A 55,979-nucleotide genomic window follows, 5' to 3' on the forward strand; every position below is an offset into this window, starting at 1 on the left:
ACGTCCGGCTCCGGCTGACCCTCCACCCGGAGGACGCCACGCTCCGTATCGAACTCACCGACGCCCGCCCGGACCGCCGCCCACCGACACCCGGCACGCTGGAACCCGCCGCATCCGACACGGAGTCCGGCCGCGGCCTGCTCCTCGTCGAGGCACTGTCGACGCAGTGGGGCGCCACCGAGGGCGACCCGTACACCAAGACGGTCTGGTGCGAGGTCGCCCTTCGGGCGGATCGTCAGGTGCGGGAGAAGGGCGCCCAGGCGGAGAGCTCGAACCCGGCACCCCTGCGCCCGATCTCGAAGGCCCCGTGGCCGGGCAGATGAGCGGGCAGCACGAGGGCGTTGTGGTCGGCCGCGTAGGCGAACATCCGTGCCCGGCTGGCGCGGGCGGCGTCCTCGTCCTCCTCGAAGCAGCTGTTGAGGTGGGGTTCGTGGACCTGGATCGCGCCGTGCATCAGGTCGCCGGCCAAGACCGCGCGGTCGCCTTTGGAGTCCAGGTGGACGACCGAGGAACCCGGAGTGTGCCCGGGTGCCGGTTCGAGCCGCAGATTGGCGTCGATGACGTAGGCGTCGTCCCAGGTCCTGACGAGGCCGGCGTCGATCACCGGGTCGACGCTGTCCTCGTACACGTTCTGGTTCCCCCGGCCGAACCTGGTGCGGGGCAGGTTCTCCGGACGCCAGTACTCGACATCGGGCCGCGGCATGAGGTAGGTCGCGTTCGGGAAGGTGGGCACCCAGTCGCGTCCGTCGAGCCGGGTGTTCCAGCCGACGTGGTCGTCGTGCAGATGGGTGTTGACGACGAGATCGACATCCTCCGGCTCGATACCGGCCGCGGCGAGGTTCTCCAGGTAGTTCGTGTTCAGGTACGACCAGATCGGCTGCAGCGGGCGGTACTTGCCGTTGCCCGCGCCGGTGTCGATCAGGATGACCCTGCCTTCGCTGCGCAGCGCCCAGGACTGGGTGGCGACGCGCGTCAGGTCGGTACGGGCGTCCCAGTGGTCCGGGTCCAGCAGTGCGGCGTGACGCTGCCACTCCTCCGGCTTGCTGCCGGGGAAGAACACGTCGGTCGTCATGGGGGAGACGTCCGAGAACTCGATGACGCGGGTGATCTCGACGTCCCCCAGTTCCATCGTGGTGACGGTCGTCTCCGTGGGCGAAAGCGGCGCGGGCGGGGTGGTGGGCATGTGTCTCCCTCGTTCGGGTGTGACGCGCAGGGCCGGTGCGCGATGCGTTCGGCTGCGTCGTGGACGGCGGGTGGGACGGATGCGGAAGGGGTGCGCCGTCATCCGTGTGATCGACCCTGAAGGTCCCGGGGTCAGGTGACCAGACCCGCTCCTGCCTACCCCTGACAGGTGCAGGCGACGGACACGGCCGCCGCGCATACTTGCCGCCATGGACCGCAGATCACCGCTCGGTGAGTTCCTGATGGCGCGGCGGGCACAACTGGGCCCGGACGACGTCGGCCTGCCCCGGTACGGGGACCGGCGCCGGGTGCCGGGGCTGCGCCGGGAGGAACTCGCGATGCTCGCGGGGGTCAGCGCCGGCTATTACACCCGGCTCGAACAGGGCCAGTCGCTCAACGCCTCGGCCGAGGTCCTCGACGCGATCGCGACCGCCCTGCGACTGACCGCGGCCGAGCGGGAACACCTGCACGTCCTGTCGACGACGACCAGGCACCGGACCGGGCCGGCGACGCCTCCCGAAGAGTGCGCCTCCACCGATCTGCGGACGCTGCTGGCCGCGATGGGGCACGTGCCCGCACTCGTCGTGGGCCGCCGCAATGACGTGCTCGCCTGGAACAGAGCCGGGCACACCCTGCTCGCCGGTCACCTGGATTCCGCTTCGCCCGACGACCCGGAGACCCGGCCCAACCTGTCCCGGCTGGTCTTCCTGGACGCGCACACCCGCGCCCTCTACCGTGACTGGCCCGCCAAGGCCCGTGCCGTGGTCGGCAACCTGCGCATCCTGACGGCCCGCAACCCCGACGACACACGCCTCGCCGCGCTGGTCGGCGAACTGGCGATCCACAGCCCCGCGTTCGCCTCGCTGTGGGCCGAACACACCGTCGAGCCATGCGGTCGCGACGTCTACGACCTGGCACATCCGGTCGTCGGGGACCTGACCGTCACGCAACAGACGTTCCACGTCCCGCGGGAACCGCACCAGTCCCTCGTCACCTTCACCGCGGAGCCCGCATCCGCCTCCTCCGAGGCGCTGACGGTGCTGCAACAGGCTTGCGGCATCGGCAAGGGGTGGTGCGGGACCTAACCCATGAACTCGGGCCGTTCGTAAGGCGTCCACCAGCTGAGCAGGCCCCAGATCCCGAGTCCGAGTGCGCCCACGGCGAACGCGGCGGCGAGCCACGGGCGGCGTGAGGTGCGCAGGGCCAGCAGCCAGGCGGCGAGCGGGACGAGTGCGCCGCCGGCGGCGATGAGGGGGAGGTCGACGTACAGGACGCTCAGGTCCCGGTGCATGCCCTCGAAGCCGCCGTGGACGCTGACCCGCGCCTTCGGTGCCCAGGTCAGCACGGCCGTGACGGCTCCGGCGGCCGCCAGGAAGATGCCCGCACAGCCCTTTTTCTCTTCTTGCATACCTTGATCCGACGCGATCGTTCCGTCGGCGGTTCCTGGCCTTCTACTGCCGGTATCCGCCCAGGAACCGGCCGATCCGGCCGATCGCCGTCTCCAGGACGTCCGCGTGGGGAAGGGTGAGGATGCGGAAGTGGTCGGGGGAGGGCCAGTTGAAACCGGTGCCCTGGACGACCTGGATCTTCTCCCGCAGCAGCAGGTCCAGGACGAACTTCTCGTCGTCGTGGATCCGGTGCACCTTGGGGTCCAGGCGCGCGAACGCGTACAGCGCGCCCTTGGGCTTCACACAGCTCACGCCGGGGATCTCGTTCAGCTTCTCCCAGGCCACGTCCCGCTGTTCGCGCAGCCGTCCGCCGGGCGCGGTCAGCTCGCGGATGGACTGCCGGCCCCCGAGCGCGGCCTGGATGGCGTACTGGGCGGGCGCGTTGGCGCACAGCCGCATCGAGGCCAGCATGGTCAGGCCCTCGAGGTAGTCCTTCGCGTGCTGCCTGGGGCCGGTGACCACCAGCCAGCCGGAGCGGAAGCCCGCCACCCGGTAGGTCTTGGACAGCCCGCAGAAGGTGAGGACGACCAGGTCGGGGGCGAGGGCGGCGGCCGAGTGGTGCACGGCGTCGTCGTAGAGGATCTGGTCGTAGATCTCGTCGGCGAGGACCATCAGGCCGTGCCGGCGGGCGAGGTCGAGGATGCCTTCCACGACCTCCTTCGGATACACCGCGCCGGTCGGGTTGTTGGGGTTGATGATGACCACGGCCTTGGTGCGGTCCGTGATCTTCGCGGCCATGTCGTCCAGGTCCGGGTACCACTCGGCCTGTTCGTCGCACAGGTAGTGGACCGCCTTGCCGCCGGCGAGGGTCGTCACCGCGGTCCAGAGAGGGAAGTCCGGTGCGGGGACGAGGACCTCGTCGCCGTCCTCCAGCAGGGCCTGCACCGCCATCGACACCAGCTCGGAGACGCCGTTGCCGAGGAAGACGTCGTCCACGTCGACCTCCAGGCCCAGGGTCTGGTAGCGCTGGGCGACCGCGCGGCGGGCGGAGAGGACACCGCGCGAGTCGGTGTAGCCGTGCGCCCGCGGAAGCATCCGGATCATGTCCTGGAGGATCTCCTCCGGTGCCTCGAAGCCGAACAGGGCCGGGTTGCCGGTGTTCAGGCGCAGCACGCTGTGCCCCGCCTCCTCCAGCGCGTCTGCGTGCTCGATCACCGGACCGCGGATCTCGTAACAGACCTCGCTGAGCTTGCTCGACTGCCGGAACTCCATGCGCCCCTCCGGATTCTGGTGTTACTTGGTTTTACCAAGTGGGAGCTTGGAAAGTCCAACGACATGTCTAGACTGCGTCGCATGCCACCTCGCCGAAGCTACGACCAGTACTGTTCCGCCGCGCGTGCGCTCGACACCGTCGGCGACCGCTGGACCCTGCTGATCGTCCGCGAACTCCTCGCCGGCCCGCGCCGCTACACCGACCTGCACGCGGACCTGCCGGGCGTCAGCACGGACGTACTGGCCTCACGGCTGAAGGACATGGAGCGCGACGGCCTCACCACCCGCCGCCGCCTCCCCCCGCCCGGAGCGGCCTTCGTCTACGAACTGACCCCGCGCGGCACCGCGTTGCTCCCCGTCCTGCAAGCGCTCGGCGCCTGGGGCGAGGCCGAGCTGGGGGAGCGGCGCCTCACGGACGCGGTGCGCGCCCACTGGTTCGCGCTGCCCCTGCTGCGGGCCCTGGAGGGGGAGACGGGGCTGGTGGAAGTCCACCTGGAGGAGGGCAGGTTCCATCTGCGCGCCGGCGCCCTGACCGGTCCCGTGCACGGCGACGGGCCCGCCCCGGAGGAACCCGACGCCCGGCTGACCCTGGACACCGGCACCTGTACGGCGATCAGCCGCGGCGAGCTGTCCCTCGCCGACGCGGTCCGCGCCGGGCGGGTGGAGGTGTCGGGCGAGGGCACGCTCGCCAAGGGCCTGCGGGAGAGGTGACGCGACAGCCGGAAGGCCCGCACGGGGCGGGCCTTCCGGGGCCGTGTCACACGGTCGGCGGTACTCCGGGCGGGCGCCCGGAGCCCCGCGTCAGGCGGTAGCCGGCGACGCCCGCGAGCGCGGCCAGCGCGCCGCCCGCGGCGGTCCAGATCCAGCGGTCGGACCACCAGCCGGAGGTCCAGCCGTCCTCCGGCTCCAGACCGGCGAGGACGGCTTCCCCGTCCTCGCTCTCCTCCTCCGGCTCCGCCCGGGTCGCGATGCCCGGCACCAGCGGCTCGGACAGCGAGCCGTCGACCGCCGCCGCGCCGCCCATGTCCTTGGACTCGACGCGCAGTTCGGCGTTGACCGGCTGACCGAGGTCGGACGCCGACAGCCGCAGCGCGGTGAGCCGGACGTAGTACGTGCCCGGCAGCGGGTCGTTCGCCCACGGCTCCGACCAGGCGCGCACCGTGCGCAGCACGCACTCCAGCTCGACCGAGGGCGCGTCCGCGCCGGCCGTGCGGGTCTGCGCCCCGTACTGGCAGGCCTGGCGGCGGCGCAGACCGTCGTACACGTCGATCTGCCAGGTCTCGGCCGCGTGGGTCTCCGGCAGCGTCACCGACGCCCGCACGGTGGGGCGCTGCCCGGCGTCCGCGGGGAACGACCAGTACAGGTAGTCGCCCGTGGAGGCGCGCGCGGTGGCGGTCTGCCCCTGCTCGACCTCCGTCGCGGTACGGAAGGAGGTGCCCGCGCGGGTGGGCCCCGCGCCGTCGCCGGACGCCTCCGGGGAGGGCGAGGAGTCGGCCGCCGCGGGGGCCGCCGCCAGTCCGAGCGTCAGCAGGGCGGCGCCCAGTACACGTATGGCGCGCATCAGTTGGTCCTCCAGACAGCGAACCGCCAGCGGGACAGCCAGCCCCAGAGCAGACCGGCGACGAAGCCGGTGAGGAGCAGCGCGCCGAGCAGCCACCAGCCCCGGCCCAGACCGAAGGAGGCCACGTCGCTCGCCCCGCCGGGTCCGTCCACGACGTCGACGGTCAGCTCCAGCGGCAGACCGGGGGTGGTCTTCACCCCGGCGTCCGCCGAGAAGGAGTTGGTCACCCCGAGGCACACGACCTCGGCCGCGGGCTTGCCGCTGTCGTCGTCGTCCCGTTCGGGCTTCGGATACCGCAGACCGGTGGAGAGCACATCCGTACGGCCGTTGCCCGCGGCCTCGCCGCGTACGATCTCCCGGCCGTGCACCGTGACCGCCCGCAGCAGCACGCCGTAGTCCGGACGCACCGCACGGTCCGCCGCCACACTCACCGAGGCGCGCAGCTCCTGCCCGGAGAACAGTTCCACGCGGTACCAGCGCTGCTGCCCGAACTCCTCACGGTCGGTGTAGAGGCCGGACTCCAGCACCGGCGCCTTCGCGCACGAGTCGGCGCCTTGCGCGGCCACCGGGGTCACCACGGGCTCGGCCGCCCGGTCCACCAACTCGTTGACCCGGTCGGTGAGTTCGTCCCGGTGCTCGACCGAGGCGTAGGTGCCGCCGGTCGCCTCCGCGATACAGCTGAGCTGCCGGCTGAGCTTGGCGTTCGGCACCAGGCCCAGGGTGTCGACGGTCAGTCCGATGCCCTTGGCCGCGATCTCGCGGGCCACCTCGCACGGGTCGAGCGGGGCGCAGGTGTCCTCGCCGTCGCTGATCAGAACGATGCGCTTGGAGCCGTCGCCGCCGTCGAGGTCGTCGGCCGCCTTCAGCAGCGCGGGGCCGATGGGCGTCCAGCCGGTCGGGACGAGCGTGGCCACCGCCGTCTTGGCCTCGGTGCGGTCCAGCGGGCCGACCGGGTAGAGCTGCGCGGTGTCCTTGCAGCCCTCCTTGCGGTCGTCGCCTGCGTAGTTCGCGCCGAGCGTGCGGATGCCCAGTTCGACCTCCTCCGGCGTCGCGTCCAGCACCTCGTTGAACGCCTGCTTCGCCGCCGCCATCCGGGACTGTCCGTCGATGTCCTCGGCCCGCATCGAGCCGCTCACGTCGAGGAGCAGATTGACCTTGGGCGCGTCCCGGCCCGCGGGTTCATCGGCGGCCGCCCCGGCCGGGAGGGCGAGCCCGGCCGTCAGTGCGGCGAGCAGGACACAGGCGCCTGCCACCGGCCGTTTTCTTCTGATCATCGGCGGATCCTATTGATCAAGCATGCCCGTGACAAAAACGAGGCACCGACGGAGCGCTGACGCCGCGTCGGTCCCCGGAATCGTCACGTCCGCCGACGGCTGCCAGGATGCGGCCCATGACGATCACGGATGTGGCCCGGCACGAGGTCGGCGGGCGGAGCACCGAGCAGGCCCTGGCGGACATCAGAAGCCGCACCTTCGGCCACTGGCACACGCTGCGCTACGACTGCTACTCCGACGCCCGGTTGCGGGCCCTGCGCGACGACCTCCTCGACCACGTGGCCGCCCGCAGCCTGGCGGACCCGGACCTCGCCGGCGCGCCGGCCCTCGTCCTGGACACCGCGGCGGAGTGCGCCCTCGGACACCTGGACCTCGGCTGCTTTCCCGGCGGCGACCAGGAGATCCGCTTCCCCCTGGTCGGGGAGAGCATGAGCAGCGAGGACACGGACTTCGCGGCCGTCGTCGACTACGCGGCCACCGCCGGGGACTGGCTGGACGCCTTCGCGCTGAGCCTGATCAGCGGTCTGGTGTGGGAACGCGACCGGGTCATCGGGCTGTTGCTGCGCAATGACCACGCGCCCGCGATCCTCGACGGGCTGCCGCACTCCCGGCCGGACTCCGCCTCGGACCCCGGTGAACTGGCCGAGATGGAAACCCTCGCCTGCTACCTGTCCACCGCCGACGGCCACCTGCCCCGGAACTGGCCGGAGGTGACGCTGTGCATGCCGGAGGTCGACGAGCGCCTCGACGGGGCACTGCGCCTGGGCGCCCTCGACGACCCCACCCCCGACCAGCGGCTGCTGCGCGTGCTCCTCGCGGACGACCAGCCGGCCTTCGAACGGGCCCTGGCCGACCGCCTGGTCCGGTACCGGGAGGACGCGCCCGCCGACGCGCCGCCCCGCAGCCTGCTGCCCCACCGGACCATCGCCCTCGCCGCCCTGGCCGTCCAGGTGCACGGCTGGGACCTGCGCGTGCGATCCGGCTACCTGCCGCAGGCACTGCTCCGCGCCCCCGCCGACGCACCCGCCGTCGTCCGGTAGCGGCCGGGGCTCAGGTCCGCAGCGGATTGGGCAGCCGCGCCCACTGGTCCCCGGCCGTCCGCGGCGACAGCCGCATCAGCGTCAGCGCCTTCGCCGGCAGCGGTTCACCGGTCAGCGCGGCCAGGTCCGGGGTGCGCGGCAGATCCCCCACGGCGCTCTCCAGCGCCGCCCGCAGCACCGGCGCGGAGCCCGCCGTGCCCGCCAGCGCCCCCGCCACCAGCGAGCCGAACAGCTTGCGCCGCAGGGTGCGTTCGTCGTCGGTGACCATGCGGGCGGGCAGGTCGGGGAGCGGGATGCCGTGCCGGGCCAGCCGCGCCGGGCCGACCCGCAGATCGGCCAGATCGCGGTAGACCAGCCGCAGCGGCTCCCCGTCCGGCGACAGCACCACGAGCAGGTTCTGGCCGTGCGCCTCCAGCGCCACCCCCAGCTCCAGCAGGCGCAGCGCGACGGTCAGGGCGAGCGCCGTGAACCGCCCCAGCCAGGCGGGGGAGCGCGGCAGTCCGGTCGTCGCCAGCGCCGCCACCGGCACGACCCGCTCCCCGTCCGCCGCGTACACCCCGGGCGACTCGCGGAGCACCGCCGCGAGATCGGGCGACCCGGCCGCCACCGCGCCCAGCGTGCGGGTGATGTGCAGCAGCCCGTCCGTCCGCGCCGCCACGCTCTCCCCGAAGTCCGACAGCACCGCCGACGCGGCGACCGAACCGAGCGAGATGTCCCGCACCGAGGACGTCAGCCGGGCGCTCAGGGACGTCTTCACATGCGGCCCGTCCGGCAGCGCCAGGGTGCGCAGCGCCATCAGCGGATGCGCCGCGAGCCACCCCTCGCCCGTCCGCTTCAGCACATGCGCCGCCTGCCAGGGATGCACCGGCACCAGCACCCGGCCCCCCTCCCGCAGCCACTCCGGCCACACCCCCGTCACCAGGCACTCCCCGGCCGGGACCGGCACCAGCCCCAGCTTCACCACCGGCCCGTGCTCGGGCCCGTAACCGAGCTGCTCCGCCACCGAGAAGCCGGGCCGGGACCGGCAGCCGGGATGGAACGGATGCCCGTCGGTCACCCGCTGCTCCCACTCCCAGTCCCGGTCCGGCCACTCCCGCGGGTGAATCCGCCGCCCCGCCCGCGACAACGCCAACGACGCGACACTGTGCCCGAGTTCGGCGGCGAACACCGACGAGTGCGGTACGGCCAGATCCGTCATCAGCCGTGCCGGATCGTCGTACCCGGCCCCGTCCAGCCGTACCGCGGTGACGTACGCGCCGGTCGCGTACGGATCCGCCCGCGGCCCGTGCAGCCGCCGCCCGTCCGCCAGCCGCAGCGTCAGCCCGTCGCCGGCCGGTTCACGGCGGGCGACCCACGGCAGCGGCTCGTGCGCGAGACCACGCCACAGCCGGGTCAGCACGGCCGCGCGGGCGCCGGGAAGCCCTCCCGTGTACCCGTCGACGAGACCGGGCCGTACGGAGGCCAGCTCGTCGGCGATCTCGGCCTCGGCGGTGGGGGGACGGTGCACGGGCGGACTCCTCGGGGTACGTACGGGGTGGGACGAACGGGGGAGCACGACCGACATACTGATCGTCTCCGCCGGACAGACCGTAGGGAATCAGAACGCGTGGACCTCATGCCCCCGCCCGCAGACGACCACGCGGCGAACCGCGCCGGCCCGGCAGGACGCGCCGACGCCTACGCGGCCGTACCGCTGCTGAACTGCCTGCTGCGCGAAGTGGCCGAGCCCCTGTCCGACCCGGAAACCGACCCGGAAGCCGGCCCGGAAACGGGGCCGGAAACCGCCCGGGACGCGGACGCCCCGCGGACGTACCGGCTCCCCGGCACCGGCCGGCTGCTGCGGGTGCGCGGCACCCGCCGCCCCGCCGCCCCCGAGGTGTTCACCGCGGGCGCCTGGCACCGCGTCGGCCACCCCGGACTGGTCGCGCTCGTCGCCGACGAGCTGCGCCGGCACACCGGTCTCACCAACCGCGAACTGCCCGCCGAGATGCTCGACAGCCGGGACGCGGTGGCCGCGCTGCTCGACGCCCGTGCGCGGGCCGCCCCACCCGACGACCCCTATCTGCGCTCGGAACAGTCCCTGATCACCGGGCACACCCACCACCCCGCCCCCAAGGCGAGGGGCGGCGGCCCCGCGGCCGACTGGCTGCCGTACGCACCCGAGGCGCACGCCCGTTTCCCGCTGACGCTGCTGGCACTGCGCGAGGACACGGTGGTGGAGGACGGCGACACCGCGGCCCTCGACCGCCTGGGCACCGCCCCGCCCGGCTACCGTCTCCTGCCCGCCCACCCCTGGCAACTCGACCTCGCCGCCCGCGACCTGGCCCCCGCCTTCGCCGACGGCCGCCTGCTCCGGCTGGGCACGACCGCCTTCCCCGTATGGCCCACCGCGGCGATCCGCACGGTGTACGCCCCCGGCGACGACCTGTTCTGGAAGTTCAGCCTGGACGTGCGCATCACCAACGACATCCGCCGGCTGTGGCGTCACGACCTGCTGGCACTGCGCGGAACCGACACGGCCGTGCGCCGCGCCTTCGCCGCCCCCGCCGGCCCGGCGGCCCCCGCCTGGCTGAGCGACCGCGGCCACCGCACCGCCGACTTCGCCTTCGAACAACTGGCCGTCGTCGTGCGCGACGGGCTGCGCGGACATGTCGCACCCGGTGCGACCCCCTGCCTCGCGGCCGCGCTGGCCGAGGGCTTCGACGGGAGCCCGCTCGCCGCCACCGCCCGTCCGGCGCACTGGTGGGAGGCGTACCTGTCCCGCGTGGTGCCCCCGGCGCTGACGGCCTTCGCCGAGCACGGCGTGGTCCTGGAGGCCCATCTGCAGAACACCCTGATCGCCGTGGACGGCGACGGCATGCCTGTACAGGCCCTGTTCCGGGACGCCGAGGGAGTGAAACTCCTCCCGCGGGCGCACGGTGCGGCGTCCCTGCCCACGGTGTCCCGGGCGGCCGGCTGGGAACGCCTGGTGTACTGCCTGGTCGTCAACCACCTCATGGAGATCGCCGCCGCCCTCGCCGAGCACCACCCCGGCCTCGACCCCTGGCCCGCCGTCCACCGGGAACTGGCCCGCCACGACCTCCCCGAGATCCCCGCCCTCCTCACCGCCCCGGTCCTCCCGGCCAAGACCAACCTCCTGCTGCGCTGGACCGCGGCGGACGGCGCGGACGCACGCTACCGGCCCGTGCCCAACCCGCTGGCCCGCCGGTGAGCGCCCGTTTCCCCCTCACACGCCCGGAGGGCGCACCGAAGAAGAGACAACGACCCCTCATATGCCCCAGACTCGGGTAGGACAACGCCGGCCGATCACCCTTGAGGAGACATGCCCGTGCATGATGTGCCGTTCTGGCTGTGGATGGTGTTCGGTGTCACCGTGGTGGTGTCGCTGGCGGTCGACCTGCTGGCGCACCGCAAGGCGCATGTGATCGGCTTCCGCGAGGCGGCCATCTGGAGCGCCGGGTGGATCGGACTGGCCATCGCCTTCGGCGGAGTCGTCTTCCTCGTGGTCGGCACGGACGCCGGAGTGGAGTACACGACCGCCTGGCTCCTGGAGAAGAGCCTGTCGGTCGACAACCTGTTCGTCTTCGCCCTCATCTTCGGCTACTTCAGAGTGCCCCGGGAGTACCAGCACCGCGTGCTGTTCCTCGGTGTCCTGGGCGCCCTGGTCTTCCGCGGTCTCTTCCTCGCCGCCGGTGTGGCGGTGGTCAACCAGTTCACCGCCGTGCTGTTCGTCTTCGCGGCCATCCTCTTCTACAGCAGCTACAAGATCCTCAAGGGGGAGGACGACAGCTTCGACCCCGGCAAGAGCTTCGCCGTCAGACTGCTGCGCAAGGTCGTCCCCGTGCAGGACGAGTACGCGGGCCCGCACTTCTTCGTGAAGGAAGCCGGCAAGCGCGTGGCGACGCCGCTGCTCGCCGTCGTCGCCGCGATCGAGGCCGCCGACCTCGTCTTCGCCGTCGACAGCGTGCCCGCCGTCCTCGCCGTCAGCAGCGACGTCTTCATCGTCTACACCAGCAACGCCTTCGCCATCCTCGGCCTGCGCGCCCTGTACTTCCTCCTCGCCGGCCTGCTCGACCGCTTCCACTACCTCAGCGTCGGCCTGGCCCTGATCCTCGCCTTCATCGGCGTCAAGCTCGTCCTCCAGGCCGCCCACAAGACGATCAGCACCTCCGTGCCCGAGATCCCCTCCCTCGTCAGCCTCGCCGTCATCGTCGTGGTGCTGGCCGCGTCCATCACCCTCAGCATGCTGCGTCCCCCACCGGAGAAGGCCGAGAACGAATGACCCCGCCCGCCCGGATCCCGGCCGGGCGGGCCGTGACGGTTACGATGCCTGTTCGACGCCGGACGAGGATGAGGTGCCCCGGGAGCATGCTGAAGCAGGTCACCGCGGTCCGCTACATCGAACCCCTGCACTCCGGCGGCTCCGTCCCCGGCGTGTTCGAGGCCGACGACCTCGGCACCTACGTCGTGAAGTTCACCGGGTCCGCGCAGGGCCGCAAGGCACTGGTCGCCGAGGTGATCGTGGGCGAGCTGGCGCGGGCGCTCGGGCTGCGCTTCCCCGAACTGGTGCTGGTGCACTTCGATCCCGCGGTGGCGGCCGGCGAGCCGCACCAGGAAGTGCGGGAGCTGCATGCCGCGAGCGCCGGGACCAACCTCGGCATGGACCACCTCCCGGGGGCGCGGGACTTCACCCCGGAGGTCGCTCAGGACTTCTCCGTCGATCCGCTGGAGGCCGGGCGGATCGTCTGGCTGGACGCGCTGACGGTCAACGTGGACCGGACCGTGCACAGCTCCAACCTGGTGGTGTGGCCGACGCTGGGCGTCGCGCGCCCGCGTCTGTGGCTCATCGACCACGGGGCCGCGCTGGTGTTCCACCACCGCTGGGAGGGCTCCGACCCCGCCAAGGCCTACGACTTCCGGCACCACGCCCTCGGCCGGTACGGGCCGGACGTCCGGGCGGCCGACGCCGAACTGGCGCCGAGGGTGACCGAGGAACTGCTGCGGGCCGTCGCCGCCGAGGTCCCCGACGACTGGCTGGCCGGCGACTCCCGCTTCGCCACGCCCGACGAGGTGCGCGAGGCGTACGTGGCGTACCTCCACGCGCGCGTGCGGTCCTCGGCGGCCTGGCTGCCCACCGACTTCCCCGGCGCGCGGGAGCTCGCCGAGGAGAACGCCCGGCGTGCCGAGCGCACCCGGCGGGGGCGTCCGGACTGGCTGAAGAGCGTCCCGGACCTGCACGGCAAGCCCGCGGCGGAACAGGACTGGTCCGTCCACCTGGGAGGACGGCCGCCCGCGGGCGGGTGACCCCCGACGTCACCCGCCCGGGCGCGGGGGGTCAGCCCCTCAGCTGCTCGTACGCCGGAAGGGTGAGGAAGTCGGCGTAGTCCTCGTCGAGGGAGACCTTCAGCAGCAGGTCGTGGGCCTGCTGCCAGTTGCCCGCCGCGAACGCCTCCTCACCGAGCTCGGCGCGGATGGCCGCCAGTTCCCCGGCGGCGACCTCGCGGGCCAGCTCGGCGGTGACCTGCTCGCCGTTGTCGAGGACGACCTCCGCGTTGATCCACTGCCAGATCTGGGAGCGGGAGATCTCGGCGGTGGCCGCGTCCTCCATCAGGTTGAAGATGGCGACCGCGCCGAGCCCGCGCAGCCAGGCCTCGATGTAGCGGATGCCGACCTGCACGGCGTTGACCAGGCCCGCGTAGGTCGGCTGGGCGTCGAGCGAGTCGATCGCGATGAGGTCCTCGGCCTTGACGTCGACGTCCTCGCGCAGGCGGTCCTTCTGGTGCGGCCGGTCGCCGAGCACGCGGTCGAAGGACTCCATGGCGATCGGGACCAGGTCGGGGTGGGCGACCCAGGAGCCGTCGAAACCGTCGTCCGCCTCGCGGTCCTTGTCGGCGCGGACCTTCTCGAAGGCCACCTTGTTGACCTCCGCGTCCCGGCGGGACGGGATGAAGGCCGCCATGCCGCCGATCGCGTGCGCGCCGCGCTTGTGGCAGGTGCGCACGAGGAGTTCGGTGTACGCGCGCATGAACGGCGCGGTCATGGTGACCGCGTTGCGGTCCGGCAGCACGAACTTCGCCCCGCCGTCACGGAAGTTCTTGACGATGGAGAAGAGGTAGTCCCAGCGGCCGGCGTTCAGCCCGGAGGCGTGCTCGCGCAGTTCGTAGAGGATCTCCTCCATCTCGTACGCGGCCGTGATCGTCTCGATCAGGACGGTGGCGCGCACGGTGCCCCGGGGGATGCCCATGTAGTCCTGCGCGAAGACGAACACCTCGTTCCACAGCCGGGCCTCCAGGTGGGACTCCGTCTTGGGGAGGTAGAAGTACGGGCCCTTGCCGAGCTCGATCAGCCGCTTGGCGTTGTGGAAGAAGTACAGGCCGAAGTCGACGAGCGCGCCGGGCACCGGAGTGCCGTCCGCGTCGGTGAGGTGCCGCTCGTCCAGATGCCAGCCGCGCGGGCGCATGACGACCGTCGCCAGCTCCCCGTCCGGGCGCAGGGCGTACGACTTGCCGGACTTCGGGTCGGTGAAGTCGATGGCGCGCCGGTAGGCGTCGATCAGGCTGAGCTGGCCGGTGACCACGTTCTCCCAGGTGGGCGCGGACGCGTCCTCGAAGTCCGCGAGCCAGACCTTCGCGCCGGAGTTGAGGGCGTTGACGGTCATCTTGCGGTCGGTGGGGCCGGTGATCTCGACGCGGCGGTCGGTCAGGGCCTCGGGGGCCGGCGCCACCCGCCAGGAGTCGTCCGCGCGGATCGCGGCGGTCTCCGGGAGGAAGTCGAGCGTGGAGGTGCGGGCGATCTCGGCGCGGCGCTCCGCGCGGCGGGCGAGGAGCTCGTCACGCCGGGGCGTGAACCGCCGGTGCAGCGCGGCCAGGAAGGCGAGCGCCGGCTCGGTGAGGACCTCCTCCTGCCGGGGCAGGGGCTCGGCGTCGACGATGGCCAGCGGGGACGGCGCTGGTGCGGACATCGGCTGTCACTTCCTTCGGCGTGCGTGGCACCGGGTGCCGGTCGGCCCGGATACGGCAGTGGACGCCCGTACGGACGCAGGGCGCTTCTGGTCAGTGGATAGTAGTTTCCTCATGGTGGAAGTTCAATGTTTTGTTGATGTCGAGATTCTCCGGGTCGAGGGAAGGTGGCGCTCGGTGCCACCCCCGTCACGCGCGGTTCACTCAAGGTGCGCCAGATCCGCCTCGGTGTCGATGTCGTACGCCTCGGCCACATCACCGCACTCGACCAGCGCGACCCGGTCCGCGTGCTCCGTCAGGTAGGCCCGCGCCCCCCGGTCGCCGGTCGCGGCCCTGGCGATCCCGGCCCAGTGCGCCGCGCCGAACAGGACCGGATGGCCGCGTACGCCGTCGTAGGCGGCGGAGACGAGCGAGGCGGGCGACTCGTACGCGCCGAGCACCCGCGAGACGGCGCGCGGTCCGATCCCGGGCTGGTCGACCAGGCAGACCAGCGCGGCCCGCGCGCCCGTGCCGGCCAGGGAGTCCAGCCCCGCCCGCAGGGAGCCGCCCATGCCCCGCTCCCACGCCGGGTTGTCGACGAGCGCGCAGTCCGGCAGCCGCGCGCGGGCGCGCACCTCGTCCGCGCCGGCGCCGAGCACCACGTGCACGCGCGCGCAGCCGCCCGCGCGCAGCACCTCCGCCGCATGCTCCACCAGCGGCCGCCCCCGGTGGGTGAGCAGCGCCTTGGGGCGCCCGCCGAGACGCCGCCCGCCCCCGGCCGCCAGCAGCAGTCCCACGATCCGGTCCTCGTCGTCCGTCATGGGTCCTGCATACCGCACCCGCCGCGCGCAGCCGGGACGGCGCGGAGGATGGATGCCCGGGGCCACCGTGTCACGCTGTGGAACAAGTCGATGACGCAACGGACTGGCGCAAAGGCCCCGGGGTGGCGTTTACTGGCGCGCACCGACCGGCGGGGTGCTGGGGCCGGGCGGGGAGGCGCACAACGACGTGCCAGGGGGAGGACCGTGTTGCGGAGCGTTGAGCAGAGGCGTGTGCCCGGCAGTCAGGTGGATCCGCGGGTGGCGGGGCTGCGCTCCGCCGTGGCCCGGTTACGTCGTCAACTCGCCGCCCATCCCGCGGAGTTCCGGGACCGGAGCATCGCCGAGGAGGAACTCGCCGCACTGGCGGTGCTGGCCGACGGCGACCACCCCGAGATCCCCGGCCTGCGCCGCTCCCTGCTGCTGATCGCCGGTGCCATCGGCTCGGTCAGCGCCCTCGGACCGGGCGTGCGCGAACTGCGGGAGGCGGTCGACCTGTTCGGCCCGTCGCCACGCGGCTGACGCGCACCCGTACGCACCGACCGCGCGGGCGGTGTCAGGCGGTCGGCGCGGTGCCCGGGGTGGCGAGGGCCTGCGAGAGCTCCACGGCGACCTGCCGGAGCACCGGGACGATCTTCTCCGTCGCCGACTCCGTGACCCGGCCGGCCGGGCCGGAGATGGAGATCGCGGCCGCCGTGGGGGAGTCCGGCACGGGAACCGCGAGACAGCGCACGCCGATCTCCTGCTCGTTGTCGTCGATCGCGTAGCCCTGGCGGCGCACCTCCTCCAGCGCCGCCAGGAAGCCCTCCGGCGTGGTGATGGTCTTGTCGGTCGCGGCCGGCATGCCGGTACGGCCGAGCAGGGCCCGTACCTCCTCCGGCGGGAAGCCGGACAGCAGGGCCTTGCCCACGCCCGTGGAGTGCGGCAGGACGCGCCGGCCGACCTCGGTGAACATCCGCATGGAGTGCTTGGACGGCACCTGCGCCACGTACACGATCTCGTCCCCGTCGAGCAGCGCCATGTTCGCCGTCTCGCCGGTCTCCTCGACCAGGCGGGCCAGATAGGGCCGTGCCCAGGTGCCGAGCAGCCGGGAGGCGGACTCGCCGAGCCGGATCAGGCGGGGGCCCAGCGCGTAGCGGCGGTTGGGCTGCTGGCGTACGTAGCCGCAGGCGACCAGGGTGCGCATCAGACGGTGGATCGTCGGCAGGGGCAGTCCGCTGCTCGCGGACAACTCGCTCAGGCCGACCTCGCCTCCCGCGTCCGCCATCCGTTCGAGCAGATCGAAGGCGCGCTCGAGGGACTGCACGCCGCCACTGGCGGCGGACCGGGCGGAGTCGGTGGTGCTGGCGCTGGACGTCGGCACGGCGCGTTCCTTTCGGGACTGGCAGGAAGGGCAGAAGCCTACCCGGCAGCCGGTTGACTGCCCGCTTGTGCGTAGCTACGTTCTGCTTGTCGAAAGTGTAATTCCGCCTTGTGGAAACGTCCAGAGGCGGTCGGCGGGGTGTCCGGCCCGCGACCGGACCCTTGACGGGGTGGGGGCCGAGGTGAACACTCCTTCAACAGAACGTTGAATCTCGTGCCGTGAACGTGTGTTTCCGTGAACGTGCCCCGTGAACGTGTGGAAGTCCAGGAGGATCCGCGTGCCCGACGCCGAACTAGTGCTCCGCTCCACGCGCGTCATCACTCCCGAGGGGACGCGCGCCGCGTCCGTCGCGGTCGCCGACGGCACGATCACCGCCGTCGCTCCGTACGACGCCGCCGTCCCCGAGGGCGCCCGCCTCCAGGACCTCGGCGACGACGTCCTGCTGCCCGGCCTCGTCGACACCCACGTGCACGTCAACGACCCCGGCCGCACCGAATGGGAGGGCTTCTGGACCGCCACCCGCGCGGCGGCGGCCGGCGGCATCACCACCCTGATCGACATGCCGCTCAACTCCCTCCCGCCCACCACCACCGTCGACCACCTGCGCACCAAGCGGCGGGCCGCCGCCGGCAGGGCCCACATCGACGTCGGCTTCTGGGGCGGCGCCCTGCCGGACAACCTCAAGGACCTGCGCCCGCTGCACGAGGCCGGCGTCTTCGGCTTCAAGGCCTTCCTGTCGCCCTCCGGCGTCGACGAGTTCCCGCACCTGGACCACGAACGGCTGACCCGCTCCCTCGCCGAGATCGCCGCCTTCGACGGCCTGCTGATCGTCCACGCCGAGGACCCGCACCACCTCGCCGCCGCCCCGCAGCACGGCGGCCCGAAGTACGCCGACTTCCTCGCCTCCCGCCCGCGCCACGCCGAGGACACCGCCATCGCCCACCTCGTCGGCCAGGCGAAACGTCTCGGCGCGCGGGTGCACGTACTCCACCTCTCCTCCGGCGACGCGCTCCCCGTGATCGCCGCGGCCAGGGCCGACGGCGTACGCGTCACCGTCGAGACCTGCCCCCACTACCTCACCCTCACCGCGGAGGAGGTCCCCGACGGCGCCAGCGAGTTCAAGTGCTGTCCGCCCATCCGCGAGGCCGCCAACCAGGACCTGCTCTGGCAGGCCCTGGCGGACGGCACCATCGACTGCGTCGTCACCGACCACTCCCCGTCCACCGCCGACCTCAAGACGGACGACTTCTCCACCGCCTGGGGCGGTATCTCCGGCCTCCAGCTCAGCCTGCCGGCCGTCTGGACCGAGGCCCGCAGACGCGGCCACGGCCTGGAGGACGTGGTGCGCTGGATGGCGACGCGCACGGCGGCGCTCGCCGGCCTCGACGCGCACAAGGGCGCCATTGCGCCCGGCCGCGACGCCGACTTCGCCGTCCTCGCCCCCGACGAGACCTTCACCGTCGACCCGGCGGCACTCCAGCACCGCAACCGCGTGACGGCGTACGCGGGGAAAACCCTGTACGGCGTCGTCAGGTCCACCTGGCTGCGCGGCCGGCGCATCGTGGCCGACGGACAGTTCACCGAACCGAAGGGCCGACTGCTCACCCGCTCCCACTGACACCCGACACCCGAAAGGCAGGCCCGGATCACCGTGACGGCGATCGAGAACTTCACCGGCGACGCGCACCCCTACAGCGGCGGCGACCCCTACGCCGACTACCGCAGCGCCGACCTCCCCTTCACCCACCACGCCGATCTCGCCGACCGCCGGCTCGGCGCCGGTGTCATCGCCGCCAACGACGAGTTCTTCGCCCAGCGCGAGAACCTCCTGCTGCCCGGGCGCGCCGAGTTCGACCCCGGGCACTTCGGGCACAAGGGCAAGATCATGGACGGCTGGGAGACCCGGCGCCGGCGCGGCCCCTCCGCCGGGGACCCCTGGCCGGCGGACGAGGACCACGACTGGGCGCTCATCCGGCTCGGCGCGCCCGGGATCGTCCGCGGCGTCGTCGTCGACACCGCCCACTTCCGCGGCAACTACCCGCAGGCCGTGTCCGTCGAGGCCACCTCCGTCCCCGGCGCCCCGTCCCCGGAGGAACTCCTCGCCGACGACGTGAAGTGGACGACCCTGGTCCCGCGCACCCCGGTGGGCGGCCACGCGGCCAACGGCTTCGCCGTCACGGCCGAGGAGCGCTTCACCCACCTCCGCCTCAAGCAGCACCCCGACGGCGGCATCGCCCGGCTGCGCGTGTACGGCGAGGTCGTCCCGGACCCGGCCTGGCTGACCGCCCTCGGCACCTTCGACGTCGTCGCCCTGGAGAACGGCGGCCGGGTCGAGGACGCCTCCGACCGCTTCTACTCACCGGCCACCAACACCATCCAGCCGGGGCGCTCCCGCAAGATGGACGACGGCTGGGAGACCCGGCGCCGCCGCGACCGGGGCCACGACTGGATCCGCTACCTGCTGGTCGCCCAGGCCCGGATCCGCGCCCTGGAGATCGACACGGCGTACCTCAAGGGCAACAGCGCGGGCTGGGCGTCGGTGTCGGTGAAGGACGGCGACGACGGCGACTGGCGCGAGATCCTGCCGCGTACCCGCCTCCAGCCGGACACCAACCACCGCTTCGTCCTCCCGGAACCGGCGACCGCCACCCACGCGCGTGTCGACATCCACCCCGACGGCGGCATCTCCCGCCTGCGTCTCTTCGGCACCCTGACGGACCCCGGCACGGCCACACTGCGCGCGTAGCCGACGGCCGGGGGCCCGCGGGCCGTCGGCGGACAGGGCACCCCGGGCCGTCGGCGCACGGGGCACCCCGGGCCGTCGGCGGACGGGGCACCCCCGGGTCGTCAAGGCGCCGGGAGGGCACGGCCGCACGCGGCCACGCTCGCGCGGCGGCTCCCGCTCCGGCCGCCGCGCGAAGGCGCGCCGTCGATGGCGCACCTTCGGTGGCGCGGGTGGCGCGTTACGCCGCGTGCCCGCCGTCCACGGCGAACTCCGCCCCGGTGACATACGCCGCCCCCGCCAGGTGGGCGATCGTCTCCGCCACCTCCCGCGCCGTTCCGAACCGCCCCACCGCGGTCATCGCCGCCTGACCCGCCGCATACGGCCCGTCCGCCGGGTTCATGTCCGTGTCGATCGGCCCGGGATGCACGATGTTCGCCGTGATCCCCCGCCCACCCAGTTCCCGCGCCAGCGCCTTCGTCAGCCCCACCAGCGCCGACTTGCTCATGGCGTAGAGCGTCCCGCCCGGCCCCGGCACCCGCTGGGTCATGCACGTGCCGACGGTGATGATCCGTCCCCCGCGCGGCATGACGGCGGCCGCCGCGCGGGAGGCCAGGAACACCCCGCGCACGTTCACCGCGAGCACCCGGTCCACATCGGCGAGCGTCAGCGTCTCCACCGGCCCGAGCACGCCGACGCCCGCGTTGTTCACCAGGACGTCCAGCCGGCCCAGCCCCCGCGCGGCGGCGCTCACCGCTCCCGCCGCCTCCTCCGGGTCACCCGCGTCCGCCCGTACGGCCATCGCGCGGCGCCCCAGCGCCTCCACGGCCCGTACGACGTCCTCGGCCGCCTCCTTGCCGCTCACGTACGTCACCGCGACGTCCGCGCCCTCCCGCGCGAGCCGCAGCGCCGTCGCCGCACCGATGCCGCGGCTGCCACCGGTGATCAGGGCCGCCCTGCCGAGCAGGGTCTTGTCGTCCGTGGTGTGTGTCGTCATGCGTCCATCCCAGCGCCCACGCCTCCCCGCCGCTGGCGGCGAACGGACGTCGACCTGCACACCCCCGTCGCACCGGCCGGTGCCGTTCGGCCCCCGCCACGGCCGAACGGCCCAAGACAACCGGGCGGCGCGCACGCGATGCTGGCACGTGAGAGCCGGTGAGAGCCGGTGACGGCGGATGAAGGAGGCACGGTGGGCGGTCGTGTGGTCGTGGGCGTGGACGGTTCGGCGTCGGGGCTCGCCGCGGTGGAGGCCGCCGCGCGGGAGGCGGCCCTGCGCGGGGCGGAGCTGCGGGTGGTGCACGCCTGCGTCTGGCCGGCGATGCACGTGCCGATGGGGCCCTCCCCGCTCGGCCCGCCGGAGGGCGGGCTGCGCAACATGGTCGACCGGCTCATGGCCGAGGCCGTCGAGCGGGCCCGCGCGGCGGCGCCCGAGGTCGCCGTCGACCAGGCCGTGGTGACCGGTGAGCCCCTGACGGCGCTGGAGGTACAGTCCCGCGACGCGGAACTCGTGGTGGTCGGCTCCCGCGGCATGGGCGGGTTCGTCGGACTGCTGGTGGGTTCGACCGCGGTGCACCTGGCGGCGCACGGCCGCTGCCCCGTGCTGGTGGTGCGCGAGGAGGGCCGGCCGGAGGGCCCGGTCGTGCTCGGCGTCGACGGCTCGGCCGCCGGCCGGCGGGCCGTGGACTTCGCCTTCGCCGAGGCCGCCCTGCGCAAGGCACCGCTGGTGGCGCTGCACAGCTGGACCACCTGGAACGCGCCGATGCCCGCCCCGCAGGACGCGTCGACGCCGTACGCCAACCCGCCCGGAGCCCTCGCCGAGGAGGAGGAACTCCTGCTGTCCCAGGCACTCGCCGGCGCCCGGGAGCGTTACCCCGACGTCGTGGTGGAACACCGGACGGAGCGCGGCGGGGCCCGGGAGGCGTTGATCGAGGCGAGCCGCTCCGCCCGGCTCGTCGTGGTCGGCGCGCGCGGGCGCGGCGGTTTCACCGGGCTGCTGCTGGGGTCGGTCAGCCAGGCCCTGCTGCACCACGCGCACTGCCCGGTCGCGGTGGTGCGCGGGAACGACGAGCGGGACTGAGGGGTCAGCCGGCCTTCCGGCTGTCCGCGACGGCGAACAGGGCACCGGCCAGCACCAGCAGGGCGACGCTCGCGTAGATCTCGTAGCCGTCGAGCAACCCCCACCGGTGCACCAGTCCCCAGTTCCAGTCGGTGAACTCGGTCACCAGCCCGGCGACCCCCTGCACCATGGCGAGGAATCCCAGGACCTCCAGCATCTGTTTCATGCCACCGACTGTCGCCCCCCGGCCGCCTCACCCGCATCGGCCGCGGGGCGGTGGTCGGTCCGACGGAAGACCGTGATCCGGGGCGGCCGGAGCATCGAAAGTCTGCGGTGCCGCGACTTCGGTAGGCGATCCGTTCCGCACCGCCCCGCACCGGACGCGCCCTGCGTAGATTTGTCGACCGTGACTGGTGACAAGGCGGCACGGACCGTCCCGGTGTTCACGGGACCCCGGTGGTTCTTCCCGTCCGCCCTCCTGCACGAACTCGACCCCGAGGCGAGTAGGTCGGGGCGGCGGCCCCGGCGCACCGCGCGCGACTGGGCCGTCGACTTCGCCTGCTTCCTGCTGGCCGTGCTCGTCGGTCTGGCGGGTGCCGAGACGCTCCGCGACAACCACGGCATCCCGCATGCGCTGGCCGTCGCCGACCAGCTGCTCGGCGCGCTGTCCTGCGCCGCGGTCTGGCTGCGCCGGCGGTGGCCGTTCGGCCTGGCGGCCGTCATCGTCCCGGTCGGCTTCGTCTCGGAGACGGCCGGCGGTGCCGCCATGATCGCCCTGTTCACCCTCGCCGTGCACCGGCCCTTCCGGGACGTCGCCTGGGTGGGTGGCCTCCAGTTCGCGTGGGTGCCGTTCTACTTCTGGTGGCGCCCGGATCCGGAGTTGCCGTACGCCGCCTCGGTGGTGCTCTTCATGGTGCTGACGGTCGCCGTCGTCGGCTGGGGCATGTTCGTACGCTCCAAGCGGCAGCTCATGCTGAGCCTGAGGGACCGGGCGCGGCGGGCCGAGACGGAGGCGCGGCTGCGGGCCGAGCAGGCGCAGCGGCTCGCGCGGGAGGCCATCGCGCGGGAGATGCACGACGTGCTCGCGCACCGGCTGACGCTGCTCAGCGTGCACGCGGGCGCGCTGGAGTTCCGGCCCGGCGCACCGCGCGAGGAGATCGCGCGGGCGGCCGGCGTGATCCGGGAGAGCGCGCACGAGGCGCTCCAGGACCTGCGGGAGATCATCGGCGTGCTGCGGGCCGGGGAGTCCGACGACGCGGGCCGCCCGCAGCCGACGCTCGCGGCGCTCGACACCCTGGTCGCCGAGTCCCGCCGGGCCGGTACGAGGATCACCCTGGACCAGCGGGTCACCGACCCGGCCGCCGCACCCGCCTCCGTCGGCCGCACCGCCTACCGGATCGCACAGGAGGCCCTGACCAACGCCCGCAAGCACGCCCCCGGCACGGAGGTCACCGTGACGGTCACCGGCGGGCCGGGGGAGGGCCTCGCGGTGACCGTGCGCAACCCCGCGCCGGAGGGGGACGTACCGCACGTGCCCGGCGCCGGACAGGGCCTCATCGGTCTCACCGAACGGGCCACCCTGGCGGGCGGCACCCTGGAGCACGGGCCCACCGCCGACGGAGGGTTCGAGGTACGGGCACGGCTGCCGTGGGGGTGAACCGGGACCGGCCGGTCCGTGTGTCCCCGTCCCGGCCGGCCGTGATTACCTACGGGCCATGACTGCGATCAGACTGCTCCTCGTCGACGACGACCCGCTGGTGCGGGCCGGGCTGTCCTTCATGCTCGGCGGCGCGGACGACATCGAGATCGTCGGTGAGGCCGCCGACGGCGGCGAGGTCGAGGCGCTCGTCGACCGCACCCGCCCGGACGTGATCCTGATGGACATCCGGATGCCGACGGTGGACGGCCTCACCGCGACCGAGTCGCTGCGCCGCCGCGAGGACGCCCCGCAGATCGTGGTGCTCACCACCTTCCACGCGGACGAACAGGTGCTGCGGGCGCTCCGCGCGGGGGCCGCCGGGTTCGTGCTCAAGGACACCCCGCCCGCCGAGATCGTCGCCGCGGTCCGCCGGGTCGCGGCCGGCGATCCGGTGCTGTCGCCCACGGTCACCCGGCAGCTGATGACCCACGCGGCCGGCACCACCCGGCACACCCGCGCGCGGGCGCGCGTGGCCGGACTCAACGACCGGGAACGCGAGGTCGCCGTCGCGGTCGGCCGGGGCCTGGCCAACGCCGAGATCGCCGCGGAGCTCTACATGAGCGTCGCCACCGTCAAGACCCACGTCTCCCGGATCCTGGCCAAGCTCGGCCTCAACAACCGCGTCCAGATCGCCCTGCTCGCCCACGACGCCGGGCTCCTGGAGGAGACCGACACCCCCTGACCCCGCAGCCGTCCGCCCACCGCCCCGAGGAGCCCCGCCCCATGACCACGTCCCCCGCCCTCGACCTCGCCGCCGCCCGGCGGACCCTGGACAGCCAGCCCTTCAGCCGCCTCCTCGGCGCCCGGCTGACCTCCTTCGGCGACGGCGGAGCGACCCTGGAGATCGACATCCGCGCGGACCTCCACCAGCAGAACGGCTTCCTGCACGGCGGAGTCCTCTCCTACGCCGCCGACAACGCCCTCACCTTCGCCGCGGGCGCCGCACTCGGCCCGTCCGTCCTCACCGGTGGTTTCTCCGTCCAGTACCTGCGCCCGGCCACCGGGCGCACCCTGCGCGCCCGCGCGGAGGTCGTGCACGCGGGCAGGCGGCAGGCCGTCGTCCGCTGCGATCTGCTCACCCTCGCCGACGACGGCACCGAAACCCTGTGCGCGGTCGCCCAGGGAACGGTCCTGCCCGTCCAGACCCCGTAGGGACCCGCGTCAGGTCAGCGCCGCCTCCGACCCGCTCAGCAGCTCCGAGGGCCGGACCGGCCTGCGCTCCCGCCGGGACCGCTCGCAGGCCTCCGCGACCAGCAGCGCCTGGAGGGCCTCACGCCCGTCGCAGGGGTTGGCCCGCTCGCCCCGCACCACCTCCACGAACGCGATCAGCTCGGCCTCGTACGCCGGCCCGAACCGCTCCAGGAACCCCGTCCACGGCTTGTCCGCGGCCGGCGGCCCCGTCGGCTCGGTGGACGCGATCGGCGTACGGTCGTCCAGGCCGACGACGATCTGGTCCCGTTCCCCGGCGAGCTCCATCCGCACGTCGTAGCCGGCGCCGTTCAGCCGGGTCGCGGTGACCGAGGCGAGCGTGCCGTCGTCCAGGGTGAGCAGCGCCGCGCCCGTGTCGACGTCGCCCGCGTCACGGAACATCGCGGGCCCGGCGTCGGAGCCGGAGGCGTAGACGTCCACGACCTCCCGGCCGGTCACCCAGCGCAGCATGTCGAAGTCGTGGATCAGCGTGTCCCGGTACAGCCCGCCGGACTGCGCCAGATACCCGGCCGGCGGCGGCTCCGCGTCGCTGGTCATCGCCCGTACGGTGTGCAGCCGCCCGAGCCTGCCCGAGCGCACCGCCTCACGCGCGCCCGTGTAGCCGGCGTCGAACCGCCGCTGGAACCCCATCTGCAGCACGGTCCAGGCGGTCTCGACCTCCGTGATCGCCTGTAACGTGCCCGCCAGGTCCAGGGCGATGGGCTTCTCGCAGAACACCGGCAGCCCCGCGCGTGCCGCCCGGCCGATCAGATCGGCGTGGGCGGACGTGGCCGCCGTGATCACCACGGCGTCCACCCCCCACGTGTAGATCTCGTCCACCCCGGGTGCCGCCGTCTCGCCGAGCCGGTGGGCGAGGGCCTGCGCCCGCGCCGGATCCACGTCCGTGAGGATCAGGGAGCCGACGTCGCGGTGCCTGCTGAGAGTGTGGGCGTGAATGGTGCCGATGCGGCCCGTACCGATGACCCCGATGCGCATGGAAACAAAGTGGGCCCCGCGCCGCCCCCTGTCAATGCGTATGTCCGGACAACCGAACTACACGACTTCCCGTCAACAGCGCACGCGGCTACGCTCGGCCCGTGCCGAAACCAGAAGTGGACCCGACCGTACAACTGGAGCTGAGCGTCGACCGCGGCTCCCCCGTGCCGTTGTACTTCCAGCTGTCCCAGCAGCTGGAGTCCGCCATCGAGCACGGCGTGCTCACCCCCGGCACCCTGCTGGGCAACGAGATCGAGCTCGCCGCGCGGCTCGGGCTGTCCCGGCCGACCGTCCGCCAGGCCATCCAGTCGCTCGTCGACAAGGGACTGCTGGTCCGCCGCCGAGGGGTCGGCACCCAGGTGGTGCACAGCCAGGTCAAGCGCCCGCTGGAACTCAGCAGCCTCTACGACGACCTGGAGTCGGCCGGTCAGCGCCCCGCCACCAAGGTGCTGGTCAACACCGTCGTCAGCGCGTCCGCCGACGTCGCGGCCGCGCTGGGGGTGGCCGAGGACAGCGAGGTGCACCGGATCGAACGGCTCAGGCTCGCCCACGGGGAGCCGATGGCGTACCTGTGCAACTACCTGCCGCCCGGGCTGCTCGACCTGGACACCGGGCAGCTCGAGGCCACCGGCCTGTACCGGCTGATGCGGGCCGCCGGCATCACCCTGCACAGCGCCCGCCAGACCATCGGCGCCCGGGCCGCCACCGCCGCCGAGGCCGAGCGGCTGGACGAACGGACCGGCGCCCCGCTGCTCACCATGCAGCGCGTCACCTTCGACGACACCGGCCGCGCGGTGGAGTTCGGCACCCACACCTACCGCCCCGACCGCTACTCCTTCGAGTTCCAGCTGCTCGTACGGCCCTGACCGTCACGACCGGCCGTTCGTCGCAATGTCCGGACAAGGTGACCGGAGTCGACGAGGGAGGACCGGGCCGGCGATCGGCACCGCCGGCCGCAGCGCCCCGAAGGGGCGCGGGGCTGTGCCGATGTGCGGCTCCGCCGCGTGGGCGCGGCCAGCCACGACGCGCCCGCGCCAGGCACCGGACCGCACCGTCCCCCACCTGCCCCGTACCGCAACCGGCGGAACCGTGCGGCACAATCGCACACGATGAGCACCTACCGCGACTTCACCGCCCCCATCGGCTCCCGCCGCGCTCCGGTCCTGAGAACCGTCGGCACCCGGGAGCGCCGCTCCCACCTGACGGCGCCCCGTGTCCCGACCGTGGGCATCGACATCGGCGGCACCAAGGTCATGGCGGGCGTCGTGGACGCCGACGGCAACATCCTGGAGCGGCTCCGCACGGAGACCCCGGACAAGTCCAAGAGCCCGAAGGTCGTCGAGGACACCATCGTCGAACTGGTGCTGGACCTGTCCGACCGGCACGACGTGCACGCCGTCGGCATCGGCGCGGCCGGCTGGGTCGACGCCGACCGCAACCGCGTCCTGTTCGCCCCCCACCTGTCCTGGCGCAACGAGCCGCTGCGCGACCGCCTCGCCGGCCGCCTCGCCGTCCCGGTCCTGGTCGACAACGACGCCAACTCGGCCGCCTGGGGCGAATGGCGCTTCGGCGCCGGACGCGGCGAGGACCACCTCGTCATGATCACGCTCGGTACCGGCATCGGCGGCGCGATCCTGGAGGACGGCCAGGTCAAACGCGGCAAGTACGGAGTCGCCGGCGAGTTCGGCCATATGCAGGTCGTCCCCGGTGGCCACCGCTGCCCCTGCGGGAACCGCGGCTGCTGGGAGCAGTACAGCTCCGGCAACGCGCTGGTGCGCGAGGCGCGCGAGCTGGCCGCCGCCGACTCGCCGGTCGCGTACGGGATCATCGAGCACGTCAAAGGCAACATCGCCGACATCAGCGGCCCGATGATCACCGAGCTGGCGCGCGAGGGCGACGCCATGTGCATCGAGCTGCTCCAGGACATCGGCCAGTGGCTCGGCGTCGGCATCGCCAACCTCGCCGCCGCCCTCGACCCGTCCTGCTTCGTCATCGGCGGTGGCGTCTCCGCCGCCGACGACCTGCTGATCGGCCCCGCGCGGGACGCCTTCAAGCGCCACCTCACCGGCCGCGGCTACCGCCCCGAGGCCCACATCGTCCGCGCCCAGCTCGGCCCCGACGCCGGCATGGTCGGCGCCGCCGACCTGGCCCGTCTGGTCGCCCGCCGCTTCCGCCGGGCCAAGCGCCGCCGGGTCGAACGCTACGAGCGCTACGAGCGGTACGCGGAGGCCCGCCGCACCACCCAGGAGTCCCTGTGACCGGCGAATTCCCCCAGCAGTCGGGCGCACCCGGCGAGCCCCGCCCGGCCGAGGACCGACGCCACATGATCCGCCGCAGGGCACTCACCCTGCTGATCATCGTGCTGCTCATCGGCATCCCGGCCGGCTACCTGGTGATCTCGGCCAACCAGAGCCGGGCCAGCGGCAAGGACAAGGAGGCGAAGTACTCCGCGACCGGCCTCACCGAGGGCTGGCCGTCCAAGCTCCAGCGCCGCATCTACCAGGTGCCCATACCGCACCCGGCCTGGTGGGTGGCCTCGTACGAGACCAACAACTGGAAGACCAGCCGCCTGTACGTCGAGTTCGAGACGAGCGACGCGGGCCTGAGCGCCTTCTTCAGCGGCCTCGGCGTGCGGGAGAGCGAGCTGGAGCGGGGCGAGCTCACCATCGGCGAGCGCGACCGGGAGGTCACCGGCTGGACGTTCGACGGCCCCGGCACCTGGTCGGGCCTGACCCACGAACAGACGGACCCGGCACCCACGCACGACATCGTCGTCAACCACGACAAGCCCGGCTACCCGAGGGTGTACGTCGTCTCCCGCACCGTGCCCTGATCCGGTACGCACCGGCCGCCGGGGACCGGTTGTCAGACCCCGCCCGTAGAGTCGAAGACGACCGACTTCGACACGCGGGCGGGAGGTGACAGGACGTATGGGAACGGCTACGACGGCCGGACGGGACACGGCCGCGGGGCCCGGCGGGACGGACGTCTCCGTCCGGCTCGCGGCCGTCTTCCTGCCCGCACCGCTCCCGCGCGACGGACGGATCGCCTTCTACGACCCCGAGGCCGCGGGCCCCGCGGGACCCCCGGACGGGGAGCCCGACGACTCCGCGCGCCGCACCGGCCTCACCGTCGTCCGCCCGCACGGCGCCGGTGTGCGCCGGCGGACCGTCCCCGCCCTCGCCCTCCCCGTCGACGAGGCGCTGCCGCTGCTGGTCCGCGCCCGGCACGATCCCGCCGCCCACCCCGCCACCGCCTGCTGGGGCGCCGCCGCCCTGCACGCGCTGCGGCTCACGGCCCGCGGCCGGCTGCTGCCCGGCCTGACCGCCGCGGGCCACGACGCCTGGCGGGCGGGCCCGCTCGACCCGGACGACGTGGCCCATCTGCGTGCCGTGGCCGCCGCCCTGCCCCACGAGGGACACGCCGTCCCGCTGCCCGGGCCCGGACCGCTCCGGCTGCCCCGTCCGGAAGCCCTGGTGCGCGCCTTCCTCGACGCGGTCGCCGACACCCTGCCCCGCACCCCCGCCGCGCCGTACGCCTCGGGTCTGCCGTTCGCCGCCCGCAAGGCCCAGCGGCTGCCCGACGCCCACGACTGGGCCGCGGAGGTCGCCGCCGGTATGGACGCCGGGGTGCGGATCTCGCTGCGCCTGGACCTGTCCGCGTGCGACCTCTTCGACGCCGGTGAGGGAGCCGGCGTCGAGGGGAGCGGCGCGCGGGGCGCCGGGGCGGCGATCGTGCAGGTGCACAGCCTCGCCGACCCGACGCTGGTGGCCGACGCCGCGACCCTCTGGACGGGCGAGGCGGACAGCGCGTTCGGCCCCCGCGCGCGGGTGGACACCGCCCTCGCCGTGCGCCGCGCGGCCCGCGTCTGGCCACCGCTCGACCGGCTCTCCGGCCAGGACGTACCCGATGTGCTGGCCCTGTCCGAGGACGAGCTGAACGACCTGCTCGGCGTGGCCGCCACCCGGCTCGCCGCGGCCGGCGTCGCCGTGCACTGGCCCCGCGACCTCGCCCAGGACCTGACCGCCACGGCGGTGGTGCGCCCGGCACCCGGCTCGGCGACCGACGGCACCGGCTTCTTCGAGAGCGCGGACCTGCTGCGCTTCGGCTGGCGGCTCGCCCTCGGCGGCGACCCGCTCACCGAGGCCGAGATGGACACCCTGGCCGAGGCCCACCGCCCCGTCGTCCGCCTGCGCGACCAGTGGGTGCTGGTCGACCCCGCCCTCGTCCGCAAGGCCCGCAAACGGGACCTGGGACTGCTCGACCCCGTCGACGCGCTGTCCGTCGCCCTCACCGGTCACACGGAGATCGACGGCGAGACCGTCGAGGCGGTGCCCACCGGCGCCCTGGCCGCCCTTCGCGACCGCCTCACCGCCGGTGTACGGCCCGCCGCGCCACCGCCCGGACTGGACGCCACCCTGCGCGACTACCAGCTGCGCGGCCTGGCCTGGCTCGACCTCATGACCTCCCTCGGCCTCGGCGGCTGCCTCGCCGACGACATGGGCCTCGGCAAGACGATCACCCTCATCGCGCTGCACCTGAAACGCGCCCGGAGCGAGCCGACGCTGGTGGTCTGCCCCGCCTCGCTGCTCGGCAACTGGCAGCGGGAGATCACCCGGTTCGCGCCCGGCGTGCCCGTGCGCCGCTTCCACGGCCCCGACCGCACCCTGGACGGGACGGACGGCGGGTTCGTCCTCACCACCTACGGCACGATGCGCTCCGCCGCTCCCGCCCTGGCCGCGCACCCGTGGGGCATGGTCGTCGCCGACGAGGCACAGCACGTCAAGAACCCCCACTCCGCCACCGCGAAGGCCCTGCGCACCATCCCGGCCCCCGCCAGGGTCGCCCTCACCGGCACCCCCGTGGAGAACAACCTCTCCGAGCTGTGGGCCCTCCTCGACTGGACGACCCCGGGACTCCTCGGTCCGCTGAAGTCCTTCCGCGCCCGGCACGCCCGCGCGGTGGAGACCGGGGAGGACGAGGAGGCGGCCGAGCGCCTCGCCCGCCTGGTCCGGCCCTTCCTCCTGCGGCGCAGGAAGTCCGACCCGGGCATCGTCCCCGAACTGCCGCCCAAGACGGAGACCGACCACCCCGTACCGCTCACCCGCGAACAGGCCGCGCTGTACGAGGCGGTGGTGCGCGAGTCGATGGCGGCCATCGAGACCGCGGAGGGCATGGGGCGCCGTGGGCTGGTGCTGAAGCTGCTGACCTCGCTGAAGCAGATCTGCGACCACCCGGCGCTGTACCTGAAGGAGGAGCACGCGCACGCCGGGGGCGACCGGCTCGCCGCCCGCTCCGGCAAACTCGCCCTGCTGGACGAGCTGCTCGACACGGTGCTCGCCGAGGACGGCTCCGCGCTGGTGTTCACCCAGTACGTCGGGATGGCCCGCCTGATCACCGCGCACCTCGCCGAGCGCGCGGTCCCCGTCGACCTGCTCCACGGCGGTACGCCGGTGCCGGAGCGGGAGCGCATGGTGGACCGCTTCCAGAGCGGCGCGACCCCGGTCCTGGTCCTGTCCCTGAAGGCCGCCGGCACCGGCCTGAACCTCACCCGCGCGGGCCACGTCGTCCACTTCGACCGCTGGTGGAACCCGGCGGTCGAGGAACAGGCCACCGACCGGGCCTACCGCATCGGACAGACCCAGCCCGTCCAGGTCCACCGCCTCGTCACCGAGGGCACGGTCGAGGACCGCATCGCCGAGATGCTGGAGTCCAAGCGGGCCCTCGCCGACGCGATCCTCGGCTCCGGCGAGTCCGCCCTCACGGAACTCTCCGACCGCGACCTGTCCTCCCTCGTCTCCCTGCGGAGGCCGGCATGACCCCCCGCCCGTCCGACGAGGCCCGCGAGGCCCTGCGCACGGCCCGCGAGCGGGCCGCCCGGGAACCCCGGGACGACCCGGCCCCCACCGGCCGGCCGCCGGCCGCCGCCCAGCACCACCGGCCGGGGGACGCGGCCCGCGAGGCCCTGCGCCGCGCGGTCCGCGCCCGCCGCGAAGCCCGCCCGGCCCCCGGCGACGCGGACGCACCGCCCACCGTGACGTCCGGGGACGCCCGGGGCGAGACGGTGGAGCCCGGTGAGTCCGCGCGGTCCGGGGTACGTGGACCGGGCGAGCCCCACGGCAGCCGGGCGGTGCCCCGGGGAGCGCTTCGGGGAGCGCTTCCGGGAGCGGAGAGCGCACCGTCCGGCGACGAGCCGTCCGCGGAGGAGAACGGGCAGGCGGTGGAGGCCGGGGACGTACCGACCGACGCGGCGACAGCCGGTTCGGTGACCGCACCCCCGGCATCCACCGCACCCCCGGCAGCGCCCGCCCCTACAGCGCCCGACCCCGCCGGGTCCGACGCCGCCGGGTCCGGCTCCGAGGCGGACCCGGCGGCGTCGGGGGACGCTGCCTCCCCGGGCCGGCGGCCGGGGGACATCGCGCGGGAGGCGCTGCGTTCGGCGCGTGGGGAGGCGGAGCGTGCCCGGGCGCGGACCGAGGGGCGGCGTGGGCCCGCGCGGCGCGCCGTGTCACCCGCGCCGCGCCTGCCCCGCACCACGCGCGGCGACCGGGTCGCCGCCGAGCGGGCGCGCGAGGTACGCGCGGCGCTCGCCGACGCCTTCCGGATGCCGGCCGATGACGACACCCCCCGGGCGGACCCGGCCCCCGGCGTGCACACCCGCAGGGCGGAGCCGCCCACGGAGCCACGCCCCGGCCCCGTACCGCAGGAGCCCTTGAGCGACCCCGTACCGCAGGAGCCCCTGGGTGCCCCCGTACCGCCGGAACCCCTGGGCGGCCCCGCCACCCCACACCCCCGGCCCCGCTCCATGGCCGCCCCCGCCCGCGACGGCGAGCTGCGTCGTACCTTTCCGGCGTTGCCGCCCGGCTCCGCCGACGGCGAGGGCTTCGCCGGGACCTGGTGGGGGAGGGCGTGGGTGGCCGCGCTGGAGGGCGGCGCGCTGGACGCCGCGCGGCTCGCGCGGGGACGCGGGTACGCCGAGCAGGGGCACGTCGACGCCATCACCGTCACACCGGGGCTGGTCCTCGCGTACGTGCGGGGCAGCCGCCCCCGGCCGTACCGCGTGCAGGTGCGGCTGCGGACGTTCGGGGAGGCCGACTGGGCGCGGTTCCTGGACGCCGCCGCCGACCGGCCCGGACACATCGCGGCGCTGCTCGACAAGGAGATGCCCCGGTCCCTCGCCGACTGCGGCGTCCCCCTGCTGCCCGGCCCCGGCGACCTCGACCCGCGCTGCAGCTGCCCCGACTCCGGCCACCCCTGCAAGCACGCGGCGGCCCTCTGCTACCAGACCGCCCGGCTCCTCGACGCCGACCCGTTCGTGCTGCTCCTGCTGCGCGGACGCGGTGAGCGGGAGGTGATCGACGGTCTGTCCAGGCTGAGCGCCGCCCGCGCGGCCCGCGCCGCCCAGGAGAGGGAACCCGAGCCCCTGCCCGGCGTGCGCGCCGCCGAAGCCGTCGCCCGTCCCGCGCACCGGCTCCCGCCGCTGCCCGCACCGCTGCCCCCGCCGCCGCATCCCGAGCAGCCGCCCGTCTACCCCGCTTCCCCCGGCGGGCCCGACCCCTTCGCGCTGGACCAGCTCGCCACCGACGCGGCCGCCCGCGCCCACGCCCTGCTGACCACCGGCCGGGACCCCGTGGGCGGGATCGGCCTGTGGCACGACGCGGTGCGCCTCGCCGCCGCCCGCCCCGGCTCCGGCCTGTCCGCCGCGACGCGCGCGCTCTACTCCTCCCTGGCCCGAGCGGCCGACCGCACCCCCGCCGACCTGGCCCGCGCGGTCGCCGCCTGGCGCCAGGGCGGCCCGGCGGGCCTGGCCGTGCTCGAGGAGCCCTGGGACCCGCCGGCCGGCCGCTTCGACCGTGCCCGCCCCCTCCTCCTCGCCGCCGACCTGCCCGCCTTCCGCCCCTGGCGCAACCGCCTCACCCACCCGCGCGGCCATGTTCAGCTCCGCCTCGGCCGCGACACCCTCTGGTACGCCTACGAGTCCGAACCGGGCCGCGACGACTGGTGGCCCCGCGGCACCCCCGACCCGGACCCCGTGGGCGCCCTGACCGGCCTGGACGCACCGGCCGGCCTGTGAGACGCGCGGGGAGGACGGCAGGACCCCTCAGCCCCGCCCGCTCCTGGGCACCGACGGCACGGGCGCGTCGCTCTGCCGCAGTTCGGCCAGGAGTTCGCTCTGCCCCGCCAGCAGCTCCGTGAGGATCCGGCGGGCCGCGCGCAGCAGCTCGGCGACGTCACCGCCGGCGAGGGCGTACCGGACGGTGGAGCCCTCCCGGACCGACACGACGATGCCGGACCTCCTGAGGACGGCCAGCTGCTGCGAGAGGCTGGACGGTTCGATGTCGATGTCGGCGAGCAGGTCCCGCACCGGCACCGGCCCGTGCTGCAGCAGCTCCAGGACCCTGATGCGCACAGGGTGCCCCAGCATGCGGAAGAACTCCGCCTTGGCCTGGTAGAGGGGGACTTGCATGGCGCGCGCTCCCTGCCGCATCGGGAATGTTCTGCAAGGCGCGGCGGCGCCCCGGGGCGCCGCCGCACGATGTGCCGTCCTGCTCCGCCGATCCTTCTCGCTCACCGCGGCGCACACCCATGGCTTGGGACCATGTGGATGTGGTGACTTGAAGAAGTCTTCACATCATGGGCATGCGTCGGCCCGGATCTCGGATCGCTCATACCTCCAGCTGTTCCTCGATCCGCTTGAGTTGGTGGCGGGCCATCGCCAGGTTCGACCGGGACTTGTCGAGCACGAGGTACAGGAACAGCCCGTTGCCGCTCCGGCCGGTGACCAGCCGGATGAGGTGGCACTGGGTCTCCAGCGTGATGAGAATGTCCTCGATCTGGCCGGTCAGGCCCAGCAGTTCCATGGTGCGCACCTTGGCGCGGATGACATCCGTGTTGCCGGCCGCCGCGACGGTGAGGTCCAGGTCCTTCCCCCCGCCCAGCGTCCCCAGCGCCATGCCGCTGGAGTAGTCGACGAGGGCCGCCCCGAGGGCCCCTTCGACGCTGGTCATGATGTCCTTCAGCGACACTTCCACAGTTGCCATGGACGTCTCCCTCTTCGGTCGGTTCGTGGATCGCCTCGGCCGGACACGGCAGCACTCCTCGCCCCGGCCGCGATGGCACCGTAGGCAGCCGCCCCGACCCCGAGGGCGGGAGTTACCAGGGATGACCACCAATGACCGAAGTCCTACGTCAAGGAGCGACCGTTCGATCGAATCCCGCCCGAAAAGCACCGACTCCACGAGCGAACACGGCGCCCCGTCGGCGACGACGTGCTCCAGCGCTGGTCGACGTCGGTACGGCCGCGTACATGAACGACCTCGACTCCGAGGCCGAGCAGTGGTACAAGAACGGGATCGAGGACGCCGACATGAAGACGTCCGACGACGTCATGAGCGCGGGCAGCGGCAAGGCGGTGAAGGACGACCGGGTCCTCGGCACCATCTGCACCGTCACCCGCGAGAACGCCGGGGAGGACACCTACCGGGAGCAGTACGCTCTGACCGCCGCCACCGGTGACGGACTCAGCGAGGCCCCGGAGGGGGCCGCGCCGCTCGGCGACAGCCACGAGGGGTGGCTGACCCTGCGGCGCGCGGTGCTGCGGCTCTCCGACGACTGCGTGCGCGAGATGGGATCGGACAGCCGGTACGGTGAATTGACGCTGTCGGTCTATCCGCGGGTGACCATCCACGAGGACTGGAACACGGAGTCGGTGACCGCCAAGAGCCGGACCATTCTCCTGGAGAGCGCCGCCAACCTGGCCGAACGGTACGGCTGCGAGCTCTGACCGCCGCCGGTCAGCACCGGCCGGTGTCCACCGTCACCTCGAGGTCGACGGAGACGGGCGTGAACGTCTCCGGCTGGGGCGGGGAGACGGTCAGGCAGTAGACGTCCTCCACGTCGTCGCTGCCCACCTCGAACCGGTCGGTGGCCGGTGAACCGGTGTCGTTCCCTTCCCGATGCGCCGAGACGTGCAGCGAGCCGTGGTCGGGCCCTTCGCCGCTGTCCCTGATGGCGTCGGAGATCACCCGCGCGTAGTCGCCCCGCCAGCCGCCCACCTCCGTGGGCCCCGCTTCGAGATCGGCCGCGGCCGCGTGGACCGCGTCGCGCAACTCCCCCTCGCTCCACGACGAACTGTCGTGCAGCGCGTACATCGCGATGCCCGCGAAGAGCAGGGAGCCCACGATCAGTGCCCTCCCGACGGGGCTGTCGGGGTTGTAGACGTAACGGTTCGTCCCCCACCCGGAGCGGACGAAGACCGGCTCCGCCCCGTCCTCTTGCCTCATGGCGGCAGCCTACCGGCGTCGCTCACCCGTTCCCGTTGCGTACGCGAACGCGACGCTGTCCGGTTCTCTCCGGTCCGCGGTAAATGCCTGGACCGCGCAACTCCGCGGACGGGAGACTTCCGACTTTCCGAACCTCCGGGAGTGAGATGGGGACGACAGAAACACGAGGGCCGGCGCCGGGCAGGGGCGCGGTCGTGCTGGCACTGCGCCGCTACGGACGCGAACTGCTCCGCCTGCGACGGCCGGCCCTGCCCGCGCTGCTGCTGCCGGCGGTGGGCAACATCGGCATCCGCTACGTGGCCCCGCTGCTGATCGCCAAACTGGCGGGCCGGGCCGCCGACGACGGCGGTCTCACCCTCGGCTCGGCGCTGCCGTACGTGCTGGGCTTCGGCGCGGTGCTGCTGCTCTCCGAGGCCGTGTGGCGGGTCGGGCAGCACTGTCTGAACCGCGTGGGCGCCCTCGGCATGGAGCACCTGTACGTCAACGGCATGGACGAACTCCTCGCCAAGGACGCGGCGTTCTTCCACGACAACTTCGCCGGCTCCCTGACCAAACGGGTGCTCAGCTTCGGCAAGCGCTTCGAGGACTTCGTCGACACGATGACGTACCGGATCGTGGGCAGTCTCGTCCCCCTGCTGTTCGGTGCCGTGGTGCTGTGGAGCTACGAACCCATGCTCGTCGCCGGCCTTCTCGCGATGATCGCGCTGACCGTGGTGGCCGCGACTCCCCTGATCCGTCGCCGGCAGCGGCTCGTCAACGACCGTGAGGCGGCGATCGCCCGGGTCTCCGGCCATGTCGCCGACAGCCTCACGAACATGGAGACCATCCGGGCCTTCGCGGCCGAGCGGCGAGAGGGCGACGAACACCGCCGCCGTGTCGCGGAGTCCCGGCGCCTGACGCTGAAATCGTGGGACTACGGCAATCTGCGCGTCGACACCCTGATCGCTCCCATGTCCGTGCTGACCAACGTGCTGGGCCTGTTGGTCGCCGTCGCCTTCGGCGGCCCGGGCCAGGGGGTCGAGGAGATCGTCGTCGCCTTCACCTACTACTCCAACGCCACCCAGATCATGTTCGAGTTCAACCAGATCTACCGGCGTCTGGAGAGTTCGACGACCGAGGCCGCGCAGTTCACGGAGCTCCTGCTGGATCCGCCCACCGTGCTCGACCCGGTGGAACCCGAACCGCTCGCCCCACGGGACGGCGGCGTCCGCTTCGAGGCGGTGTCCTTCGCCCACTCGGGTGCCGAGCCGATCTTCCAGGGGCTGGATCTGGATGTGCCCGCGGGCGCCCGGATCGGTCTGGTCGGCAGGTCCGGCGGCGGCAAGACCACCCTCACCCGGCTCCTGCTGCGGATGTCGGACATCGACGGCGGACGCATCCTGATCGGTGGTCAGGACATCAGCCGGCTGCGCCAGACCGATCTGCGCTCACTGATCGCCTACGTCCCGCAGGAACCCGCCATGTTCCACCGCAGCCTGCGCGACAACATCGCCTTCGCCCGGCCCGGTGCCACCGACGAGGAGATCCTCGCGGCGGCCGCCGCCGCGCACGTCACGGAGTTCGCCGGCGGGCTTCCCGACGGCTTCGCCACCCTGGTGGGGGAGCGGGGAGTCAAACTCTCGGGCGGCCAGCGCCAGCGCGTCGCCCTCGCCAGGGCCATTCTGCGCGACGCCCCGATCCTGCTGCTCGACGAGGCGACCAGCGCGCTGGACTCGGAGAGCGAACTCCTCGTCCAGGACGCCCTGTGGCGGTTGATGGACGGACGTACGGCCCTGGTGGTCGCCCATCGCCTGAGCACCGTCGCCGGCATGGACCGTCTCGTCGTCCTCGACCGCGGACGCGTCGTCGAGCAGGGCAGCCACGGGGAACTGCTCGCGGCGGACGGCGCCTACGCCAAGCTGTGGCAGCACCAGTCGGGCGGCTTCCTCGGCGACAGCGCAGAGAGCGCGGAGAGCGCCGAGAGCGCGGAGAGCGCCGAGAGCAAGGAGAGCTTCGAGAGCAGCACCGAGCCGGCGCTCTGACGGGACCACAGGACGGTGTCGCACGCCTGTACGGGCACTGGCCCGCGGGAGCGAGTCGGTTTCCGGACAACCTCGGCCGCGGACCCGTGTGCTTGAGTGGAGCGCCGCGACCCCCCTCGGGTCACGCCGCTCGCCCGCCCCGCTCCGGGGGAGGGAACAGGACGAAGGGAACCGATCCGCCGTGCACGCGCTGATCCTGGGCGGGACGACGGAAGCCCGTCGTCTCGCCGAACTGCTGGCCGCCGCGGCCCTGCCGGGACTGCGCGTGACCACCTCGCTCGCCGGGCGGGTCGCCGCGCCCCGGCTGCCGCCCGGCGAGGTGCGCGTGGGCGGCTTCGGCGGCGCCGACGGACTCGCCGGCTGGCTGTGCGAGCACCGGGTGGACCTGGTCGTCGACGCCACCCACCCCTTCGCCGGCACCATCGGCTTCCACGCGGCCCGGGCCGCCGCCACCGCCCGCGTTCCGCTGCTCGCCCTGCGCCGCCCCGGCTGGGCCCCCGCCGAGGGGGACCGCTGGCACGAGGCGGGGTCCCTCGACGAGGCCGCCGCACTGCTCCCCGGGCTGGGCCGGCGGGTGTTCCTGACCACCGGCCGGACGGGGCTCGCCGCCTTCGCCGGCCTGCACGACCAGTGGTTCCTCGTACGGTCCGTGGACGCGCCCGGGAGTCCCCGTCCGGCCCGTATGGAGACGCTCCTCGACCGCGGCCCGTTCACCCTCGACGGGGAACGCGAGGTGCTGCGCCGGCACCGCATCGACGTCCTGGTCACGAAGGACAGCGGCGGCGCGGCCACCGCGCCGAAGCTCACGGCCGCCCGCGAGGCGGGCCTGCCCGTGGTCGTGGTGCGCAGACCGCCGGTGCCCGAAGGGGTGCGCGTGGTGGCCGAGCCCGGCCAGGCGGCCCGGTGGGTCAGGGACGCGCACGCCGGGCGCCCGCTCCCGCACGGCCGCTGAACCAGGGCGACTCAAAAGGGAGTTGACGGCCCGTACGGCCCGTACGGCTCGCCGTGCTCGCCGCTCACTCCTCCTCGCTCGCGATCGCGTTGACCGCGGCGGCGGCGATGGCACTGCCACCGCGGCGGCCCCGTACGACCAGGTGCTCCAGCCCCGACGGATGCGCGGCCAGGGCGTCCTTGGACTCGGCGGCGCCGACGAAGCCCACGGGCACGCCGATGACGGCGGCCGGCCGCGGCCCCCCTTCCCCGATCATCTCCAGGAGACGGAAGAGCGCGGTCGGGGCGTTGCCCACGGCGACCACGGCACCCTCGAGACGGTCACGCCACAGCTCCAGCGCGGCGGCGCTGCGCGTGGTGCCCAGCTTCGCCGCCAGCTCCGGCACGGCCGGGTCGGAGAGGGTGCACAGCACGTCGTTGCCGGCGGGCAGCCGCCGCCGGGTCACGCCGCTCGCCACCATCTGCACATCGCAGAGGACAGGGGCACCGGCGCGCAGCGCCTCGCGGGCACGGGCGACCACACCGGGGGTGAAGGACAGGTCGCGCACCAGGTCGACCATGCCGCAGGCGTGGATCATCCGGACCGCGACCCGGCTGACGTCGGCGGGCAGGCCCGCGAGGTCCGCCTCCGCGCGGATGGTGGCGAAGGACTGGCGGTAGATGGCGGCGCCGTCCTTCTCGTAGGCGTACGTGGTCACGGTGTCGTTCTCGCTGCTCTCGGTCGTCGTACGGCTCGTGGGGGAACGCCGCCGGGGCGGCGCTGTGCGGTGACCGTCCCGGGCCCGGCGAGCATACCCACCACCGCGCGGGCGGCCGGACCGGTGCCCACCTCCCTGCCGAGGAGCCGCGGACCGGCGCTAAGCTGCACATGCCTCGTGGGGGAAGTCCGGTCGAAGTCCGGCGCTGACCCGCAACGGTAGGCGGAACCCCGGCGGGGTTCCGTGAGCCCGATTACCCGCGGTGGTGAAGCTCCTGACGATCGCCGTGGACTGCGAGAGGGCGCTGCCCCACGGCGCCCCGCGCCCGGAGCCGCTCCTCGAATCACGCAGGCGCACGGCCCGAGGCGAAAGCGAACAGCCGGTGGCCACGCTCCACGACCGCACACCAGCCGTACCCCACCGCACCGCGGACGGCGGGCCCCCACGACCACAGCGCGTCCCGCTGCCCCTGCTCGTCACCGGTCTGTGCCTCGCGCTTCCCGTCTCCCTCGTCTGCGGGGCCGGCATCGGGGCGGCGGGCCTCTCCTGGAGCGAGGCGCTGCGCCTTCTCTGGGCGGGCGTGACCGGCGGCTCCGTCACCGGGGAGGAGCTCTCCTCGTACACCATCGTGTGGGAACTCCGCTTCCCGCGCGCCGTGCTCGCGGCGGTCGTCGGCGCCGGTCTGGCGGCCGTCGGCGTCGCCGTCCAGGCCATGGTCCGCAACGCGCTCGCGGACCCGTTCGTCCTCGGCATCTCCTCCGGCGCGGCCGTCGGAGCCAACGCCGTGCTCATCTTCGGTGCCTTCGGCGCACTCGGCATGTGGGCGCTGTCCACGGCGGCGTTCCTCTCCGCGCTCGCGGCCATGACCCTGGTGTACGCGATCGCCCGGACCCCGCGGGGGCTGACGCCGCTCCGGCTCGTGCTGACCGGCACCGCGCTGTACTACGGCTTCTCCGCCGTGACCACGTTCATGGTGTTCGCCGCCGAGCACGGCGAAGCGGCCCGGTCCGCGATGATGTGGCTGCTCGGCAGCCTGGGCGGTGCGAGCTGGTCCTCCGTGCCGATCGCCGCGGGCGCGGTGCTCGGCGGCCTCGTCCACCTCGGCTGGTCGGCCCGGCGCCTGAACGCCCTCGCGATGGGCGACGAGACCGCCGCCGCGCTGGGAGTGGACCCCGGGCGGCTGCGCGGGGAGCTCTTCCTCTCCGCCGCCGCCGTCACCGGGGCGGTGGTCGCGGTCAGCGGGGCGATCGGCTTCGTGGGCCTGATGGTCCCGCACGCCGCCCGGATGCTGGTCGGGGCGGACCACCGCCGGCTGCTCGCCGTGGCACCCCTGGCCGGGGCGGTGCTGCTGATCTGGGTCGACATCCTCTCGCGCGTGGTGCTCGCCCCCGCCGAACTGCCCCTGGGCGTCCTGACGGCCGCGATCGGCGTGCCCTGCTTCCTCCTGCTCATGCGCCGCCGCACCTACACCTTCGGAGGTGTGTGATGCGGGTCGACGTCGACGCGGTCACCGTGGAGATCGCCGGTGCGCGGGTGGTGGAGGACATCTCGCTGCGGGCGGGCAGCGGCCAGTTCGTGGGGGTCGTCGGGCCCAACGGCAGTGGCAAGTCGACCCTGTTGCGCTGCGTCTACCGTGCCCTGCGGCCCACGGCCGGTGCGATACGTCTCGGCGGCGACGACCTGCTGGCCATGAGCCCGCGCGACAGCGCGCGCCGGCTCGCCGCCCTTCCGCAGGAAGCGGTCGCGGAGTTCGACTTCACGGTGGCCGAGGTCGTCGCCATGGGCAGGCTGCCGCACCAGGGGGCGGTGGCCCGGGAGACCGAGGAGGACCGGCGTGCCTGTGCCGCCGCACTGGAGGGGGTCGGCGCCGGCCATCTGGCCGGCCGGGGCTTCCTCACCCTCTCCGGCGGTGAGAAGCAGCGGGTCCTGATCGCCCGCGCGCTCGCTCAGCAGCCGCGGGTCCTGGTGCTGGACGAACCCACCAACCACCTGGATATCGCCCAGCAGTTGGAGGTGCTGTCCCTCGTCCGCCGCAACGGGCTGACCGTGCTCACCGCGCTGCACGACCTCAACCTCGCCGCGCTCCACTGCGACCTCGTCCACGTCGTCGACGCCGGGCGGATCGTCGCGTCCGGCGCTCCCCACGACGTCCTCACGCCCGCCCTGCTGGCCGATGTCTTCGGCGTCCGGGCGCACCGCGTCCCCCACCCGGAGACCGGCGCGGTCCAACTGCTCTTCGACCGCCTCCCCACCCCGTAGTCCGCCTTCCCCACCCCATCCCCGAAGGAGTCATCCCCCACCATGCCGAACCCGCTGCGTCCCGCCGCCCTCGCCCTCGTCCTGGCCCTCGCCGTCACCGGCTGCGGTGCGGACGTCTCACCGGAGGGCGGGGACGCCCCGGCGTCCGGCGGCCACTACCCGGTCACGGTCGAGAACTGCGGCGAGAAGAAGACGTTCGACCACGCGCCGCGGCGCGTGGTCACCAACGACGTGGGAATCACCGAGATCATGTTCGCCCTCGGTCTCGAGGACCACATGGCCGGATACGTCATGCCCGACGACAAGGGCGACCTCACCACCGTGCCGTGGAAGGACGGGTACGGGAAGACGAAGTGGCTCTCGAAGGACCGGATCACCAAGGAACTGGTCCTGGACGCCCGGGCGGACCTGGTCTTCGCCGGCTGGAACTACGGCTTCAACGAGGGCGAGGGCTTCACGCCCGCCGCGCTGGAGCGCCTGGGCATCGACTCGTACCTGCTCAGTGAGTCGTGCCGCAACGGGCAGGGCAAGGCCCGCGGTGTGATGCCACCGCTCGACGCGCTCTACACGGACCTGCGGAACCTGGGGAAGGTCTTCGACGTGGAGGACCGGGCCGAGACCCTCGTCGCCGGCTTCCGCGAGCAGGTGGCCGAGGCGCGGGCGAAGGCCCCGAAGGGCGCCGACCGGCCGCGGGTGTTCCTCTACGACAGCGGTGAGGACAAGCCGCTCACCTCCGGAGCCTTCGCCGGACCCCACGACATCATCACCAAGGCCGGCGGCGACCACATCATGAAGGACCTCCGGGACAGCTGGACCGCCGTGGGCTGGGAGACGGTCGTCGCCCGCGACCCCGAGGTCATCGTGATCAACGACTACGGGGACGTCACCGCGGAACGGAAGCGCGAGTTCCTCATGACCTACGAGCCGCTCGCGAACGTCTCCGCCGTCCGCAACGGCCGGATCGTCACGCTCGACTACGTCGACCTCGTGGAGAGCCCGCGCAACCCCGCGGCCATCGGCTCCCTCGCGGCGCGGCTCGCCGAATTCGGCTCCTGAACCACCGGCAGCACGCACCGCCGCCGCAGCCGGGCCCTGTCCCGTCAGACGGTATGGACCTTCACACCCGCCTCGGTGAGCCGGGCCGCCGTCCCGGACGGCAGCCCGGCGTCGGTCACCAGCACGTCGACGCGGTCCAGTCCGCAGATCCTCGCGAAGGCGCGCTGGCCCGTCTTCGACGCGTCGGCGGCCACGATCACACGGCGCGCCCGCTCGGCGAACAGACGGCTGACGGCGGCCTCGTCCTCGTGATGGGTCATCAGCCCGAACCGCGGGTCGACGCCGTCGGCTCCCAGGACGGCGACGTCGAGCACGACCTCGTCCAGCACGCCCGCGGTGAGCGGTCCGACGAGTTCGTACGTCTGGGGACGGGCCACCCCGCCGGTCACCACGATCTTCACCTGCGGGCGCACCGCCAGCTCGGCGGCGATGTTGAGCGCGTTGGTGACGACCGTGAACGCCGGGGCCCCCGCCTCGGCGGGCTCCCGCCGCCCCCGCCCGTCCCGGCTGCCGCCCGCGCGCAACGCCAGTGCCCGCGCCACCTCGGTGGTCGTGGTGCCGCCGTTGAGGCCCACCACGTCACCGTCGGCGACCATCTCGGCGACGGCCGCCGCGATGCGCTGCTTCTCGGTGGCGTGACGCGCGGACTTGTAGCGCAGCGGCAGCTCGTAGGAGACTCCGTGCGCGACGGCTCCGCCACGGGTGCGGACCAGCATCTGCTGTGCGGCCAGCTCGTCGAAGTCCCGGCGGACGGTCGCGGGGGAGACCCCGAGTGCGGTGGCCGCGTCGTCCACCTCGATCCGGCCCTCGCCGGCCAGCAGTTCCAGCAGTCTGCTCCACCGCTCGTGCTTGGACATGTGCCGGACTCCCTCGGACCTCGGTGCGCGCGCTCCGGACACGGTAAGGGACACCACGGGGGCGGCCCCCGTCAGGACCCGTCCGGCGTCCCCTCGCAGACGACCTCGTCACGCGGGGCGTAGCGGGTGCGGAACGGTTCCCGCCGCACTTCCCGGCCGTCGTCGCGGAAGACCCGCTCCACGGTGACGTCGAAGCCCTCGAGCGGGGTCTGCGGCACGCACTGCTCGTCGGTGCTCACCCGCGTCTCCGGCGGGCGCACATCGGTGCGCGGTCCCTTGACCGAGGTGACCTCGTCGTACTTCTTCGTGCCGAGGAAGGTGACGGTCACCGAGGTGTCGGTGGACTCGGCCTGGATGTAGACGGCCTTGCCGGAGTCGTTGGCGAACCTCAGGTCGAGGCTGCCCCAGGCGACCGTCGCCTCGCGGCCCTCGGGGTAGCGCTCGATGTAGAAGGAGTGGGCGCCGTACTCGACCGGCTTGACGCCCGCGAAGAACATCGCGTTGAAGACGGTCGTGGCCACGGCGGAGACCCCGCCACCGGGCGCTTTCTTGTACTGGTCGTCGTAGATCATGATGCCGTCGACGAACCCGTTGGCCTCGGTGCGCTCGCCGACGGTCCGGTTGAAGCTCCAGGTCTCGTCCGGCATCACGACGGAGCCGTTGATCAGCTCGACGGCCCGGCCGACGTTCGTCGTGCGGTAGGCGGCCGGCTCGAAGTGGACGGTGAAGGAGGACATCTTCTCGGTCAGTCCCAGGCGCGCCGCGTTCTCCCGGGTCACCTCCGGCCGGATCTCCCGCGTCTCGACCTCTCCGGTGCGGGCGGCGCCCGACTCGGTGAGCAGGGGGAGGACGGCCTTGCCCAGGGCCTTGTCGGTGACCCGCACGCCGACCCTCTCGTCGGCGGTCACCACGGCCCTGTCGCCCTCGGCCGCCAGCCGCGCGTTCCTGGGGGTGCTCGGCAGGTCGTTCAGGGCGCCGGCCACCGCGGGCGCGGCCCGCAGGCCCTTGCCGTCCAGTTCGGGGGTGAGCCTGCCCTTGTCGTCGGGCCGCATGGTCAGGTGCTCGCCCAGCACCGCCGGGGTGATCGTGAACCGTTCGCCGCCCGCGGTGAGGGTGACCGGCGCCGACATCGCCGGGTCCGCGAACGCGCGTACCGCCCGGCGCACCTCTTCCGCCGTGACCTTCGGCGCGGTCTCGCGGGCGGGCAGCACCGTGACCGAGCGGGTGCCGCGCAGGAAGGGGCCGCGCAGGGCGTCGACCGCGGCGTCCACGTCCATCGCGTACCCGGTGCGCGGGGCGACCTGCTCGACGCGGCCGCCGGAGAAGGAGACGGCGCCGTCGCGGACCTGCTGGTCGAGCGTCCCGGCCAGCTTCCCGAGGGCGGCTCGTGCCTGGTCCTCGTCGACCCGCACGACCGGCTCGACGGCGCCGCCCGAGCGGAACAGCCCCCCGATCACGCCGACCGGGTCGAGGCCGGTGGATGTCGCGCGGTCCAGGGTCCCCGGGACGTCGAAGGCGAATCCCGCCCGCCGCGGCTCGACCGTGCCCTCGCGGTCGCCGACCCGCACGGCCAGCTCCCGCGGGCCGGCCGCCGCGAGCCGCCGTTCCAGCTTCCCGGCGGCCTCCTCCCGGGTCAGGCCGCCGATGTCCACCCCGCGCACCGTGGTGCCCGCCTCGATCTCGCCGCCCGTGAGCAGCAACCCGGCGAGATACAGACCCCCCACGCCGACGGTCAGCGCCCCGCCCGCCAGGGCGACGGGCGGGAGGGAGGCTATTCGGGGTACGGAGGGCAGCCGGGGGCGCATGGGTCTCCTGAACGGTCCGTGTGACGTGCACCCGATGTCACGGCACTGTGTGGGAGAACAGCCGGCGCACTGTGTGTGGGGGGAACAGTCGGCCAGGCTATGCACAACCGGGCGCCAAACGGTATATCCCAGCTCACACCGGTCCTTCCGGATCATCTGCCGGACCGGGCGGGGGACCGGACGGCGGGGCGGACGAGCGGCGCCCGGCGGTGGGCCTTCCGGGTGCGGAGGAGGTGCCGCGCCCCGCCGGGCGTGGTCAAGATGGCCGTCACGGCTCGTCCGGCCCTTCAGGAGCGCCGGGCGGGAGGAAAGGGATGACCATGGAACTGTTTCCGGCGATCCCGCTCGCCGAGTGGAGCGACACCAAGGAGACCCTCCACCGGTTCGCGCAGATCGTGGGGAAGATCCGTCTCGCCGCCAGCGCCCAGCGCAATCACTGGTGGAACGTCCCGCTGCACCTCACGGGGCGCGGCACCACCACACGGCCCATGGGGCAGGTCGACGGCAATCCGATCTTCGCCATGGACTTCGACTTCGTCGCGCACCAACTGCTCGTCTCGGCCCTGGACGGACGCCAGGTCTCCCTCCCGCTCGCCGGCCGGTCCGTGGCCTCCTTCTACCGCGCGGTCATGGAGTCGCTGGACGCCCTGGACATCCGGGTCCGGCTCGCCGTGCCCCGCCCCTTCGACCTCCCCGACTCGGCCCGGCCGTACGCCGAGGACACCGAGCACGCGGTCTACGATCCCGGGCACGCCAACCGCTACTGGCGGGTCCTCAGCCAAGTGGCGTCCGTCCTGGAGGAGTTCGCCGCCGAGTACTCGGGGAAGGTCAGCCCGGTCCACCACTTCTGGCACACCTTCGACATCGCCCACAGCCGGTTCTCCGCGCGCCGGGTCGAGCAGCCGCCCCAGGCCGACCCGGTCACCCGGGAGGCGTACTCCCGCGAAGTGATCAGTTTCGGCTTCTGGTTCGGCGACGACACCTTCCCCGAGCCCGCGTTCTACTCCTACACCGCTCCGGAACCCGCCCACCTGACCGGGGAACCGCTCCGGCCCGCGGCGGCCCGCTGGGCCGACCGGGGCGGCAGCCACCTGGCCGTGCTGCCGTACGACGAGGTGCGCACCGCGCCCGACCCGCGCGCCGCCGTCCTCGACTTCTACGAGAGCGCCTACCGGGCCGGCGCGAAGGGCGCCGGCTGGGAGATCGAGCGGATGGCCTGTCCCGGGGGCGTGACGGATCCGCACCTGTGAGCCCGCCGGTGTCTCAGGCGATCGCGTCGACGAGCATGAACGCCGCCACCGCCAGCAGGACACCTGCGAAGATCTTCCGGAGGGCGGTGCCGGAGACCTTGGCCGCGAGCCGTTTGCCGTCCCAGGCACCGAGGATCGCGGCTCCGGTGAAGGGGCCGATGACTTCCCAGTGGAGCCCCCCGGTGCCGGTACGCGCGGCGAGCGCGGCGAGCGAGTTCACGGTGATGACGAGCAGACTGGTGCCGACCGCCTGCCGCATCCGCAGCCCCAGCACCCCCGTGAGGGCGGGCACGGCGAGGAATCCCCCGCCGACCCCGAGGAGCCCGGTCACCGCGCCCAGCCCGGCACCGGCGCCGGCCGCCCTGCCGGGACGGACCCCGTCCGGCGGCGGGGCCGCGGCGGGCCGCAGCATGCGCAGCGCCGCCAGCGCGGCGACGGCCGCGAACGCCGCCGTCAGCACCGCCCCCGGCAGGCGTCCGGCGACGCTCCCGGTGAGGAAGGCGGGGACGATGCCGGCCAGGGCGAACAGCGCTCCCGTCCGCCAGGCCACGTTTCCGTCGCGGGTGTGGGCGTAGAGGGCGGTGGCGGAGGTGACGGTGACGATGATCAGGCTTGCCGTGGTGGCCGCGGCCGGGGTGAATCCGAGCAGGTAGATCAGCGCCGGTACGGCGAGGACGCTGCCACCGCCGCCGAGGGCTCCGAGGGCCAGGCCGATGACGGCCCCGGCGACGAGGGCGAGTACGAGTACGGTCACGCCGTCCCGCCGCTGTTCCCGCGTCCGCCGGCGACCGGGTGCCCGGTGGCGGCCGACGCGATCATGCCGATGAGGGACATCGCAGGCTTCTTTCCTTGCTTGCGGGCAGTGCGGTCGGGTCAGCCGGAGGCCAGGGACAGCCCGGCGTCCGCCGCGGCGTCGAAGCCGTCGTCGACGGCGACCACGTCCCGGCCGGCGGCGTCCAGCAGGGAGGCGGCGATGGCCGCGCGCATCCCGCCGGCGCAGTGCACCCACACCGTCCCGTCCGGCACCTCGGCGATGCGGCCGTGCAGCTCGTGGACGGGGATGTGGACCGAGCCGTCGATGTGGCCGCCCGCGCGCTCGGAGTCCCGCCGCACGTCCAGGACCACCACCTCCTCGCCGCGCTCCCGGACCTCGGCGAGGTCGGCGAAGCGGGCGCGGGGGAAGGACGCGAGCTCCTCACCGGCGCGGACCCAGCCGGCCGGGTCCCCGGTGGCGGCGGCGGCCGGGCGGTCGATGCCCACCCGGGCCAGCTCCCGCTGTGCTTCGGTGATCCGCTCGCGGCTGTCGGCGAGCAGGGTGACCGGCTTGCCCCAGGGCATCAGCCAGGCCAGGTAGGTGGCGAGCTTGCCCTCGCCCTCGAAGTTGAACGATCCGGCCACATGGCCCTCGGCGAAGGCCATACGGCTGCGCAGGTCCACCACCCACTCACCCGCGGCCAGCCGGGAGGCGATCTCCTCGGCGTCCGCGCGCCGGGGCGGGGTGAGGTCGACGGGGGCGGGACCGGCGGCGTTGGCCGGGGCCATGTGCGTGTAGTACGCGGGCACGTCGTCCAGGCCCGCGAGCATCCGGGCCACGAAGGTGTCCACGTCGAGGGTGAGCGCGTCGTTGGTCCCGCGTTCCCTGCCGATGGTGGTCGCGTCCCCCTCGGCCTGCGAGGAGGAGCAGAAGCTGCCGAAGCCGTGGGTGGGCAGCACCGGCACGTCGTCGTCCAGCTCGTCGGCCAGGCGGTGGGCGGAGGCGTGCTGGGCGCGGGCCAGCTGTTCGGTCAGCCGCGGCTCGACCAGGTCGGGGCGGCCCACGGTGCCGATCAGCAGCGACCCGCCGGTGAACGCGGCCACACCGCGCCCGTCCTCGGCGAGGGCGTAGGAGGTGTGGTGGGGCGTGTGTCCGGGAGTGGCGATCGCGCGCAGCGTCAGGCCCTCGTCCACCGTGACGGTGTCGCCGTCGGAGACGGGGGTGTGGGGGAAGGACACGTGGGCCCCGGCCGGCACCAGGTACCGGGCGCCGGTGACGCGGGCCAGTTCCAGGCCGCCGGTGACGTAGTCGTTGTGCACATGCGTCTCGGCCACGAAGGCGATGCGCACCCCGCGCCGGGCCGCCGCGGCGATGACCTGGTCGATGTCGCGCGGCGGGTCGACGACCACGGCGGCGCTCGGCCCGCCGGCCAGGTAGCTGCGGTTGCCCAGACCCTCGAATTCCATGGTGTCGACGAAGAACACGATCCACGACTCCTCTGCGAAAGAGATGTACCCCGGGGGGTATCCGACGCCCACTCTAACAGCTATACCCAGGGGGGTATTCCGCCCGCAGGGCTGCCTGGTTCCCGGAGTACCCCGCCGGCTCGCGTGAGCGCGCGCCCGCCGGGGGTGAGAGCGCCACGGCCGATCACCGCGCGCGGCGCTCTCACCGCGTGGAGTGTGGTGTGCCGTCAGTGAGCGGCTCGGCCCCGCGTGGCCGAGGTGACCAGATCGCTCCGGGTGAGGCGGTCCCCGTCGGTGACGGCCGACGCCCAGGCGTCGGTGGTGGCGACCGCGGCCCAGTTCGAGTGCAGCAGTGCCATCAGGGTCTCGTGGACCTGCTGTGCGGAGGCGGTCCCGGCCTCGTTCGCCAGGTGGATGGCGCCGGTCGCGTCGGAGAGGACCTCGACCGTGAGACCGAGGGGCTCGGCCGCGGCGGCGGTGGACAGGACGCAGTTGTTCGTCATGTAGCCGACCAGGGTCAGGGTGTCGATCCCGTTCTCCCGGAACCAGTCGGCGAGGCCGGTGCCGGTGAAGATGTCGGAGTGGTTCTTGACCACCCGCTTGGCCGTGGAGCCGATGCGGCGCTCCACCTCGGGGTGGTTCTCCCAGCCGGGCGAGCCGGCCACGAAGACCGGGGCGCCTTCGGGGTACTCGTGCTGGACGGCGACGACGGGGACGTCCGCGCGGGCGGCGAGGTCCATGGCGCGCAGGATGTTCGCCAGCGACGCGTCGCGGGGCGGGTACTGGATGTCCAGCGGTCCCTCGAAGTACTCCTGCTGCACGTCGACGAGGACGAGGGCGCGGCGTGGGGAGGTCAACGTTCTCTCCTGTGTTTCCGGTGGATACGGCGCGGAGGGCGCCGTGCACCCCATCCTCGGCGGGTCGCCTGTCCTACAGTGAGTGGCAGAAAAGCAGACAATCGATGGAATCGGGACAGGCATGCGTATCGCCCTTCACGCCTTCGACGGGATCACCGCGTTCCACCTCGCCGCGCCCCTGCTCGTCTTCGGGGAAGTGGCCCGGCAGGGCCTGGCCGCGGAGTGGACCACCACGGTCTGGAGCGCGGACGCGCGCCCGGTCCGCACCTCGGAGGGCATCGTCATCGACGACCTCGCCGGGCCCGCCGCGGCGGAAGCCGCCGACCTGCTCGTCTTCCCTTCCTGGCCCGCCGACTTCCCGGAGCCGGACGGCGGGCTCGTCACCCTGATCCGGGAGGCGCACGCGCGCGGAGCGGTCGTCGTCGGACTCTGCCTCGGCGCGTTCCCCGTGGCCGGCAGCGGCGTGCTCGACGGACGCACCGTGGCCACCCACTGGGCCGCGGCGGCGCAACTCGCCGAACGCCACCCCGCCGTGGAGGTGCACGCCGACGCCCTCTACCTGGACCACGGTGACGTGCTCACCTCGGCCGGTACCGCCTCGGGGCTCGACGCCTGCCTGCACATCGTCCGCGACCGGCTGGGGTCCGCGGCGGCGGCGACCGTCGCGCGCCATCTCGTCATCGCGCCCCACCGGGAGGGCGACCAGGCCCAGTACATCGACCGGCCCGTGCCCGACGACGCCGGGGGACCCATCGGCGACACGATCGCCTGGGCCCTGGCCAACCTCGATCAGCGCCTGTCCGTCACCGAGCTCGCCGCCCACGCGCACATGAGCGCACGCAATTTCTCACGCCGCTTCTACGAGACGACCGGCATGAGCCCCGCCAGGTGGATCCTCACCCGCCGGCTCGACGAGGCCCGCAGGTTGCTGGAGACGACGACCTGGAGCGTCGGCCGCATCGCCGCGGCATGCGGGTTCGCCAGCGCCGTGACCTTCCGGCAGAACTTCACCAGGCACTACGCGACCACCCCGACGTCGTACCGCCACCGCTTCACCACGGAGGCGCTGCCGACGATGCGCCGTTCACAACCGGAACCCGCGGTACCGATTGTGTGATCGAGTGGGTAAGGTAAGCCTAAGCTTACGTCGGCGCGCGGTCCTTCCGTAGGGGGCTCTGTCGTCGATCCCGTCCGTCGGTGCGATGTGGTGCACCGGCGTGCCCGCTGGAATGGAGTTCCCGAACCATGCTCACGCAGCGCCGCCATCTCCTCGCCGCCACCGCGGTATCGACCGTTCTGGCGTTCGGCCTCGCCGGGTGTGCGGGCGGTGACTCCGACGGGAAGGGTTCGACCGGTGCCGACGCGAAGGGGGCTGCCGCGTCGTCGGTCGAGATCGAGGACAACCACGGGACGCAGAAGGTCGACCGGCCGGCGAAGAGCGTCGTCGCGACCGACAACCGTACGTTCCAGACCCTGTCCGACTGGGGCGTGGAACTGGCCGCCGCGCCGGTCGACCTGATCGCGAAGGACAACCCCTACAAGACCGACAAGTCCATCGTGAACCTCGGGACGCACAACGAACCCGACCTCGAGGCGGTCGTCGCGGTCGAGCCCGACCTGGTCATCAACGGGCAGCGCTTCGCCTCGTACCGCGAGGACATCAAGAAGCTCGCCCCCGACGCGGCGATCGTCGAGCTGGACCCGCGGGACGGAAAGCCGTTCGACGAGGAGCTGAAGCGGCAGGTGGAGGGCCTGGGGAAGATCTTCGGGCATGAGAAGGACGCGAAGAAGCTCGTCGAGGACTTCGACGCAGCGATCGCGCGCGCCAAGGCCGCCTACGACCCGGAGGACGGCGTGATCGGGGTGATCACATCGGGCGGCGAGATCAACTACGCGGCACCGGGCACCGGTCGTACGGTCGGCCCGGTCTTCGACATCCTCGGGCTGACGCCCGCGATCGAGGCCGACGGCTCCACCGACCACCAGGGCGACGACATCTCCGTCGAGGCGATCGCCGCGGCCCAGCCCGATCTGATGATCGTCCTCGACCGCGACGCGGCCGTCAGCGCCAACACCTCCGAGGCCTACGTTCCGTCCAGTGAACTGCTGGTGGAGTCCAAGGCGCTGAAGAACGTCCCCGCCGTCAAGAACGGCAACATCGTGTACTTCCCGCAGCTCACCTACGTGAACGAGGGCATCCAGACCTACACGACCTTCTTCAACGCCCTCGCCGACAAGCTCGAGGCGAACGCCTGACCGTACGGGCACGACCCGTTGAGACCGCGGACCGGACCGGCGCTCCCGGCCCGGCCCGCGGCCCCGCCGTGGCGAGGTGACACCACCGACGCCGCACGGATCACCCCCTCCTCGACCGAGAGCGCACCGGCATGTCCCTCCCGCCCACCGACTCCCCGGCACCAGAGCGCCCACCACGCGTGGCCGCCGGGGCCTCCCGCACCCGCGCGTCCGGGGCCCGCCTCTTTACCTGGCCGCTGCTGATCGGCCTCGTCGTCACCGCGGGACTCGTCACCCTCTCCCTCTTCGTCGGCGTCTACGACATCTTCGGCGGGCAGGACGGGGCCGAGATGTTCACCCTCACCCGTGTCCCCCGGACCATCGCGCTCGTGCTCGCGGGCGCCGCGATGGCGATGTCCGGCCTGGTGATGCAGCAGCTCACGCAGAACCGCTTCGTGGAACCCACCACCACCGGCACCACGGAGTGGGCGGGGCTCGGGCTGCTCCTGGTCATGATCCTCGCGCCCGAGGCGTCGCTGCTGGTGAAGATGTGCGCCGCGATCGCCGCCGCCTTCGCCGGCACGATGATCTTCTTCGTGTTCCTGCGCCGGGTGACGCTGCGCTCCTCGATCATCGTCCCCGTCGTGGGCATGATGCTCGGCGCCGTCGTCGGCGCCGTCTCCTCCTACATCGCGCTGACCACGGACATGCTGCAGAGCATGGGGGTGTGGTTCCTCGGATCGTTCACCTCGGTGCTGCGCGGCCAGTACGAACCGCTGTGGGCGGTCGCGTTCGTCGTCGTGGCGGTGTTCGTCGCCGCCGACCGCTTCACCGTGGCCGGACTCGGTCAGGACATCGCCACCAACGTCGGCCTGAACCACGACAGGATCGTGCTGCTGGGCACCGGGCTCATCGCCTGCGCCACCGGCATCGTCACGGTCGTCGTCGGCAACCTGCCCTTCCTCGGGCTCATCGTGCCCAACATCGTCTCCCTGTTCCGCGGCGACGACCTCCGCTCCAACCTCCCCTGGGTGTGCCTGGCGGGCGTCGCGACGGTCACCGTCTGCGACATCCTCGGCCGCGTCGTCGTGATGCCCTTCGAGGTGCCGGTCGCCCTCATCCTGGCGGTCTTCGGCTCCATCGTGTTCATCTCCCTCCTGCTGAGGCAGCGCCGTCATGCCTGAACGGACCCTCGCCCCCGCTTCCCCCCGCCCGGCCCGCCGCTCCGGCGCCCTGCCGACCGCGCGAGCACACCGCCGCTACCGGGCCGTCCTCACCGCACTGGCCGTCCTCAGCGTGCTGACCGTCGTCGGCACCCTCGCCTGGGACAACCCGATGCCCTTCGGCAGTGCCGGCTTCTGGCGCATCGCCGAGCTGCGGGCGACGAACGTCGTCATCGTCGTCCTCGTCGCCTTCTGCCAGGCGCTCGCGACCGTCGCGTTCCAGACCGTCACGAACAACCGCGTCATCACCCCCTCGATCATGGGCTTCGAGTCCCTCTACCGGGTGATCCAGACGGCCGCGGTGTTCTTCCTCGGCATCGCCGGTGCCACCCTCGTCCAAGGCGTGTGGCAGTTCGTCGCGCAGGTCGTTCTCATGGTCTGCTTCGCCGCCGTGCTCTACGGCCGGCTGCTGTCGGGCACGTACGGCAACCTCCAGCTCATGCTCCTGATCGGCATCGTCCTGGGCGGCGGTCTCGGGGCGCTGGCGACCTTCATGCAGCGCATGCTGACCCCCACCGAGTTCGACGTGCTCACCGCACGCCTGATCGGCAGCATCGCCAACGCCGACGCCGACTACCTCGCCCTCTCGATACCGGTCGCGGCGGTCGCCGGCGGCGCGCTGTGGGCCGGGAGCCGGCGCCTGAACGTCCTCGCCCTCGGCCGCGAGGCCGCCCTCAACCTCGGCGTGAACCACCGGCGCGAGACGATCACCGTGCTGCTGCTCGTCTCGGTGCTGATGGCCGTGTCCACGTCGCTCGTCGGCCCGATGACGTTCTTCGGGTTCCTCGTCGCGATGCTCGCCTACCAGCTCGCCGACACCCACGACCACCGCCATGTGTTCCCCGTCGCCTGGCTCACCGGCATCGTCGTCCTGGGCGGCGCCCACTTCGTCCTCAAGAACGTCTTCTACGCGGCCGGTTCGGTCGGCGTCATCATCGAGATCGTCGGCGGCACGTTCTTCCTCGTGCACATCCTGAGAAAGGGACGACTGTGATCACCCTCACGCGGGTCGCCAAGCGCTACACCAGCGAGGTCGCGATCGGTCCCGTCGACCTCACCATCCCCGCCGGCGGGCTCACCGCCCTCGTCGGCCCCAACGGCGCCGGCAAGTCGACGCTGCTGACCATGATCGGCCGACTGCTCGGCATCGACTCCGGATCGATCGAGATCGCCGGCTACGACATCGCCGACACGGACTCGAAGGACCTCGCCAGGATCGTCTCGATCCTGCGCCAGGAGAACCACTTCGTCACCCGCCTCACCGTGCGCCAGCTCGTCGGATTCGGACGGTTCCCCCACTCGCGAGGACGCCTCACGACCCACGACGAGGACGTCGTCAGCCGCTCCATCGACTTCCTGGGACTGGGCGAGCTCGAAGGCCGCTACCTCGACGAACTCTCCGGCGGTCAGCGGCAGCGCGCCTACGTCGCCATGGTGCTCGCGCAGGACACCGACTACCTGCTGCTGGACGAACCCCTCAACAACCTCGACATGCGGCACTCCGTGCAGATGATGCAGCACCTGCGCCGCGCGGCCACCGAGCTCGGGCGCACGATCGTCATCGTGCTGCACGACATCAACTTCGCCGGCCACTACGCCGACCGCATCTGCGCGGTCAAGAACGGGACCGTGCACCACGTCGGCAGCCCGGACGAGATCATGCGCGACGACATCCTCACGGACATCTTCGACACCCCCGTCGAGGTCGTCGAAGGACCCCGGGGCAGAATCGCCGTCTACTACTGAGCCCCGTCCTGTGGGAACGCGGTGACGAGGGCGCGTCCGTGCGACCTCCCGCCGTCCGGGGGCACCCGGCCGTGGCGCCTGGCATCGGCGGGCGGAACGTGGTCCGCTGGACCGGCGGCCGCGGCCGCGCCACCCGTCGGTTCCGGACACAGGAGCGAAGCGTGGAACGGTGCGGTGCCCGTGTCGCGTCCGACGTGATCGTCGTCGGGGGCGGTGCGGCCGGTCTCAGCCTCGCCCACCGGCTGACGGAGACCGGCGCCGCCACCGTCACCGTGATCGAGCCGCCGGACGGCCCGCCGCGCCCCGCGGAGCGGACCTGGTGCTACTGGGCCGCGGGCACCGACGGCCTCGAAGAGGTCGTCGGTGCCTCCTGGTCCGTGCTGCGCGTGCACGGCCCCGACGGGCGCCCGGTCACCGTCGACCCGGCCCCGTTCACCTACCGCATGGTGCGCTCCACCGACATGGAACGCATGGTCCACGGCCGTCTGGCCCGTTCGGACGGCGGGCATCTGCTGCGTGCGACGGTCGCATCGGTGCGCGGCGCGCCCGCGGGAGCGGAGGTCCGGTGCGCACTGCCGGGCGGCCGGCCCCTGACCCTGCGCACCCGGCGGGTGTTCGACTCACGGCCGCTACCCGCCCTCCCGCCGGCCCGCACCCGGCTGCTCCAGCACTTCCGCGGCTGGTTCGTCCGCACCCGCACCGGCCGGTTCGATTCCGCGGTCGCGGATCTGATGGACTTCCGGGTCCCCCAGCCGGCGCACGGGCTCGCCTTCGGCTACGTCCTGCCGCTGACGCCGGACCGGGCGCTCGTGGAGTACACCGAGTTCTCCGCCGGCGCGCTGACCACCGACGCGTACGAGTCGGCACTCGGCCACTACTGCCGCGACATCCTCCGGCTCGGCACGCTCACGGTGGAGCGGACGGAACAGGGCGCCGTCCCCATGACCGACGCCCGCTTCCCGCGACGGGCCGGAGCCGCCGTGTTCCGCATCGGCACCGCGGGCGGCGCCACCCGTCCGGC

The 55,979-nt window shown here is 73.3% G+C and carries 53 protein-coding genes (2 of these 53 only partly in view); 32 read left to right on the forward strand and 21 right to left on the reverse strand.

Going from position 1 to position 55,979, the window contains the following annotated elements; translation table 11 throughout:
* Positions 1 to 323 carry the 3' portion of an ATP-binding protein gene (locus tag ACZ434_RS11765; RefSeq protein WP_468454374.1) on the forward strand. It extends 226 nt beyond the left edge of the window, so 323 of the gene's 549 nt are visible here — the last part of the coding sequence; the start codon falls outside the window, past its left edge; it ends in the stop codon at positions 321 to 323.
* Here the strand turns inward: ACZ434_RS11765 and ACZ434_RS11770 are convergent.
* Positions 236 to 1,183, reverse strand: a complete 948-nt coding sequence (locus ACZ434_RS11770; protein ID WP_468454376.1) for an MBL fold metallo-hydrolase — start codon at positions 1,181 to 1,183, stop codon at positions 236 to 238. The two genes, ACZ434_RS11765 and ACZ434_RS11770, sit on opposite strands and share 88 nt — an antisense overlap.
* Positions 1,184 to 1,391: 208 nt before the next feature.
* On the opposite strand from ACZ434_RS11770, the gene ACZ434_RS11775 reads away from it, so the two are divergent.
* The gene (locus ACZ434_RS11775) at positions 1,392 to 2,267 is read left to right on the forward strand and encodes a helix-turn-helix domain-containing protein (protein WP_468454378.1); all 876 of its coding nucleotides are present in this window, start codon (positions 1,392 to 1,394) and stop codon (positions 2,265 to 2,267) included.
* On the opposite strand, the gene ACZ434_RS11780 is transcribed toward ACZ434_RS11775, so the two are convergent.
* Positions 2,264 to 2,590, reverse strand: coding sequence for a hypothetical protein (locus ACZ434_RS11780; RefSeq protein ID WP_468454380.1), 327 nt, complete (start codon positions 2,588 to 2,590; stop codon positions 2,264 to 2,266). The two genes, ACZ434_RS11775 and ACZ434_RS11780, sit on opposite strands and share 4 nt — an antisense overlap.
* A 43-nt stretch (positions 2,591 to 2,633) precedes the next feature.
* A complete protein-coding gene (locus tag ACZ434_RS11785; RefSeq protein ID WP_468454382.1) occupies positions 2,634 to 3,842 on the reverse strand; it encodes a pyridoxal phosphate-dependent aminotransferase in 1,209 nt (402 codons plus the stop codon).
* Positions 3,843 to 3,923: 81 nt separating this feature from the next.
* On the opposite strand from ACZ434_RS11785, the gene ACZ434_RS11790 reads away from it, so the two are divergent.
* Entirely contained in the window at positions 3,924 to 4,553 is a 630-nt protein-coding gene (locus ACZ434_RS11790; RefSeq protein WP_468454384.1) for a winged helix-turn-helix transcriptional regulator, read from the forward strand.
* 46 nt (positions 4,554 to 4,599) lie between these two features.
* Here ACZ434_RS11790 and ACZ434_RS11795 read toward each other — a convergent pair whose 3' ends face one another.
* Together ACZ434_RS11795 and ACZ434_RS11800 are read right to left on the reverse strand one after the other, a co-directional pair.
* Positions 4,600 to 5,403 carry a hypothetical protein gene (locus tag ACZ434_RS11795; protein ID WP_468454386.1) on the reverse strand — a complete coding sequence of 268 codons (804 nt, stop codon included), beginning with the start codon at positions 5,401 to 5,403 and terminating at the stop codon, positions 4,600 to 4,602.
* Positions 5,403 to 6,677 carry a VWA domain-containing protein gene (locus tag ACZ434_RS11800; protein ID WP_468454388.1) on the reverse strand — a complete coding sequence of 425 codons (1,275 nt, stop codon included), beginning with the start codon at positions 6,675 to 6,677 and terminating at the stop codon, positions 5,403 to 5,405. The genes ACZ434_RS11795 and ACZ434_RS11800 overlap by 1 nt, the downstream gene beginning before the upstream one ends.
* A 116-nt stretch (positions 6,678 to 6,793) precedes the next feature.
* On the opposite strand from ACZ434_RS11800, the gene ACZ434_RS11805 reads away from it, so the two are divergent.
* A complete protein-coding gene (locus tag ACZ434_RS11805) occupies positions 6,794 to 7,717 on the forward strand; it encodes an immunity 49 family protein (protein WP_468454390.1) in 924 nt (307 codons plus the stop codon).
* Between the two features lie 10 nt (positions 7,718 to 7,727).
* Here the strand turns inward: ACZ434_RS11805 and ACZ434_RS11810 are convergent, their stop codons facing one another.
* Positions 7,728 to 9,224 (reverse strand): IucA/IucC family protein, encoded by a 1,497-nt coding sequence (locus ACZ434_RS11810; protein ID WP_468454392.1) that lies wholly within the window; start codon positions 9,222 to 9,224, stop codon positions 7,728 to 7,730.
* A 108-nt stretch (positions 9,225 to 9,332) separates the two neighbouring features.
* Here ACZ434_RS11810 and ACZ434_RS11815 point away from each other — a divergent pair, with 108 nt between their 5' ends.
* From ACZ434_RS11815 to ACZ434_RS11825, 3 genes are all read left to right on the forward strand, one after another.
* Positions 9,333 to 10,928 carry an IucA/IucC family protein gene (locus ACZ434_RS11815; RefSeq protein WP_468454541.1) on the forward strand — a complete coding sequence of 532 codons (1,596 nt, stop codon included), beginning with the start codon at positions 9,333 to 9,335 and terminating at the stop codon, positions 10,926 to 10,928.
* A gap of 111 nt (positions 10,929 to 11,039) precedes the next feature.
* On the forward strand, positions 11,040 to 11,999 hold the full coding sequence (locus ACZ434_RS11820; RefSeq protein ID WP_468454394.1) for a TerC family protein: 960 nt from the start codon (positions 11,040 to 11,042) through the stop codon (positions 11,997 to 11,999).
* Between the two features lie 86 nt (positions 12,000 to 12,085).
* Positions 12,086 to 13,021 (forward strand): HipA family kinase, encoded by a 936-nt coding sequence (locus ACZ434_RS11825; RefSeq protein ID WP_468454396.1) that lies wholly within the window; start codon positions 12,086 to 12,088, stop codon positions 13,019 to 13,021.
* Positions 13,022 to 13,052: 31 nt separating this feature from the next.
* On the opposite strand, the gene aceB is transcribed toward ACZ434_RS11825, so the two are convergent.
* On the reverse strand, positions 13,053 to 14,678 hold the full coding sequence (gene aceB / locus ACZ434_RS11830; RefSeq protein ID WP_468454398.1) for a malate synthase A: 1,626 nt from the start codon (positions 14,676 to 14,678) through the stop codon (positions 13,053 to 13,055).
* 198 nt (positions 14,679 to 14,876) lie between these two features.
* Positions 14,877 to 15,476 (reverse strand): nucleotidyltransferase family protein, encoded by a 600-nt coding sequence (locus ACZ434_RS11835; protein ID WP_468454400.1) that lies wholly within the window; start codon positions 15,474 to 15,476, stop codon positions 14,877 to 14,879.
* A 231-nt stretch (positions 15,477 to 15,707) separates the two neighbouring features.
* Between ACZ434_RS11835 and ACZ434_RS11840 the strand changes: the two genes are divergently transcribed.
* Positions 15,708 to 15,995 carry a DUF5955 family protein gene (locus ACZ434_RS11840; RefSeq protein WP_468454402.1) on the forward strand — a complete coding sequence of 96 codons (288 nt, stop codon included), beginning with the start codon at positions 15,708 to 15,710 and terminating at the stop codon, positions 15,993 to 15,995.
* Between the two features lie 34 nt (positions 15,996 to 16,029).
* Here the strand turns inward: ACZ434_RS11840 and ACZ434_RS11845 are convergent, their stop codons facing one another.
* The gene (locus tag ACZ434_RS11845) at positions 16,030 to 16,836 is read right to left on the reverse strand and encodes an IclR family transcriptional regulator (RefSeq protein ID WP_468454404.1); all 807 of its coding nucleotides are present in this window, start codon (positions 16,834 to 16,836) and stop codon (positions 16,030 to 16,032) included.
* A 277-nt stretch (positions 16,837 to 17,113) separates the two neighbouring features.
* Here ACZ434_RS11845 and allB point away from each other — a divergent pair, with 277 nt between their 5' ends.
* Complete coding sequence (allB, locus tag ACZ434_RS11850; RefSeq protein ID WP_468454406.1) at positions 17,114 to 18,454, forward strand: allantoinase AllB; 1,341 nt, start codon at positions 17,114 to 17,116, stop codon at positions 18,452 to 18,454.
* A gap of 33 nt (positions 18,455 to 18,487) precedes the next feature.
* Positions 18,488 to 19,582: an allantoicase gene (gene alc, locus ACZ434_RS11855; RefSeq protein WP_468454408.1), complete on the forward strand. Its 1,095-nt coding sequence runs from the start codon at positions 18,488 to 18,490 to the stop codon at positions 19,580 to 19,582.
* A gap of 217 nt (positions 19,583 to 19,799) precedes the next feature.
* On the opposite strand, the gene ACZ434_RS11860 is transcribed toward alc, so the two are convergent.
* A complete protein-coding gene (locus tag ACZ434_RS11860; RefSeq protein WP_468454410.1) occupies positions 19,800 to 20,555 on the reverse strand; it encodes an SDR family oxidoreductase in 756 nt (251 codons plus the stop codon).
* 192 nt (positions 20,556 to 20,747) lie between these two features.
* Between ACZ434_RS11860 and ACZ434_RS11865 the strand changes: the two genes are divergently transcribed.
* A complete protein-coding gene (locus tag ACZ434_RS11865) occupies positions 20,748 to 21,635 on the forward strand; it encodes a universal stress protein (protein WP_468454412.1) in 888 nt (295 codons plus the stop codon).
* 4 nt (positions 21,636 to 21,639) lie between these two features.
* On the opposite strand, the gene ACZ434_RS11870 is transcribed toward ACZ434_RS11865, so the two are convergent.
* Entirely contained in the window at positions 21,640 to 21,840 is a 201-nt protein-coding gene (locus tag ACZ434_RS11870; protein ID WP_468454414.1) for a hypothetical protein, read from the reverse strand.
* Between the two features lie 180 nt (positions 21,841 to 22,020).
* Between ACZ434_RS11870 and ACZ434_RS11875 the strand changes: the two genes are divergently transcribed.
* Genes ACZ434_RS11875 through ACZ434_RS11885 form a run of 3 tightly spaced genes read left to right on the forward strand, consistent with a single transcriptional unit; the run spans position 22,021 to position 24,465 of the window.
* The gene (locus tag ACZ434_RS11875) at positions 22,021 to 23,271 is read left to right on the forward strand and encodes a sensor histidine kinase (RefSeq protein WP_468454416.1); all 1,251 of its coding nucleotides are present in this window, start codon (positions 22,021 to 22,023) and stop codon (positions 23,269 to 23,271) included.
* 58 nt (positions 23,272 to 23,329) lie between these two features.
* Positions 23,330 to 23,995 carry a response regulator gene (locus ACZ434_RS11880; protein WP_468454418.1) on the forward strand — a complete coding sequence of 222 codons (666 nt, stop codon included), beginning with the start codon at positions 23,330 to 23,332 and terminating at the stop codon, positions 23,993 to 23,995.
* Between the two features lie 41 nt (positions 23,996 to 24,036).
* Positions 24,037 to 24,465, forward strand: a complete 429-nt coding sequence (locus ACZ434_RS11885) for a PaaI family thioesterase (RefSeq protein ID WP_468454420.1) — start codon at positions 24,037 to 24,039, stop codon at positions 24,463 to 24,465.
* A 9-nt stretch (positions 24,466 to 24,474) separates the two neighbouring features.
* Here ACZ434_RS11885 and ACZ434_RS11890 read toward each other — a convergent pair whose 3' ends face one another.
* A complete protein-coding gene (locus ACZ434_RS11890) occupies positions 24,475 to 25,497 on the reverse strand; it encodes a Gfo/Idh/MocA family protein (RefSeq protein WP_468454422.1) in 1,023 nt (340 codons plus the stop codon).
* Between the two features lie 116 nt (positions 25,498 to 25,613).
* Between ACZ434_RS11890 and ACZ434_RS11895 the strand changes: the two genes are divergently transcribed.
* From ACZ434_RS11895 to ACZ434_RS11915, 5 genes are all read left to right on the forward strand, one after another.
* Complete coding sequence (locus ACZ434_RS11895; RefSeq protein WP_468454543.1) at positions 25,614 to 26,363, forward strand: GntR family transcriptional regulator; 750 nt, start codon at positions 25,614 to 25,616, stop codon at positions 26,361 to 26,363.
* Positions 26,364 to 26,606: 243 nt separating this feature from the next.
* Positions 26,607 to 27,755 (forward strand): ROK family glucokinase, encoded by a 1,149-nt coding sequence (locus ACZ434_RS11900; protein WP_468454424.1) that lies wholly within the window; start codon positions 26,607 to 26,609, stop codon positions 27,753 to 27,755.
* Positions 27,752 to 28,330, forward strand: coding sequence for a sugar kinase (locus ACZ434_RS11905; RefSeq protein ID WP_468454426.1), 579 nt, complete (start codon positions 27,752 to 27,754; stop codon positions 28,328 to 28,330). Before ACZ434_RS11900 ends, ACZ434_RS11905 begins: the two co-directional genes overlap by 4 nt.
* Positions 28,331 to 28,427: 97 nt before the next feature.
* Complete coding sequence (locus tag ACZ434_RS11910) at positions 28,428 to 31,316, forward strand: SNF2-related protein (RefSeq protein ID WP_468454428.1); 2,889 nt, start codon at positions 28,428 to 28,430, stop codon at positions 31,314 to 31,316.
* A complete protein-coding gene (locus ACZ434_RS11915) occupies positions 31,313 to 33,571 on the forward strand; it encodes an SWIM zinc finger family protein (RefSeq protein WP_468454430.1) in 2,259 nt (752 codons plus the stop codon). Before ACZ434_RS11910 ends, ACZ434_RS11915 begins: the two co-directional genes overlap by 4 nt.
* 27 nt (positions 33,572 to 33,598) lie before the next feature.
* On the opposite strand, the gene ACZ434_RS11920 is transcribed toward ACZ434_RS11915, so the two are convergent.
* Both ACZ434_RS11920 and ACZ434_RS11925 read right to left on the reverse strand, forming a co-directional pair.
* Positions 33,599 to 33,964, reverse strand: coding sequence for an ArsR/SmtB family transcription factor (locus tag ACZ434_RS11920; protein ID WP_468454432.1), 366 nt, complete (start codon positions 33,962 to 33,964; stop codon positions 33,599 to 33,601).
* A 199-nt stretch (positions 33,965 to 34,163) separates the two neighbouring features.
* A complete protein-coding gene (locus ACZ434_RS11925) occupies positions 34,164 to 34,538 on the reverse strand; it encodes a roadblock/LC7 domain-containing protein (RefSeq protein ID WP_468454434.1) in 375 nt (124 codons plus the stop codon).
* A gap of 266 nt (positions 34,539 to 34,804) precedes the next feature.
* Between ACZ434_RS11925 and ACZ434_RS11930 the strand changes: the two genes are divergently transcribed.
* Positions 34,805 to 35,281 (forward strand): hypothetical protein, encoded by a 477-nt coding sequence (locus tag ACZ434_RS11930; RefSeq protein ID WP_468454436.1) that lies wholly within the window; start codon positions 34,805 to 34,807, stop codon positions 35,279 to 35,281.
* A 10-nt stretch (positions 35,282 to 35,291) separates the two neighbouring features.
* On the opposite strand, the gene ACZ434_RS11935 is transcribed toward ACZ434_RS11930, so the two are convergent.
* Positions 35,292 to 35,780 (reverse strand): hypothetical protein, encoded by a 489-nt coding sequence (locus ACZ434_RS11935; RefSeq protein ID WP_468454438.1) that lies wholly within the window; start codon positions 35,778 to 35,780, stop codon positions 35,292 to 35,294.
* A 146-nt stretch (positions 35,781 to 35,926) separates the two neighbouring features.
* Here ACZ434_RS11935 and ACZ434_RS11940 point away from each other — a divergent pair, with 146 nt between their 5' ends.
* Complete coding sequence (locus tag ACZ434_RS11940; protein ID WP_468454440.1) at positions 35,927 to 37,801, forward strand: ABC transporter ATP-binding protein; 1,875 nt, start codon at positions 35,927 to 35,929, stop codon at positions 37,799 to 37,801.
* Between the two features lie 181 nt (positions 37,802 to 37,982).
* Positions 37,983 to 38,753, forward strand: a complete 771-nt coding sequence (locus tag ACZ434_RS11945; protein WP_468454442.1) for a cobalt-precorrin-6A reductase — start codon at positions 37,983 to 37,985, stop codon at positions 38,751 to 38,753.
* Positions 38,754 to 38,817: 64 nt separating this feature from the next.
* On the opposite strand, the gene ACZ434_RS11950 is transcribed toward ACZ434_RS11945, so the two are convergent.
* Positions 38,818 to 39,450, reverse strand: a complete 633-nt coding sequence (locus ACZ434_RS11950; RefSeq protein WP_468454444.1) for a precorrin-8X methylmutase — start codon at positions 39,448 to 39,450, stop codon at positions 38,818 to 38,820.
* 382 nt (positions 39,451 to 39,832) lie between these two features.
* Between ACZ434_RS11950 and ACZ434_RS11955 the strand changes: the two genes are divergently transcribed.
* From ACZ434_RS11955 to ACZ434_RS11965, 3 genes are read left to right on the forward strand one after another with little or no spacing between them, the layout of a single operon-like run.
* Entirely contained in the window at positions 39,833 to 40,936 is a 1,104-nt protein-coding gene (locus ACZ434_RS11955; RefSeq protein WP_468454545.1) for a FecCD family ABC transporter permease, read from the forward strand.
* Positions 40,936 to 41,709, forward strand: a complete 774-nt coding sequence (locus tag ACZ434_RS11960) for an ABC transporter ATP-binding protein (RefSeq protein ID WP_468454446.1) — start codon at positions 40,936 to 40,938, stop codon at positions 41,707 to 41,709. Before ACZ434_RS11955 ends, ACZ434_RS11960 begins: the two co-directional genes overlap by 1 nt.
* 42 nt (positions 41,710 to 41,751) lie before the next feature.
* Positions 41,752 to 42,765 (forward strand): ABC transporter substrate-binding protein, encoded by a 1,014-nt coding sequence (locus ACZ434_RS11965; RefSeq protein ID WP_468454448.1) that lies wholly within the window; start codon positions 41,752 to 41,754, stop codon positions 42,763 to 42,765.
* Positions 42,766 to 42,809: 44 nt separating this feature from the next.
* On the opposite strand, the gene ACZ434_RS11970 is transcribed toward ACZ434_RS11965, so the two are convergent.
* A complete protein-coding gene (locus ACZ434_RS11970; RefSeq protein WP_468454450.1) occupies positions 42,810 to 43,622 on the reverse strand; it encodes a DeoR/GlpR family DNA-binding transcription regulator in 813 nt (270 codons plus the stop codon).
* Between the two features lie 71 nt (positions 43,623 to 43,693).
* The gene (locus ACZ434_RS11975) at positions 43,694 to 45,427 is read right to left on the reverse strand and encodes a VanW family protein (RefSeq protein ID WP_468454452.1); all 1,734 of its coding nucleotides are present in this window, start codon (positions 45,425 to 45,427) and stop codon (positions 43,694 to 43,696) included.
* Between the two features lie 320 nt (positions 45,428 to 45,747).
* Between ACZ434_RS11975 and ACZ434_RS11980 the strand changes: the two genes are divergently transcribed.
* On the forward strand, positions 45,748 to 46,677 hold the full coding sequence (locus ACZ434_RS11980; protein WP_468454454.1) for a DUF5996 family protein: 930 nt from the start codon (positions 45,748 to 45,750) through the stop codon (positions 46,675 to 46,677).
* A 13-nt stretch (positions 46,678 to 46,690) separates the two neighbouring features.
* Here the strand turns inward: ACZ434_RS11980 and ACZ434_RS11985 are convergent, their stop codons facing one another.
* From ACZ434_RS11985 to ACZ434_RS11995, 3 genes are all read right to left on the reverse strand, one after another.
* Positions 46,691 to 47,431 (reverse strand): sulfite exporter TauE/SafE family protein, encoded by a 741-nt coding sequence (locus tag ACZ434_RS11985; protein ID WP_468454456.1) that lies wholly within the window; start codon positions 47,429 to 47,431, stop codon positions 46,691 to 46,693.
* A 119-nt stretch (positions 47,432 to 47,550) separates the two neighbouring features.
* Positions 47,551 to 48,915 (reverse strand): MBL fold metallo-hydrolase, encoded by a 1,365-nt coding sequence (locus ACZ434_RS11990; protein ID WP_468454458.1) that lies wholly within the window; start codon positions 48,913 to 48,915, stop codon positions 47,551 to 47,553.
* Positions 48,916 to 49,124: 209 nt separating this feature from the next.
* Positions 49,125 to 49,754 carry a cysteine hydrolase family protein gene (locus tag ACZ434_RS11995; protein WP_468454460.1) on the reverse strand — a complete coding sequence of 210 codons (630 nt, stop codon included), beginning with the start codon at positions 49,752 to 49,754 and terminating at the stop codon, positions 49,125 to 49,127.
* 121 nt (positions 49,755 to 49,875) lie between these two features.
* Here ACZ434_RS11995 and ACZ434_RS12000 point away from each other — a divergent pair, with 121 nt between their 5' ends.
* The 6 genes from ACZ434_RS12000 to ACZ434_RS12025 form a co-directional block, all read left to right on the forward strand.
* Entirely contained in the window at positions 49,876 to 50,871 is a 996-nt protein-coding gene (locus ACZ434_RS12000) for a GlxA family transcriptional regulator (protein ID WP_468454462.1), read from the forward strand.
* Between the two features lie 128 nt (positions 50,872 to 50,999).
* Positions 51,000 to 52,010 carry a siderophore ABC transporter substrate-binding protein gene (locus ACZ434_RS12005; RefSeq protein WP_468454464.1) on the forward strand — a complete coding sequence of 337 codons (1,011 nt, stop codon included), beginning with the start codon at positions 51,000 to 51,002 and terminating at the stop codon, positions 52,008 to 52,010.
* 131 nt (positions 52,011 to 52,141) lie between these two features.
* Positions 52,142 to 53,173, forward strand: coding sequence for an ABC transporter permease (locus tag ACZ434_RS12010; RefSeq protein ID WP_468454466.1), 1,032 nt, complete (start codon positions 52,142 to 52,144; stop codon positions 53,171 to 53,173).
* Positions 53,166 to 54,206 (forward strand): iron chelate uptake ABC transporter family permease subunit, encoded by a 1,041-nt coding sequence (locus ACZ434_RS12015; protein WP_468454468.1) that lies wholly within the window; start codon positions 53,166 to 53,168, stop codon positions 54,204 to 54,206. The genes ACZ434_RS12010 and ACZ434_RS12015 overlap by 8 nt, the downstream gene beginning before the upstream one ends.
* On the forward strand, positions 54,203 to 54,958 hold the full coding sequence (locus tag ACZ434_RS12020; RefSeq protein ID WP_468454470.1) for an iron ABC transporter ATP-binding protein: 756 nt from the start codon (positions 54,203 to 54,205) through the stop codon (positions 54,956 to 54,958). The genes ACZ434_RS12015 and ACZ434_RS12020 overlap by 4 nt, the downstream gene beginning before the upstream one ends.
* 161 nt (positions 54,959 to 55,119) lie before the next feature.
* A protein-coding gene (locus tag ACZ434_RS12025; protein ID WP_468454472.1) for a lycopene cyclase family protein crosses the window boundary here: on the forward strand, positions 55,120 to 55,979 show its 5' portion. Its footprint extends 358 nt past the window's final position; the window shows 860 of its 1,218 coding nt (coding positions 1-860); the start codon lies at positions 55,120 to 55,122; its stop codon lies beyond the right edge, outside the window.

Source organism: Streptomyces sp. NPDC030893, from assembly GCF_055571535.1.

Coding starts and splice junctions, on each gene's coding strand:
- ACZ434_RS12005 (WP_468454464.1), top strand. CDS start 51,000: ATGCTCACGCAGCGCCGCCATCTCCTCGCCGCCACCGCGGTATCGACC.
- ACZ434_RS11925 (WP_468454434.1), bottom strand. CDS start 34,538: ATGGCAACTGTGGAAGTGTCGCTGAAGGACATCATGACCAGCGTCGAA.
- ACZ434_RS11935 (WP_468454438.1), bottom strand. CDS start 35,780: ATGAGGCAAGAGGACGGGGCGGAGCCGGTCTTCGTCCGCTCCGGGTGG.
- ACZ434_RS11770 (WP_468454376.1), bottom strand. CDS start 1,183: ATGCCCACCACCCCGCCCGCGCCGCTTTCGCCCACGGAGACGACCGTC.
- ACZ434_RS11980 (WP_468454454.1), top strand. CDS start 45,748: ATGGAACTGTTTCCGGCGATCCCGCTCGCCGAGTGGAGCGACACCAAG.
- ACZ434_RS11860 (WP_468454410.1), bottom strand. CDS start 20,555: ATGACGACACACACCACGGACGACAAGACCCTGCTCGGCAGGGCGGCC.
- aceB (WP_468454398.1), bottom strand. CDS start 14,678: ATGTCCGCACCAGCGCCGTCCCCGCTGGCCATCGTCGACGCCGAGCCC.
- ACZ434_RS11825 (WP_468454396.1), top strand. CDS start 12,086: ATGCTGAAGCAGGTCACCGCGGTCCGCTACATCGAACCCCTGCACTCC.
- ACZ434_RS11940 (WP_468454440.1), top strand. CDS start 35,927: ATGGGGACGACAGAAACACGAGGGCCGGCGCCGGGCAGGGGCGCGGTC.
- ACZ434_RS11915 (WP_468454430.1), top strand. CDS start 31,313: ATGACCCCCCGCCCGTCCGACGAGGCCCGCGAGGCCCTGCGCACGGCC.
- ACZ434_RS12015 (WP_468454468.1), top strand. CDS start 53,166: ATGCCTGAACGGACCCTCGCCCCCGCTTCCCCCCGCCCGGCCCGCCGC.
- ACZ434_RS11880 (WP_468454418.1), top strand. CDS start 23,330: ATGACTGCGATCAGACTGCTCCTCGTCGACGACGACCCGCTGGTGCGG.
- ACZ434_RS11965 (WP_468454448.1), top strand. CDS start 41,752: ATGCCGAACCCGCTGCGTCCCGCCGCCCTCGCCCTCGTCCTGGCCCTC.
- ACZ434_RS11775 (WP_468454378.1), top strand. CDS start 1,392: ATGGACCGCAGATCACCGCTCGGTGAGTTCCTGATGGCGCGGCGGGCA.
- ACZ434_RS11785 (WP_468454382.1), bottom strand. CDS start 3,842: ATGGAGTTCCGGCAGTCGAGCAAGCTCAGCGAGGTCTGTTACGAGATC.
- ACZ434_RS11790 (WP_468454384.1), top strand. CDS start 3,924: ATGCCACCTCGCCGAAGCTACGACCAGTACTGTTCCGCCGCGCGTGCG.
- ACZ434_RS11970 (WP_468454450.1), bottom strand. CDS start 43,622: ATGTCCAAGCACGAGCGGTGGAGCAGACTGCTGGAACTGCTGGCCGGC.
- ACZ434_RS11885 (WP_468454420.1), top strand. CDS start 24,037: ATGACCACGTCCCCCGCCCTCGACCTCGCCGCCGCCCGGCGGACCCTG.
- ACZ434_RS11960 (WP_468454446.1), top strand. CDS start 40,936: ATGCGGGTCGACGTCGACGCGGTCACCGTGGAGATCGCCGGTGCGCGG.
- ACZ434_RS11835 (WP_468454400.1), bottom strand. CDS start 15,476: ATGACGGACGACGAGGACCGGATCGTGGGACTGCTGCTGGCGGCCGGG.
- ACZ434_RS12010 (WP_468454466.1), top strand. CDS start 52,142: ATGTCCCTCCCGCCCACCGACTCCCCGGCACCAGAGCGCCCACCACGC.
- ACZ434_RS11900 (WP_468454424.1), top strand. CDS start 26,607: ATGAGCACCTACCGCGACTTCACCGCCCCCATCGGCTCCCGCCGCGCT.
- ACZ434_RS11780 (WP_468454380.1), bottom strand. CDS start 2,590: ATGCAAGAAGAGAAAAAGGGCTGTGCGGGCATCTTCCTGGCGGCCGCC.
- ACZ434_RS11890 (WP_468454422.1), bottom strand. CDS start 25,497: ATGCGCATCGGGGTCATCGGTACGGGCCGCATCGGCACCATTCACGCC.
- ACZ434_RS11795 (WP_468454386.1), bottom strand. CDS start 5,403: ATGCGCGCCATACGTGTACTGGGCGCCGCCCTGCTGACGCTCGGACTG.
- ACZ434_RS11870 (WP_468454414.1), bottom strand. CDS start 21,840: ATGAAACAGATGCTGGAGGTCCTGGGATTCCTCGCCATGGTGCAGGGG.
- ACZ434_RS11805 (WP_468454390.1), top strand. CDS start 6,794: ATGACGATCACGGATGTGGCCCGGCACGAGGTCGGCGGGCGGAGCACC.
- ACZ434_RS11800 (WP_468454388.1), bottom strand. CDS start 6,677: ATGATCAGAAGAAAACGGCCGGTGGCAGGCGCCTGTGTCCTGCTCGCC.
- ACZ434_RS12000 (WP_468454462.1), top strand. CDS start 49,876: ATGCGTATCGCCCTTCACGCCTTCGACGGGATCACCGCGTTCCACCTC.
- ACZ434_RS11910 (WP_468454428.1), top strand. CDS start 28,428: ATGGGAACGGCTACGACGGCCGGACGGGACACGGCCGCGGGGCCCGGC.
- ACZ434_RS11920 (WP_468454432.1), bottom strand. CDS start 33,964: ATGCAAGTCCCCCTCTACCAGGCCAAGGCGGAGTTCTTCCGCATGCTG.
- ACZ434_RS11930 (WP_468454436.1), top strand. CDS start 34,805: ATGAACGACCTCGACTCCGAGGCCGAGCAGTGGTACAAGAACGGGATC.
- ACZ434_RS11815 (WP_468454541.1), top strand. CDS start 9,333: ATGCCCCCGCCCGCAGACGACCACGCGGCGAACCGCGCCGGCCCGGCA.
- ACZ434_RS11820 (WP_468454394.1), top strand. CDS start 11,040: ATGCCCGTGCATGATGTGCCGTTCTGGCTGTGGATGGTGTTCGGTGTC.
- ACZ434_RS11975 (WP_468454452.1), bottom strand. CDS start 45,427: ATGCGCCCCCGGCTGCCCTCCGTACCCCGAATAGCCTCCCTCCCGCCC.